The following is a 55,610-nucleotide window of genomic DNA, read 5'->3' as shown; positions in this document are numbered from 1 at the left end:
GTCGACCCCGAGGTGCTCGCCGGGCAGGCCCGCAACGCCCCGCTCACGCGGCCGCGCCCGGGCCACGCCGACCTCGCCGGCATGCAGAAGTACGGCTTCGACGACGCCCGCCCGGTGCTCGAGCGGGCCAGCGCCCGCGAGACCGCCGCCCGCGTCGCGCTCGGCGCCGTCGCGCGGGCGTTCCTGCGCCAGGTGCTCGACGTCGAGGTGGTCAGCCACGTCGTCGCCATCGGGCCGGTGACCGTCCCCGACGGCGTCGTCCCCGGCCCGCAGGACAACCCGCGCATCGACGACGACCCGGTGCGCTGCGCCGACCCGGCCACCAGCGCGGTGATGGTCGCCGAGGTCGACGACGCCCGGAAGAACGGCGACACCCTCGGCGGCGTCATCGAGGTCGTCGTGCACGGCCTGCCGCCGGGCCTGGGCAGCCACGTGCACTGGGACCGCCGCCTGGACTCCCGCCTGGCCGGCGCGCTCATGGGCGTGCAGTCGGTGAAGGCGGTCGAGGTCGGGGACGGCCTGGAGACCGCGCGCCGCCGCGGCTCGGTCGCCCACGACGAGATCGTCCGCGAGGGTGAGCGGATGCGGCGGGTCACCGACCGCGCCGGCGGCATCGAGGGCGGCATGACCAACGGCGAGGTGCTGCGGGTGCGCGCCGCCATGAAGCCGATCTCCACCGTGCCGCGGGCGCTGGCCACCGTCGACGTCGCCACGGGCGACGCCGCGGTCGCTATCAACCAGCGCAGCGACGCGATCGCCGTCCCGCGCGGGGCGGTCGTGATGGAGGCGATGGTGGCGCTGGTGCTCGCCGACGCCGTCCTCGAGAAGTTCGGCGGCGACTCGGTGACCGAGACCCGCCGCAACGTGCAGACCTACCTCGACGCGCTCCCGTTCCGGTGACGGGACCGCTCCTCGTCCTGGTCGGGCCGCCCGCGTCGGGCAAGACCACGGTCGGCACGGCAGTGGCCGCAGCAGCCGGCCTGCCGTTCCGCGACACCGACGCCGACGTCGAGGCCACCACCGGCACCAGCGTCGCCGACCTGTTCGTCACGCACGGCGAGCAGCACTTCCGCGACCTCGAGGAACAGGCGGTCGCCCGCGCGCTCGCCGAGCACGACGGCGTCCTCGCCCTCGGCGGCGGCGCCGTGCTCAGCGCCGCCACCCGCGCGCTGCTCGTCGCGCACGGCCGGGCCGGCGGCACCGTCGTCCACCTCGACGTCGACCTGCCCTCGGCCGCGAAGCGCGCCGGGCTGTCCCGCGACCGCCCGCTGCTGGCCGTCAACCCCCGGGCGATGCTGCGCACCCTGCTCGAGCAGCGCGCCCCCCTCTACGCGGAGGTCGCCACCGTGGTCGTGCCCACCGGGGGCCGCACCCCCGACGAGGTGGTCGCCGACGTGCTCGCCGCCCTAACCGCGGGAGCCGGCCGATGAGGCGGGTGACGGTCGCGGGGGAGCGGCCCTACGACGTCGTCATCGGCGCCGGCGCGCAGGCCGAGCTGGGCCTCGTGCTCGCCGGGACGCCCAAGGCCGCCGTCGTGCACGCCCCGCCGCTGGCCGCGCTGGCCGGGGCCGCCGTCGAGACGCTGCAGACCGCCGGCGTGGCCGCCGAGGCCGTCGTCGTCCCCGACGGCGAGGCCGCCAAGACCGCGCAGGTCGCCGCGGCCGCGTGGGAGGAGTTCGGCCGGCTCGGGCTCACCCGCGCCGACGCCGTCGTCGGCGTCGGCGGGGGAGCGGTCACCGACCTCGCCGGCTTCCTCGCCGCCACCTGGACCCGCGGCATCCGCGTCGTCCACCTGCCCACCAGCGTGCTCGGCATGGTCGACGCCGCGGTCGGCGGCAAGACCGGCATCAACACCGGCGCGGGCAAGAACCTCGTGGGCGCGTTCCACCCGCCGGCCGGCGTGCTCGCCGACACCGACGTGCTCGCCGGGCTGCCCGAGGCGGAGTTCCGCTCCGGCATGGCCGAGGTGGTCAAGTGCGGCCTCATCGCCGACGGCGCGATCCTCGACCTGCTCGCCGCCGACCCGACCGGCCGCCGTGACACCGAGGAGCTCGTCGAGCGCGCGGTGCGGGTGAAGGCCGACGCGGTGGGCCAGGACCTCTTCGACACCGGCGTCCGCGAGTACCTCAACTACGGGCACACCCTCGGCCACGCCATCGAGCGGGTCGAGGACTTCGGCTGGCGGCACGGCGAGGCGGTCGCCGTCGGCCTGGTGTTCGCCGCCGAGCTCGGCGCGCAGGCCGGCACGCTGACCCGCGCCGAGGCCGACCGGCACCGCGAGCTGGTGGCGGCGATGGGCCTGCCCACCACCTACCGCGGCGACTGGGCGGCGCTGCAGGCGGTGATGCGGGTGGACAAGAAGGCCCGCGGCGCGACGCTGCGCTTCGTCGTCCTCGACGGGATCGGCAATCCGACGATCCTGACCGACCCCGAGCAGGCATGGCTGGACGCGGCGTGGGCCGCGGTTGCGGAGGAACAGTGACGATCCAGGTGCTCAACGGGCCCAACCTCGGGCGCCTCGGCACCCGCGAGCCGGAGGTCTACGGCCCGACGACGTACGCGCAGCTCGTCGACCTCCTCGAGACGGCGGGTCGCGAGCTCGGCATGGAGGTCCGGGTCCGCCAGACCGACGACGAGGCCGAGATGCTCCGCTGGGTGCACGAGGCCACCGACGCGCGGGACCCGGTGATCCTGAACCCGGCCGCCTGGTCGCACACGTCGATCGCCCTGCACGACGCCCTGGCCGCGCTGCAGTCGCCGCTGGTGGAGGTGCACATCAGCAACGTGCACAAGCGGGAGCCGTTCCGGCACCACTCCTACGTCTCGGCCGTGGCCGACGGCGTCATCGCCGGCCTCGGCGTCGAGGGCTACGTGCTCGCGCTGCAGTGGATGTCGCTGCGGGGCCACCGGTGACCGGGCGCGCCGCCGAGCGGCGGGAGCGGCTGCGGGCCACGGCCGCCGAGCGGGGCCTCGACGCCGTCCTGGTCACCAACCTGCTCAACGTGCGCTACCTGACCGGGTTCACCGGCTCCAACGGGGCGCTGCTGCTGCGCACCGACGGCGGCGACGTCTTCGGCACCGACGGCCGCTACACCACCCAGGCCGGCACCCAGGTGCCCGACCTCGAGCTGCTGGTCGACCGCGCCACCGTGCCGGCGCTGGCCCGCGAGGCGGTCACGCGCGGCGCCGGGCGGCTCGGCTACGAGAGCCACGAGGTGACCGTCGACGGCCACCGGCAGCTGGAGCGGGTGCTCACCGACGCCGCCGCCGGCGGCACGGTGCCCGAGCTGGTCAGCGTGCAGCGGGCCGTCGAGGAGCTGCGCGCGGTCAAGGACGACGACGAGGTCGACGCGCTGCGCCGGGCGTGCGCGGTGGCCGACCAGGCGCTGGCCGAGCTGGCCGCCGACGGCGCGCTGCGCCCGGGCCGCACCGAGCTGGAGGTCGGCCGCGAGCTCGACGCCCGGATGCTGGCCCTGGGTGCCGAGGCGCCGTCGTTCGAGACGATCGTGGCCACCGGCGCGAACTCGGCCATCCCGCACCACCGGCCCGACCGCACGGTGCTCGCCGGCGGCGACTTCCTGAAGCTCGACTTCGGCGCCACCGTCGACGGCTACCACTCCGACATGACCCGCACCGTGGTGCTCGCGCACGCCGCCGACTGGCAGCGCGAGGTCTACGCGCTGGTCGCCGAGGCTCAGGCCGCCGGGCGGGCGGCGCTCGCGGTCGGGGCCGACGTCGTCGCCGTCGACGCCGCCTCCCGCGACGTCATCGCCGCGGCCGGCCACGCCGACCACTTCACGCACGGTCTCGGGCACGGCGTGGGCCTGGAGATCCACGAGGCGCCAGGCATCGGCCCGCTCGGCGCGGGTAGGCTGGCCGCCGGCATGGCCGTCACCGTGGAGCCCGGGGTGTACCTGCCCGGCCACGGCGGTGTCCGGATCGAGGACACGCTGGTCGTCACGGCGGACGCGCCCGAGTTGTTGACCCTCACGAGCAAGGAACTGCTGGTCCTCTAGATGGCTACCACCAACGACCTCAAGAACGGCATGGTCCTCAACCTCGACGGCCAGCTGTGGTCCGTCACCGAGTTCCAGCACGTCAAGCCCGGCAAGGGCGGTGCGTTCGTCCGGACGACGCTCAAGAACGTGCTCTCGGGCAAGGTCGTCGACAAGACCTTCAACGCCGGCACCAAGGTCGAGACCGCCACGGTCGACAAGCGGAACATGACGTACCTGTACAAGGACGGCACCGACTTCGTCTTCATGGACGGCGACACCTTCGACCAGATCCCGGTCCCGGCCGAGACCGTGGGCGGCGGTGCCGACTACCTGCTGGAGAACACCGAGGCCGTCGTCGCCGTGCACGAGGGCGTGCCGCTCTACGTCGAGCTGCCGGTGACGCTGGAGCTCGTCGTCGAGCACACCGACCCGGGCCTGCAGGGCGACCGCTCCACCGGCGGCACCAAGCCCGCCACCCTGGAGACCGGCGCGCAGATCCAGGTGCCGCTGTTCGTCAACACCGGCGACAAGCTCAAGGTCGACACCCGCGACGGCCGGTACCTCGGCCGCGCGAACTGATCGCGCTCCTGCACATGGCCGCACGCACCAAGGCGCGCAAGCGCGCCGTCGACGTCCTCTACGCGGCCGACCTGCGCCGCGCGGACCCGGTGGAGATGCTGCGCGAGCGCGTCGCGCACGCCAACCCGCCGGTGCCGGAGCACGCCGTCCGGCTGGTGGAGGGCGTCGCCGCCCACGCCGGCCGCATCGACGAGCTGATCGAGCAGCACGCCCGCGGGTGGTCGCTGGAGCGGCTGCCCGACGTCGACCGCGCGATCCTGCGCATGGCGGTCTTCGAGCTGCTGTGGGCCGACGACGTGCCCGACGCCGTCGTCATCGACGAGGCGGTCGAGCTCGCCCGGGCGCTGTCCACGGACGAGTCGCCGGCCTACGTCAACGGCGTCCTCGGCGCCATCCTCGACGCCGAGGTCCCCACCTCCTCCTGAGCCGGCCGGCGCCCGCTCAGCGGGCGTCGTGCACGGTGACGGCGTAGCCGTCGGGGTCGGCGAAGGTGAACGCCCGCCCGAAGGGCGTGTCGGCCGGCGGCGCCAGGATGGTCACGCCGTCGGCGGCCATCCGGTCGTGCAGCGCCTGGCTGTCGTCGGCGGCCAGCCACAGCGCCACGCCCAGGCCCGGGCGGGGCCGCGCCGCGGCCGGGTCGACGCCCGGCAGCGGCTCGCGGACGGCGAAGGCCACCGGCGTGGTGGCGAACACGACCGCGCCGGGCGGGCCGGCCGGTGCGCGGCGCAGGCCGAGGGTGCCGGCATAGAAGGCCGCCGAGCGCTCGAGGTCGGTGACCTGCAGGGCGACGAAGTCGGGTCCGGTGACGGTCATGGCTGCTCCCCGGGAGTGATGTCAGGATATTGACATGGTCGAGTGTGTCAGGATCCTGACATGAGTCAAGGGGGCGGGGTCGGCGACGTCGACCGGGCGGTGGGCTACGTGCTCAAGCAGGCCGCGACCGTGCTGCGCGGTGCCATGGACACCGCACTGCGGCCGCTGGGCCTGACGGTGTCCCAGTACGCGACGCTGGAGCTGCTCGACCAGCGGCCCGGCTCCTCGGTGGCCGAGCTCGCCCGCGCGGCGTTCGTGACGCGGCAGGCCATGACCGGCGTGCTCGCCGGCTTGCAGGACGCCGGCTGGGTGTCGCGGCCGGCGGTGGCGCCGCAGGGCCGGGCGCTGCCGGCGACGGTCACCGACGAGGGGCGACGGCGGCTGCGCGAGGCCAGCGCCGCGGTCACGGAGGTGCAGGAGCGGATGCTCGCCGGGCTGACGCCCGACCGGCGCGAGCGCCTGCTGGCCGACCTGCAGGCGTGCGTGGCCGCGCTCGACCCGGGCGCCTGAGGGCCGGGCGGGCAGGTGAGGGCAGGGGAGGCGCCAGGGGACCGGGCCGGCGTCAGGGACGGCGGCCGGTGCCCGCGGCGGCGGTGAGCATCGCGGCCATGCGCACGCTCGACTGACGCCGGTGCGCCCGGCGCAGCGCCTCGCGGCGGCGGGCGGCGAGCAGCAGCTCGGGGTCGGGCAGGGCGACCGGTGGGCTGGTGTGCACGGGGACTCCTCGCGTCGTGCGCCGGGTTCTCGGCGACGGGTCGGACGCTAGGGGCACCCACCGACAGTTCCGGGACCGAGCGCCATCACCCGCTCGCGCACCGTGACGGCAGGTGCGGCTGGAGCGGGGGCGCGCCGCCGTCGTAGCCGGACGTCGGGAGACCGCGCCGTGTACACACGGCGCGGCCGGGGGAGGCCCGGGAGCGCGCCGCGTGCACACAGCGTGGGCGCGGGCCGGGGGACCGGGGCCCGGACGCGACGAGACCCGCCCCGGCGGGTGCCGGAGCGGGCCTCGGAGGTGTGTCGGGGATCAGCGCGGGGCGCGGCGCCGGTCCCAGGTCTCGTCGTCGTCATCGGCGCCGGCACCCATGCCGTCCATGCCGCCCGGGTTGAGCACGCCCCACTCGATCAGCCGGGTGGTGAGCTCGTCGGGGCTCATGTCGTAGATGATCGCCAGCGACTTGAGGTCCTCCGCGCGGATGGAGAGGACCTTGCCGTTGTAGTCGTGCCGCTGGGCCTGGATGGTCGACGCGTAGCGGGCGAGCGGGCCGGCCTCGTCGGCGGGCAGCGAGCCCAGCGACTCGAGGTTGAGCACGATCTTCGTGGTCGAGGTGACCGCCGAGCTCGGGCGCGGGTCGGGCAGCAGCTCCGACACCGGCACGCCGTAGAACACGGCCAGCTCCGAGAGGCGCTGCACGGTCACCGCGCGGTCGCCACGCTCGTAGGAGCCCACGACGACGGCCTTCCAGCGGCCGTGCGACTTGTCCTCCACGCCCTGCAGGGACAGGCCCTGCTGGTTGCGGATGGCCCGCAGCCGGGCGCCCAGGGCCCGCGAGTAGTCCGTGCTCATGCGTGTCTGCTCACTGTCCGTCGTCGTGGAGGAGGCTCGTTGGTGACTGAGCGTACTGGGTCGTCGGGAGGTGCGACAGCGGCTCCCTCCTCCTGGGGAATCCTTCTCCCCCCGTGCCCACCTGCGGTAGCGCGACGCGCGACGACGGTCACACGGGAGGGTGCAGTACGGTCGTCGCCGGTCCACCCCACTCCTTTAACGACCCGTCCCGTGAGGCGGGGAAGGAGGCCTGATGGCCGGCTCCCCGGAGCCCCCTGCCGGTCGCGCGTCCGCGCCCGGCGTCCTGCTCGCCCCCGCCGACGTCGCCCGCGTGGTCGACCGGATGGCCCACCAGCTCATCGAGAAGGCGGGGGAGTCCCTCGCCGACCTGGTGCTGGTCGGCATCCCCACCCGCGGCGCCCCGCTCGCCCGCCGGCTCGCCGCCCGGGTGGCCGCGTTCAGCGGCACGGCGGTCGACACCGGCACCGTCGACATCACCCTCTACCGCGACGACCTGCGGCTGCGCGGCGTCCGCGCGCTGGAGGACACCGTCCTGCCCGACGCGGGCATCGACGGCCGGCTCGTCGTCCTCGTCGACGACGTCCTGTTCTCCGGCCGCTCGGTCCGGGCGGCGCTCGACGCGCTGCGCGACCTCGGCCGCCCGCGCGCGGTGCAGCTGGCGGTGCTCGTCGACCGCGGCCACCGCGAGCTGCCGATCCGCGCCGACTACGTGGGCAAGAACGTGCCCACCTCGCGCGCGCAGAAGGTGCGCGTGCACCTGGCCGAGACCGACGGCACCGACGAGGTCGTGGTGGTGGAGCAGTGAAGCGGCACCTGCTGGAGGCGGCCGACCTCGACCGCGACGACGCGACGCTCGTCCTCGACACGGCCGCGCAGATCGACGCCGCGCTGGCCGGCCGCGAGGTCAAGAAGCTGCCCACGCTGCGCGGGCGCACGGTGGTGAACCTCTTCTACGAGGACTCCACCCGCACCCGGATCTCCTTCGAGCTGGCGGCCAAGCGGCTGTCGGCCGACGTCATCAACTTCTCGGCCAAGGGCAGCAGCGTCTCCAAGGGCGAGAGCCTGAAGGACACCGCGCTGACCCTGGAGGCGATGGGCAGCGACGCGATCGTCGTCCGCCACTCCGCCTCCGGCGCCCCGCACCGGCTGGCGAACTGGGTGCAGGGCAGCGTGGTCAACGCCGGCGACGGCACCCACGAGCACCCCACCCAGGCGCTGCTCGACGCCTACACGATCCGCCGCCGGCTGGGCCGCCTCGACGGCGTCCGGGTGGTCGTCGTCGGCGACGTCCTGCACAGCCGGGTGGCGCGGTCCAACGTCTGGCTGCTGACGACGCTCGGCGCGCAGGTCACCCTCGTCGCGCCGCCGACGCTGTTGCCGGTGGGCGTGGGCTCGTGGCCGGTGGAGGTCTCCTACGACCTCGACGCCGTCCTGCCCAAGGCCGACGCGGTGATGATGCTGCGCGTCCAGGCCGAGCGGATGAACGCCTCGTTCTTCCCCAGCGCGCGGGAGTACAGCCGCCGCTACGGCCTCGACGCCGTCCGGATGGCCGCGCTGTCCGACGACGCGATCGTCATGCACCCCGGCCCGATGAACCGCGGCATGGAGATCGCCGCCGACGTCGCCGACTCGGTCCGCTCGACGATCGTCGAGCAGGTCGGCAACGGCGTCTCCGTGCGGATGGCGGTCCTCTACCTGCTCCTGGGAGGAGCTTCCTCGTGACCACGCTGATCAAGGGGGCGCGCGTGCTCGGCGGCGAGCCCGCCGACCTGCTGCTGAAGGACGGCCGGGTCGCGGCGGTCGGCGGCCGGCTGTCCGTCCCCGGCGCGACCGTCGTCGACGCCGACGGGCTCGTGGCGCTGCCCGGCCTGGTCGACCTGCACACCCACCTGCGCGAGCCCGGCCGCGAGGACGCCGAGACGGTGGAGACCGGCAGCCGGGCCGCGGCGCTCGGCGGGTTCACCGCGGTGCACGCCATGGCCAACACCGACCCGGTCGCCGACACCGCCGGCGTCGTCGAGCAGGTGTGGCGGCTGGGCCAGGAGGCCGGGCTGGTCGACGTCGTCCCGGTCGGCGCGGTGACGGTGGGCCTCCGGGGCGAGCGGCTGGCCGAGCTCGGCGCGATGGCCGACTCGGCCGCCCGCGTGCGGGTCTTCTCCGACGACGGGCACTGCGTCGCCGACCCCGCGCTCATGCGCCGGGCGCTGGAGTACGTGAAGGCCTTCGACGGCGTCGTCGCCCAGCACGCCGAGGAGCCGCGGCTCACCGTCGGCGCGCAGATGAACGAGGGCGACCGCTCCGCGCGGCTCGGGCTCACCGGCTGGCCGGCCGCGGCCGAGGAGGCGGTCATCGCCCGGGACGTGCTGCTCGCCCAGCACGTGGGTGCGCGGCTGCACGTCTGCCACGTCTCGACCGCCGGGTCGGTGGAGCTCCTGCGCTGGGCGAAGTCCCGCGGCGTCCAGGTGACCGCCGAGGTCACCCCGCACCACCTGCTGCTCACCGAGGCCTGCGCCGAGTCCTACGACCCGGTGTTCAAGGTCAACCCGCCGCTGCGCACCGACGAGGACGTGCACGCCCTCCGCGCGGGCCTGGCCGACGGCACGATCGACGCCGTCGCCACCGACCACGCGCCGCACGCGGTGGAGGACAAGGAGAGCGAGTGGGCGCAGGCCCGGCCCGGGATGCTCGGGCTGGAGCAGGCGCTCTCGGTGGTCCTCGAGGCGCTGGTGGAGCCGGGCCTGCTCGACTGGGCCGGCGTCGCCGACCGCATGTCGGTGCGGCCCGCCGCGATCGGCCGCCTCGACGGCCACGGCCGCCCGCTCGCCCCCGGCGAGCCGGCCAACCTCCTGCTGCTGGACCCCGCCGCCCGGGCCACCGTCGACCCGGCCGCGCTGGCCAGCCGCAGCCGCAACAGCCCCTACGCCGGCCGGGAGCTGCCCGGCCGGGTCGTCGCCACGTTCCTGCGGGGCGAGGCGACGGTGCTCGACGGAAAGGCAGTGAAGTGACCGAGGCGATCCTCGTGCTCGAGGACGGGCGGACGTTCCGCGGCGAGGCCTACGGCAAGGTCGGCACGACGGTCGGCGAGGCGGTGTTCGCCACCGGGATGACCGGCTACCAGGAGACGCTGACCGACCCCAGCTACGCCGGCCAGATCGTCACCATGACCGCGCCGCACATCGGCAACACCGGCGTGAACGGCGAGGACGACGAGAGCCGCCGCATGTGGGTGGCCGGGTTCGTCGTGCGCGACCCGGCCCGCCGCCCCGCCAACTGGCGGGCCACCGGCAGCCTCGACGACGAGCTCGCCGCGCAGGGCGTCGTCGGCATCAGCGGCATCGACACCCGCGCGCTCACCCGCCACCTGCGCGAGCGCGGCGCCATGCGCGCGGGGATCAGCAGCGAGTCCGGCGACGCCGACGCCCTGCTCGCCCGGGTCCGCGCCGCCGAGGGCATGACCGGCGCCGACCTCGCGCCGCGGGTGAGCACCCGCGAGCCCTACGTCGTCCCGGCGGAGGGGGAGAGGCGGTTCACCATCGCCGCGCTCGACCTCGGCATCAAGACGGCGACCCCGCGGCACCTGGCCGCCCTCGGCGTCGAGACGCACGTGCTGCCCTCGACGGCGACCGCCGCGGACCTGCTGGCGCACGGCCCCGACGGCGTCTTCCTCTCCAACGGCCCCGGCGACCCGGCGGCCGCCGACTACGCGGTGGCCGCGGTGCGGGGTGTCCTCGACGCCGGCCGGCCGCTGTTCGGCATCTGCTTCGGCAACCAGATCCTCGGCCGCGCGCTGGGCCTGGGCACCTACAAGCTGCGCTTCGGCCACCGCGGCCTGAACCAGCCGGTGCTCGACCGGGTCAGCGGCACGGTCCGGGTGACCAGCCACAACCACGGGTTCGCCGTCGACGCGCCGCTCGACCGGCCCACCGACACCCCGTACGGGCGGGCCGAGGTCAGCCACGTGGGCCTCAACGACGACGTCGTCGAGGGGCTGCGGCTGCTCGACGCGCCGGCGTTCAGCGTCCAGTTCCACCCGGAGTCGGCGGCCGGTCCGCACGACGCCGCGCCGCTGTTCCAGCGCTTCGTCGACCTCATGGAGGCCGTGCGCGACGGCGGCGACGCCGTCAGCCCCGCGCCGGTCGTCGAGCACAGCACGGGGGAGACCCACTGATGCCCAAGCGGACCGACATCTCGCACGTCCTGGTCATCGGCTCCGGGCCGATCCTCATCGGCCAGGCCGCGGAGTTCGACTACTCCGGCACCCAGGCCTGCCGCGTGCTCCGTAGCGAGGGCCTGCGGGTCAGCCTGGTCAACAGCAACCCGGCGACGATCATGACCGACCCCGACGTCGCCGACGCCACCTACGTCGAGCCGCTGACGCCGGAGTTCGTCGAGCGGGTCATCGCCAAGGAGCGCCCCGACGCGCTGCTGGCCACCCTCGGCGGGCAGACCGCGCTCAACATCGCCATCGGCCTGTACGAGAACGGCACGCTGGAGCGCTACGGCGTGCGGCTCATCGGCGCCGACGTCGACGCGATCAACCGCGGCGAGGACCGGCAGAAGTTCAAGGACATCGTCCGGTCCATCGGTGCCGACGCCCCGCGCTCGCGGGTGTGCGGCACGGTCGAGGAGGCGCTGGAGACGGCGGAGGAGGTCGGCTACCCGGTCGTCATCCGGCCGAGCTTCACCATGGGCGGCCTCGGCTCCGGCTTCGCCACCGACGAGGCGATGCTGCGCCGCATGGCCTCCCACGGCCTCGCGGACTCACCCGTGCACACCGTGCTCATCGAGGAGTCGGTGCTCGGGTGGAAGGAGTACGAGCTCGAGCTGATGCGCGACCGCAGCGACAACGTGGTCGTCATCTGCTCGATCGAGAACGTCGACGCGATGGGCGTGCACACCGGCGACTCGGTCACCGTCGCCCCGGCGATGACGCTCACCGACGTCGAGTACCAGCGGATGCGCGACGTCGGCATCGCGGTGCTGCGCGAGGTCGGCGTCGACACCGGCGGCTGCAACATCCAGTTCGCGGTCAACCCCGCCGACGGGCGCCTGGTCGTCATCGAGATGAACCCGCGGGTGTCCCGGTCGTCGGCGCTGGCGTCGAAGGCGACCGGCTTCCCGATCGCGAAGATCGCCGCGAAGCTCGCCATCGGCTACACCCTCGACGAGATCACCAACGACATCACCGGCGTCACCCCGGCGGCGTTCGAGCCGACGCTGGACTACGTCGTCGTGAAGATCCCGCGCTTCGCGTTCGAGAAGTTCCCCGGCGCCGACCCGCGGCTGACCACGACGATGAAGAGCGTCGGCGAGGTCATGGCCATGGGCCGCAACTTCCCCGAGGCGCTGGGCAAGGCCATGCGCTCGACGGAGACGAAGGTGGCCGGCTTCTGGACCGGTGCGCCCGACCCGCGCTCGGCCGCCGAGCTGCTCGAGGCGCTGCGCACCCCGGTCGACGGGCGGCTCTACACCGCCGAGGCGGCCCTGGCGGCGGGCGCGACCGTCGAGCAGGTGGCCGAGGCCAGCGGCTTCGACCCGTGGTTCGTCGACCAGGTCGCGCTGGTGCAGGAGGTCGCCGCCGAGGTCCGCGACGCCCCGGCGCTCACCCCGGCGCTGCTGCGCCGCGCCAAGCGGCACGGCCTGTCCGACCGGCAGGTGGCCGCGCTGCGGCCGGAGCTCGCCGGCGAGGACGGCGTCCGGGTGCTGCGCTGGCGCCTGGGCATCCGGCCGGTCTACAAGACCGTCGACACCTGCGCGGCCGAGTTCGCCGCCCGCACGCCGTACCATTACTCGTCCTACGACGAGGAGACGGAGGTCGAGCCGCGGGAGAAGCCGGCGGTGCTCATCCTCGGCTCGGGGCCCAACCGGATCGGGCAGGGCATCGAGTTCGACTACTCGTGCGTGCACGCGGTCATGGCGCTGCAGGACGCCGGCTACGAGGCCGTGATGGTCAACTGCAACCCCGAGACCGTCTCCACCGACTACGACACCGCCGACCGGCTGTACTTCGAGCCGCTGACCTTCGAGGACGTCCTCGAGGTGGTCGAGGCCGAGCGCGCCGCCGGTCCCGTCGCCGGGGTTGTCTGCACCCTCGGCGGGCAGACGCCGCTGGGCCTCGCGCAGCGGCTCAAGGACGCCGGCGTGCCGGTGCTCGGCACCTCGCCGGAGGCGATCGACGACGCGGAGGACCGCGGCGCGTTCTCCCGGGTGCTCGCCGACGCCGGCCTGCTCGCCCCCGCGCACGGCACCGCGACGACGTTCGCCGAGGCACGGGCGATCGCCGCCGGCATCGGCTACCCGGTGCTCGTGCGGCCCTCCTACGTGCTGGGCGGGCGCGGCATGGAGATCGTCTACGACGACGCCACGCTCGAGGCCTACATCGCCAAGGCCACCGACGTCAGCCCCGAGCACCCGGTGCTGGTCGACCGGTTCCTCGAGGACGCCGTCGAGATCGACGTCGACGCGCTCTACGACGGCTCCGAGCTCTACCTCGGCGGCGTCATGGAGCACATCGAGGAGGCCGGGATCCACTCCGGCGACTCCGCGTGCGCGCTGCCGCCGATCACCCTGGGCTCGGGCGACCTGGCGCAGATCCGCACCGCCACCGAGGCGCTGGCCGCCCGGATCGGCGTCCGCGGGCTGATGAACGTGCAGTACGCGCTCAAGGACGACGTCCTGTACGTGCTGGAGGCCAACCCGCGCGCCTCCCGCACGGTGCCGTTCGTGTCCAAGGCGACGGCGGTGCAGCTGGCCAAGGCCGCCGCGCGGATCGCAGTGGGCGAGACCGTCGCCGACCTGCGCGCCGCGGGCGTGCTGCCGGCCACCGGCGACGGCGTCGACCTCTCCGAGCGGGCGCCGATCGCGGTCAAGGAGGCGGTGCTGCCCTTCCACCGGTTCCGCACCGTCGAGGGCCACGGCGTGGACACCGTGCTGTCGCCGGAGATGAAGTCCACCGGCGAGGTCATGGGCCTCGACGACGGCTTCGGCACCGCGTTCGCCAAGTCGCAGGCCGCCGCCTACGGGCCGCTGCCGACCGAGGGCACGGTGTTCGTGTCGCTGGCCAACCGCGACAAGCGCGCCGCCGTCTTCCCGATCAAGCGGCTCGCCGACCTCGGCTTCCGCGTGCTCGCCACCGCCGGCACCGCGCGGGTGCTGCGGCGCAACGGCGTCGACTGCGAGGTGGTCGGCAAGTACAGCGAGGGCCCGGGCAACTGCGTCGAGCGGATCCTGGCCGGCGACGTCGACATCGTCGTCAACACGCCGTTCGGGTCGCCCGGCAACAGCGGGCCGCGGCTGGACGGCTACGAGATCCGCACCGCGGCGGTGGCCGCCGGGATCCCGTGCATCACCACGGTGCAGGGGATGGCCGCGGCCGTGCAGGGCGTCGAGGCGCTGCGCCGTGGCGACCTCGGCGTCCGCAGCCTGCAGGAGGTCCACGCGGCGCTCACCGCCACCCCGTGAACGGCCTTTGTAGCGCTGTCGGCTCACCTTCCGGCGCGGTGCGCGCCGTGCGGGACGAGCTGGTGGCTCGCGGGCTGCTCGGCGGGCTGCCGGCGGCGTTCCTCGCCGGGGTCACCCGGTTCGCGACGCCGCCGGCGCCCGCGCTCGGCGCGCTGCGCGCCGACGCCGAGGCGCTGGCGGCCCGGCTGGCGGCGGGGGAGGCCGGCGCGGGCGACCTGCCGCTGCTCACCCGGGTGCTGTTCACGGCCCGGCTCGGCGGGGTGCTCGCCGCGCACGGGGTGCGGACGCCGTCCTACGACCTGCTCGGCTCCTACCGGGAGAACCTGGCGACGCCGGTGGGCCCGCGGCTGCCGGAGCGCCCGCGGGCCGGCGACCGGCGCTGGCGGGTGCTCGGCCGCGACGTCGCCTTCCCGGTCGGGGTGCCCGCGTGCGTCCTCAACGGCGGCGAGGAGTGGGTGCGCTTCCACGCCCGCAACGGCTTCAGCGTGCTCACCTACAAGACCGTGCGCAGCCGCGCCCACGACCCTAACGAGCAGCCGAACTGGACGTTCGCGCCGCGCCCGCCCGGCGACGGGCCCGGCGGGGGGCCCGTCGACGAGGTCGTCTCCGACCCGTGGGACTGGACGGCGCCCGGCGACCCCGGCGTCAGCACAGTCAACTCCTTCGGCGTCCCCTCCCCGGCTCCGGCGGAGTGGATGGCCGACCTGGAGCGGTCGCTGGCCGCCGTCGACGACGACCAGCTGCTCCTGGTCAGCGTCATGGGCGCAGGCAGCGGGACCGACCTGGTCGACGACTTCGTCGCCGTGGCGCGGCTCGCGCAGGAGGCCGGCGCCGGGGTGGTCGAGCTGAACCTGTCCTGCCCGAACACGCTGTCGGCCTCGCCGGACGGCGTGAAGCCCCCGCTGTGCCTCGACGCCGACGCCACCGTGGCGGTGGTCGAGGCGGTGCGCCGCGGCCTGGACGACCGCACCGGACTGGTCGCGAAGATCTCCTGGCTGGACGAGCCGCGGCTGGCCGCGCTGGTGCCGCGGATCGGCCCGCTCGTCGACGGCGTCGCCGGCATCAACACCGTGGCGACCCGGGTGGTGCGCGGCGACGGCGAGCCGACCTTCCCCGGCCGCGCGGTCGCCGGGCTCTCGGGCGCGGCCGTCCGCGAGCGGGCGCTGGACGCCACCCGCCGGCTGGTCGCGCTGCGCGACGCCGGCGGGCACCGCTTCGACGTGCTGGCGATGGGCGGGGTCACCGACCCGGCGTCCTTCGCCGCGCTGTGGGAGGCCGGGGCCGACGCCGTCCAGTCGGCCGCCGGCGCCTTCGCCGACCCGTTCCTCGCCCGCGACTGCATCGCCGCGCACGGGGAGACGCTCTCGCGGTCGGTGCCCCGGTGACGGCACCGTTCGGGCAGCGCCTCGCCGACGCCGTCGCCGCCCGGGGACCGCTGTGCGTGGGCATCGACCCGCACGCGCCGCTGCTCGAGCGGTGGGGCCTGCCCGACTCCCCGGAGGGCCTGGCCCGCTTCACCGACGCCGTCGTCGACGCGCTCGCCGGGCAGGTGGCGGTGCTCAAGCCGCAGTCCGCGTTCTACGAGCGGCACGGCTCGCGCGGCCTGGCCGTGCTGGAGGAGGGCGTCGCCCGGGCCCGCGCGGCCGGGGCGCTGGTGCTGCTCGACGCCAAGCGCGGCGACATCGGCTCGACCATGGACGCGTACGCCGACGTGCTGCGGCCGGAGCACCCGTGCGCGGTCGACGCCCTGACCGTCAGCCCCTACCTCGGCCCCGGCTCGCTGCAGCCGGCCGTCGACACCGCCCGGCTCACCGGCGGCGGGCTGTTCGTGCTGGCCCGCACGTCCAACCCCGACGCCGGGACGCTGCAGTCCGCGGCGGTGGGGGAGCGGAGCGCCGCGCAGGTCGTCGTCGACACCGTCCGCGGCTGGAACACCCCCGGCTGGGTGGTGGGTGACCCGCTGCCCGACCTCGGGGCGGTGCAGGACCAGGCGTCGCGCTGGGGTGCCACCACGGGGTCCTTCGGCGTCGTCGTCGGGGCCACGCTGCGCACGCTCGACGTCGACCTCGACGGCCTCGGCGGGCCGGTGCTGGCCCCGGGCCTCGGCGCCCAGGGCGGCACCCCGGCCGACCTGCGGCGGCTGCTCGGCGCCGGACGCGCCGTCGTCCCGACCGTCTCCCGCGACGTTCTCGCCGCCGGCCCCGACGCGGCGGCGCTGCGGGCGGCCGCGGCCCGGTGGGCGGAGGAGCTCGCGCGGTGAGGCGGGGCCTGCCGTGGGCGGTCGCGGCGTTCGGGCTGTCGCTCGTCGTCGCCGGGATCGCCGTGTTCTGGTGGACGAACACCCATCCGGTCCCGCCCTCCGGCTGGAGCGCCTACGCGCCGCTGGAGGCAGATCGCGCGTACGAGAGCCGGTTGACCCTCACCGTCGACTCCGGCTGGGTGTCGTGGTCCGGGGGACACCTCACCGGCGCGGGGCTCGCGGTGGTCGGCGCGCTGGTGCTCGCCGGGCTGGGCGGCTGGGCGCTCGGCCGCAGGTCGGGGCGGCGCGCCGGGCGCTGACCCCGGCGTGTCGCGACGGACGTGTCGGATCCCCCGTCCGGCGGACCTGTTCCGTTCCGTATACGGTGTGAGCTGCGCGTCTCACGGTCGGTCACACACACGGCACACACAACGTCACGAGCGGACGTTCGGAGATCGAAAACCTCGGGCGTACGGCGCGTGACCTGCGGATTCCCGGTTACTAGGTTGACCGCCGGGCCTGAGGAGCCGGGGCCGGACCCGCAGACGCGGCACGAGAGACAGCACAGAGACGCCGGGGCGATCAGGCCCCGACGACGACACGATCGGACACGCACCATGCCCCTTCCTGACCTGTCACCCGAACAGCGCGCCGCCGCCCTGGAGAAGGCCGCGGCCGCCCGCAAGGCGCGCGCCGAGCTGCGTGAGCGGCTCAAGAGCAAGGGCGCCACGGTCGGCGACGTCCTCAAGCAGGGCGAGTCCGACGAGGTGATCGGCAAGATGCGCGTCTCCGCGGTGCTGGAGTCCCTGCCCGGCGTCGGCAAGGCCCGTGCTGCGAAGATCATGGAGCGGCTCGAGATCTCGCCGACCCGCCGCGTCCGCGGCCTGGGCGCCAACCAGCGCCGGGCCCTGGAGGCGGAGTTCGGTGGCGAGCAGGTCGTCGCCGAGCAGGTCCCGGCCGACTCGGCGAGCTGACCGGCCGCACCGCCGCACCGCACGGCACCACCGCACAGGACCACCGCACCAGGACGAGGACGCCTTGCCCACAGACCACCGGTCCCCGGTCCCGGCGCGCCTGACGGTGCTCTCCGGCCCCTCGGGGGTCGGCAAGGGCACCGTGGTCGCGGAGGTCCGCCGGCGCTACCCCGAGGTGTGGCTCTCGGTCTCGGTCACCACCCGGGCACGCCGTCCCGGTGAGGTCGACGGGGTGCACTACCACTTCGTCGACGGCGCCGAGTTCGACCGGCTCATCGCCGAGGACGGCCTGCTCGAGTGGGCCGAGTACGCCGGCAACCGCTACGGCACACCGGCCGCCCCGGTCCGCGAGCGTCTCGCGACCGGGGCGCCGGCGCTGCTCGAGATCGAGCTGCAGGGCGCCCGCCAGGTCCGCGCCCGCGCGCCCGAGGCGCAGCTGGTCTTCCTCGCCCCGCCGTCGTGGGGCGAGCTGGAGCGCCGGCTGGCCGGCCGCGGCTCGGAGACGCGCGACGTGCAGGAGCGCCGGCTGGCGATCGCGCAGGCCGAGCTCGACGCCGCCGGGGAGTTCGACGTCGTGGTCGTCAACGACGACGTCGCACGGGCAGCGGACGAGTTGGTATCCTTGCTAGCTGCGCCGTCGTCCGAGAGGACGGTCGGCGCCTCCGAGTGACCGGGCCCCCACCCGAGGCCCCGCACTCCCGCCGATCGAACGAGGAGCACGCCCGCCCGTGTCCGGAGTCGCACCCGCCCCCGAGGGCATCACCAACCCGCCGATCGACGAGCTGCTCGAGCGCACCAGCAGCAAGTACGGCCTGGTGATCTTCGCCGCCAAGCGCGCGCGGCAGATCAACGCCTACTACAGCCAGCTCTCCGAGGGCCTGCTGGAGTACGTCGGCCCGCTGGTCGACACCGCGCCGCAGGAGAAGCCCCTCTCCATCGCGCTGCGCGAGATCAACGAGGGTCTGCTGACCCACACCGCCGGCGAGAACTAGGCCGGCACCAGCCCTGATGAGTGACGCCCCCGGTACGCGGTACCGGGGGCGTCGCCGTGTCCGGGGGAGGATGGGCGGCATGAGCCGGATCGTGCTGGGCGTGGGCGGCGGCGTGGCCGCGTACAAGTCGGCCCTGCTGCTGCGGGCGCTGACCGAGGCGGGCCACGACGTGCGCGTCGTCCCCACCGAGTCGGCGCTGAGGTTCGTGGGCGCCGCGACCTTCGAGGCGCTGTCGGGCAACCCCGTCACCACCGACGTCTGGCACGACGTGCCCGAGGTCGCCCACGTCCGGATCGGGCAGACCGCCGAGCTGGTGGTCGTCAACCCGGCCACCGCCGACCTGCTCGCCCGCGCCGCCGCCGGCCGCGCCGACGACCTGCTCACCGCCACCCTGCTCACCGCGCACTGCCCGGTCGTGTTCGTGCCGGCCATGCACACCGAGATGTGGCTGCACCCCGCCACCCAGGACAACGTGGCCACCCTGCGCCGGCGCGGGTCGATCGTGCTGCCGCCCGCCGTCGGCCGGCTCACCGGCCCCGACTCCGGGCCCGGCCGGCTGCCCGAGCCCGCCGACGTCGCCGCGCTCGCCCAGGTCGTGCTCGCCGCGGGCGCCGACGCGCTCCGCGCCGACCTCGCCGGCCGCCGCGTGGTGATCAGCGCCGGCGGCACCCGCGAGCCGCTGGACCCCGTCCGCTACCTGGGCAACCGGTCCTCGGGCAAGCAGGGCTGGGCCCTGGCCCGCGTCGCCGCCGCCCGCGGCGCCGACGTCACCCTGGTGGCGGCCAACGTCGACCTGCCCGCGCCGTTCGGCGTCCGCGTCGTCCCGGTGGGCACGGCGGAGGAGCTGCGCGCCGCGGTGCTCGAGGAGGCCCCGGAGGCCGACGTCGTCGTCATGGCCGCCGCCGTCGCCGACTTCCGGCCGGCGACGGTCGCGGCCACCAAGCTGAAGAAGGACAGCGCCAGCGAGCCCGACGCCGTCCCGCTGGTGCGCAACCCCGACGTGCTCGCCGAGCTGGTCACCAAGCGCACGGCCGGCCAGCTCGTCGTCGGCTTCGCCGCCGAGACCGGCGACGCCGACGCCGACGTGCTCGCCCACGCCCGCGCCAAGCTCGCCCGCAAGGGCTGCGACCTGCTGGTGGTCAACGACGTCTCCGACGGCGGGGTGTTCGGCCGGCCCGACAACGCCGCCGTCGTGCTGGCCGCCGACGGCACCGCCACCGACGTGCCGCACGGCAGCAAGGACGCCGTCGCCGCGGCCGTCTGGCGGGCGATCACGCCCCGGCTGGGCTGACCGTCGGCTGCCGCCCCGGGATCGCGCCGGTAACGTGCTCACGCGGCGCGGGCAGACCGTGGCCGTACCTCGTCACTGCAGCAGGGAGAACCGAGTGCCACGCCGCCTCTTCACGTCCGAGTCGGTGACCGAGGGCCACCCCGACAAGATCGCCGACCAGATCTCCGACGCGATCCTCGACGAGATGCTCGCGCAGGACCCGCGCAGCCGCGTCGCCGTCGAGACCCTGATCACCACCGGCCAGGTGCACATCGCCGGCGAGGTCACCACCGCCGGCTACGTCGACATCGCCGACATCGTCCGCAAGACGGTCCTGCGGATCGGCTACGACTCCTCGCGCAAGGGCTTCGACGGCGCCTCCTGCGGCGTCAGCGTCTCCATCGGCGCGCAGTCGCCCGACATCGCCCAGGGCGTGGACACCGCTTACGAGGCGCGCACGTCGGGTACGACCGACGACGAGATCGAGCGCCAGGGCGCCGGCGACCAGGGCCTCATGTTCGGCTACGCGACCGACGAGACCCCCGAGCTCATGCCGCTGCCGATCGCGCTGGCGCACCGCCTCTCCCGCCGGCTGTCGGCGGTCCGCAAGGACGGCTCGGTGCCCTACCTGCGCCCCGACGGCAAGACCCAGGTCACCGTCGTCTACGAGGACGACCGGCCGGTCGGCGTCGACACCGTCGTCGTCTCCTCGCAGCACGCCGAGGACATCTCCATCGAGCAGCTGCTCACCCCCGACGTGCAGGAGCTCGTCGTGGAGCCGGAGCTGCAGGCGCTCGGGCTGCCCACCGACGGCTACCGGCTGCTGGTCAACCCCACGGGCAAGTTCGTCATCGGCGGCCCCATGGGCGACGCCGGCCTGACCGGGCGCAAGATCATCGTCGACACCTACGGCGGCATGGCCCGCCACGGCGGTGGCGCGTTCTCCGGCAAGGACCCGTCGAAGGTCGACCGCTCCGGCGCCTACGCGATGCGCTGGGTGGCCAAGAACGTCGTCGCCGCGGGCCTGGCCCGCCGCTGCGAGGTGCAGGTCGCCTACGCGATCGGCGCCGCGCACCCCGTCGGCCTCTTCGTCGACACGCACGGCACCGGCACGGTGGCCGACGACGTCCTGGAGAAGGCCGTCACCACGGTGTTCGACCTGCGCCCGGGCGCCATCGTGCGCGACCTGGACCTGCTGCGGCCCATCTACGGCCCGACCGCCGCCTACGGCCACTTCGGCCGCACCGACGTCGAGCTGCCGTGGGAGCGCACCGACCGGGCCGACGCGCTCCGGTCGGCCGTCGGGGCCTGAGCTCCCCGGAGCAGGACGCGTCGTACCCCGCGGGGAGACTCGCGGGGACGACGACCGGACGGAGACCGCCCTGAGCACGGCCGCACCACCTCCCGGCGACCCGGGCCGCCCCATGGTGGCCCGGGTCGTCGTCGACGTGCCGCTGGCGCACCTGGACCGCGCCTTCGACTACGCGATCCCCGACGACATGGCCGGGGAGGTCCGCGCCGGCTGCCGGGTGCGGGTGCGCTTCGCCGGGCAGCTGGTCGACGGGTTCGTGCTGGAGCTCGCCACCTCCAGCGAGACCGGCCGCAAGCTCGCGCCGCTGGCCAAGCTGGTGTCCTCCGAGCCGGTGCTCACCCCGGAGGTCGCCGCGCTCGCCCGCTCGGTGGCGCAGCGCTGGGGCGGCACGCTCGTCGACGTGCTGCGGCTGGCCATCCCGCCGCGCCGCGCCGCCGCGGAGAAGCGCCCGCCCGCCGAGCCCCCGCCGCCACCGGAGCCGCCCGACCCGGCCGGGTTCGCCCGCTACCCGACGGGGCCCGCGCTGCTGGCCGCCGTCGCGGAGGGCCGCCCGGCGCGCGCGGTGTGGACGGCGCTGCCCGGCGAGGACTGGCCGGCGCGGCTCGCCGAGCTGTGCCGGGCGGCGCTGTCGGGCGGGCGCGGCGCGCTCGTCGTCGTCCCCGACGGCCGCGACCTCGACCGGCTGGAGGCCGCCGCGGGCGCCGTCCTGCCGACGGGCTCGTTCGTCGTGCTGCGCGCCGACGCCGCCCCCGATGCCCGCTACCGGCGCTTCCTCGACGCCGCCCGCGGCAGCGCGAGGGTCGTCCTCGGCACCCGGGGCGCGGCGTTCGCGCCCGTCGCCGACCTCGGCCTGGTGGCGGTCTGGGACGACGGCGACGACCTGCACGCCGAGCCGCGGGCGCCCTACGCGCACGCCCGCGACGTGCTGGTGCACCGCGCCCACCTGACCGGCTGCGCGGCCGTCGTCGCGGCAACCGCCCGCACCGCCGAGGCCGCGCTGCTGGTGGAGAGCGGCTGGGCGCACGAGCTCGCCGCCGAGCGGGCCACCCTGCGCGCCGCCATGCCGCGGGTGCAGGCGCTGGGGGAGGACTCCGAGCTCGCCCGCGACCCGGCCGCCCGCACCGCGCGGCTGCCCAGCCTCGCCCACCGGGTGGCCCGTGCCGCGCTCGCCGAGGGCACGCCCGTGCTGGTGCAGGTGCCGCGCTCCGGCTACGCGCCGGGCCTGTCCTGCGACCGCTGCCGGGCGCCGGCCCGCTGCGCGGTGTGCTCCGGTCCGCTCGGCGTCTCGCCCACGCCCGGGCCCGGCGGCTCGCGCATCCCCGCGTGCCGGTGGTGCGCCCGCCCGGCCACGGTCTTCGACTGCCCGCACTGCCACGGCACCAGGCTGCGCGCCTCCGTCGTGGGGGCCGCGCGCACCGCCGAGGAGCTCGGGCGGGCGTTCCCCGGCGCCCCGGTGCGGGTGTCCGGGCGGTCCTCGGGGGTGCTGCCGACGGTGTCCGGCGGCCCGGCGCTGGTGGTCGCGACGCCGGGCGCGGAGCCGGTGGCCGAGGGCGGCTACGGCGCGGCGCTCCTGCTCGACTCGTGGGCGCTGCTCGGCCGCGCCGACCTGCGGGCGGGGGAGGAGACGCTGCGCCGCTGGATGAACGCGGCCACGCTGGTGCGGCCGCGGGGAACCGTCGTCGTGGCGGCCGACGCCGCGCACCCCGTCGTCCAGGCCCTGGTGCGCTGGGACCCGGGCTGGCTGGCCGAGCGCGAGCTCGCCGACCGGCGGGCGCTCGGCTTCCCGCCGGCCACCCGGATGGCCGCGCTGTCGGGGTCGCCAGCGGCGCTCGCGGAGTTCCTCGGCGCCGCCCGGCTGCCCGGCGACGCCGACCTGCTCGGGCCGGTGCCCGAGCCCCCGCGGCCGGGCCAGGAGGGCGAGCGGGAGCGCTACCTGGTGCGGGTGCCGCGCGGCGAGGGGACGGCGCTGGCCACCGCGCTCGCGGAGGTGCAGGGCGTCCGCAGCGCGCGGAAGGCGAGCGAGCACGTGCGCGTGCAGCTCGACCCCCTCGAGCTGGTCTGAGCCTCCCCGGGCACGATCCCGGCCCCGTCGGGGTCCCCGCACGATCAGGCGGCCTGGTCGTGCTGCGTCCTGGCTCACCTCCGGCGGTGAGCCAGGACGCGCCACGGTGAGCCCGCCTGATCGTGCGCGGGGCGGCCCCGGTCCGGGCCGGCGAGTGCGCGGGAGGGCGCCACCTACGATCGACCGGTGAGCGTCACCCCCATCCGGCTGCTGGGCGACCCCGTCCTGCACCGGCCCGCGGCACCGGTCGTCGACTTCGACGCCGAGCTGCGCGGGCTGGTCGCCGACCTGACCGAGACCATGCACGCCGCCGGGGGAGCGGGCCTCGCCGCGCCGCAGATCGGCGTCGGCCTGCGGGTGTTCACCTGGTACGTCGACGGCGAGGTCGGCCACCTGGTCAACCCCTCGGTCGACCTGGTCGGCGACGAGACCGAGGAGGCGCCCGAGGGCTGCCTGTCCATCCCCGGCTACCGCTTCGACTGCCGCCGCCACCTCCACGTGGTGGCCACCGGGTGGAACCAGCACGGCGACCCGGTCCGGGTGGAGGGCTCGCACCTGCTGGCCCGCGCGGTGCAGCACGAGGTCGACCACCTCGACGGCGTCGTGTTCGTCGACCGGCTCGACCCCGAGGCGCGCACCGCCGCCCTCGCCGCGCTCGCCGAGGCCGAGTGGCAGGGCATGCAGGCCTGGGTCCCGCGCGTGGAGGTGAGCCCCCACTGAGGCTCCTGTTCGCGGGGACCCCCGAGGCCGCCGTCCCCTCGCTGGAGGCGCTGCTGGCCTCCGGCCACGAGGTGGCCGCCGTCCTCACCCGCCCCGACGCCCGCTCCGGCCGCGGCCGGAAGGTCGGCCGCTCCCCGGTGGCCGAGCGCGCCGACGCCGCCGGCCTGCCCGTGCTGCAGCCCCGCTCGCCGCGGGAGCCCGAGTTCCTCGCGCAGCTCGCCGAGCTCGCCGTCGACTGCGCGCCGGTGGTGGCCTACGGCGCGCTCGTGCCGCCCGCGGCGCTCGACCTGCCCGCCCACGGCTGGGTCAACCTGCACTTCTCGCTGCTGCCCGCCTGGCGCGGCGCCGCGCCGGTGCAGCACGCGGTCATGGCCGGCGACGAGGTCACCGGCGCGTGCACCTTCCGGCTGGAGCAGGGCCTGGACACCGGGCCGGTGTTCGGCCTGGTCACCGAGCCGATCGGCCCCCGCGACACCGCGGGCGACCTGCTCGGCCGGCTCGCCGTCAGCGGCGCCCGGCTGCTCGTCGCCACCCTCGACGGCATCGCCTCCGGCGAGCTCGAGCCGCAGCCGCAGCCGGCCGACGGGGTGAGTCTCGCGCCGCGCATCGAGACCGCCGACGCCCGCGTCGACTGGGAGCTGCCCGCGCACGTCGTCGACCGCCGCGTCCGCGGTGTGACGCCGGCGCCGGGGGCCTGGACCACCTGGCGCGGCGAGCGGTTCCGCCTGGGCCCGGTCGAGCCGCTCCCGACGTCGCTCGCGCTGGAGGCCGGGGAGGTGTCGCCCGGCCCGACCGGTGTCGTCGTCGGCACCGGCCGCGGGGCGGTGCGGCTCGGCGACGTCCAGCCGGCCGGCAAACGGATGCACCCGGCCGCCGACTGGGCCCGCGGCGCCCGCCCGGCGCCCGGCGAGCGGTTCGGCTCGTGAGCGGCCCGCCCCGGCGTCCGGCCGGCGCGCGTGGAGGGCAGCGCGGCGGGCCCCGCCGCCCGCCCCGCCGCGCCCCGCTCGACGGCGCCCGCCTGACCGCCTACGACGTCCTCGACGGCGTCTCCGCGCGCGAGGCCTACGCCAACCTGCTGCTGCCCCAGCTGCTGCGGGAGCGGCAGCTCGAGCCGCGCGACGCCGCCTTCGCCACCCAGCTCGCCTACGGGTCGCTGCGCGCGCAGGGCACCCTCGACGCGGTCCTGGCCCGGCTGGTCGACCGCCCGCTCGCCGACCTCGACCGCCGGCTGCTGGACCTGCTGCGCCTCGGCGCCTACCAGCTGGTCGACCTGCGCGTCCCCGCGCACGCCGCCGTGGCCACCACCGTCGACCTGGTCCGCGCGATCGTCGGGCCCGGCGCCTCCGGCCTGGCCAACGCGGTGCTGCGGAAGGTCGCCGCCGGCGGCGACCGCGCCGCGTGGCTGGCGCAGCTCGGGGCCGACGGCGACCGGCGGCTGGCGCTGGCCACCGACCACCCCGAGTGGATCGTGGCGGCCTGGCGCGAGGCGCTCGGGGGAGACGCGGCCGGGGAGGCGGAGCTCGAGGAGGCGCTGCTCGCCGACGACGCCGCCCCCGAGGTGCACCTGGTCGCCCGGCACGTCGACCGCGCCGCGCTCGCCGAGGAGTCCGGCGGGACGCCCGGGCCCTGGTCGCCGTACGCGGTGCGCCTCGGCGGGGGAGACCCGGGCCGGCTGCGGTCGGTGCGCGCCGGCCGGGCCGCCGTGCAGGACGAGGGCAGCCAGCTCGCCGCGCTGCTGCTCACCCGCGCGCCGCTGGAGGGGCCCGACGCCCGCTGGCTCGACGTGTGCGCCGGCCCCGGCGGCAAGGCCGGGCTGCTGGCCGCCGTCCGCCCGGCCGGGGTGCACCTGACCGCCGCCGACCGCGCGCCGCACCGCGCCGAGCTGGTGCGCGGGGCGCTGGCCGGCGAGGACGACGTCGAGGTGCTCGTCGCCGACGGGCGCGAGCCGCCGTGGGCGGAGGGCTCCTTCGACCGGGTGCTGCTCGACGCGCCGTGCACCGGGCTGGGCGCGCTGCGCCGGCGGCCGGAGGTGCGCTGGCGGCGCACGGCCGGCGACGTCGCGCCGCTGGTGGAGCTGCAGACGGCGTTGCTCGACCGCGCGCTGGCCTCCGTGCGCCCCGGCGGGGTGGTCGCCTACGTGACCTGCTCGCCGCACGCGGCGGAGACGGTCGCGGTGGCCGACGCGGCGGCCGCGCGGGACGACGTCGAGGTGCTGCCGGTGGCGCCGCTGTTCGGGGAGGTGCCCGGGGTCGGGCGCGGGCCCTACGGGCAGCTGTGGCCGCACCGGCACGGCACCGACGCGATGTTCCTGGCCCTGCTGCGCCGCACCCGCTGACCGCGGCGCTGCGGGAGTGGGCGGCTCCTCAGCGGGCCGTCAGCGGGCGAGCAGCGTGACCAGGACGACGAGCAGCACGTAGCCGCCGGAGAGGGCGAGCAGGCGCCGGCCCCCCAGCCACGGCTCCCACCACGGCACCGGGGGCGCCGGGCGCGCGGGCCCGGGGCGGTCGGCCACCCACCGGGCCGCGGCGAGCGTCCGGCGCCGGTGCCACAGCGCCAGCGCCGCGTAGCCCGCGACGAGCACGACGGCGGCCGGCAGCGACGTCGCCGGGGAGTCCCACTCGGCCTGGAGGAGCAGCACCGCGGGCAGCACGGGCATCGCCCGGCCCATCCAGTGCAGCCGCAGCACGCGGCGGGCGGAGAGGTCCAGGCGGGCGCGCAGGTCGGGGCCCGGGTCGGTGTGGGTGCGCAGCGCGTGCCGCATCCGCGCGACCTCGGCGGCCCGGCGCGACAGCGCCGGCACGACCGGGGTCAGCAGCGCCAGGGCGGCCCCCGCGCCGGCGACCGCGGCGAGCAGCGCCCAGGCGGCGGAGCCGTGCAGGCCCGCGTAGTCGCCGGTGAGCAGCATCCGCGGTACGCCGAGCCCGAGGACGACGGCGGGCAGCAGCAAGCCCGCCGTCCAGGTCGCCGGGGCCCGGGAGGCTGCCGGCCGGACCGTCACCGACCCATGACGCACCGTCACCGGATCACCCGACGGCCAGGTCGGCCGGCGGAGGACGGGGGACGGGGCGGTGCGCACGATCACGGACCGTAGCCGCTGACGGGACGGTCCGCCTCCCGGTCACCCGGCCCGGCGACCCCCGCCCAGGGCAGGTCCACCCGGACCGGGGACAGCTCGCCGTGTGCACGCATCGCGACGCCCCTACCCACCCGGTCGCGCCGCGTGCACATCCGTTCCGGATCCGCCGCCGCGCGCCTACCCTGCCCCGCCGTGCCCTGGCTCCCCGACGACTTCGTCCACCCGGTCCGCGCCGACCTGCCCACCGGTCAGCACCTGCGGCCGATCCGCGCGGCCGACACCGCCATCGACCACCCCGCCGTCATGGGCTCCCGCGAGCGGTTGTGGGGCATCTACGGCGCGGCCTGGGGCTGGCCGCCCGCGACCATGACCGAGGACCAGGACCGCGAGGACCTCGCCCGCCACGAGCGGGAGATCGAGGCGCACGAGAGCTTCAACTACGCGCTGCTCGACGAGGACGAGACCGAGCTGCTCGGCTGCGTCTACGTCGACCCGCCGGAGAAGGCCGGCGACGCCGACGCCGAGGTGTCCTGGTGGGTGGTCGACCGGCTGGTCGGCACCGACGTCGAGGCGGCCCTCGACGCGTTCGTACCGCGCTGGCTGGCGGCGGAGTGGCCGCTGCGGGCGCCGCGCCACGTCGGCCGCGACCTGTCGTGGGCCGAGTGGACCGCCCTGCCCGACCGCGACTGACCGGGCGCGGCCGACCCCGGCGCGCGGCCGGCCCCCGGGGGAGCCGGCCCCCGGGGGAGGCCAGCCGCGCGCCGCTCGGGCCTCGACGGTCAGCTCGACGGTCAGAACGGGTACTGCCGCCGGGTGTGCTGGACGCTGACCCAGTGGTCGGTGGTGAACTCGTCGATCGCCCACCCGCCGCCGAACCGACCGAGGCCGGACTCCTTCTCGCCGCCGAACGCGGTGCTGTTCTCGTCGTCGAGCGGCGAGTCGTTGACGTGGGTCATCCCCGCCTCGACCCGCAGGGCGAACCGGACACCGCGCTCGGTGTCGCGGGTGGACACGGCGCTGGACAGGCCGTACTCGGTGTCGTTGGCGATGGCCAGCGCCTCGTCCTCGCCGGAGGCGCGGATGACCGTCGCGACCGGCCCGAAGACCTCCTGCCGGGCGGCGGCGACGTCGGTGGTGCCCAGCAGCACGTGCGGCGGGAGCACCGACCCGATGGGGCCGGCCGGGTCGCCGCCGAGGACCTGCCCGGCGCCGTCCTCGCGGGCACGCGCCCCGGTCAGCGGGCATCGGTCAGCGGGCGTCGGTCTCCAGCTCCCGCCGGGCCACCGCGAGCACCTCCGGGTCGGCGCAGCCCCGGGCGAACCCGGCGATCCGCCGCCGGATGTCGCGGCCGAGCAGCGCGGTGCCGATCCGCTCGGCCACCGGCGCGAGCCACGACGGCCGGCAGCGGAACACGTAGCGCCACACCGCCCGGGTGCCGCCACCCGGCAGCGGCGTGAACCGCCAGCTGCCGGCGAACACCGCGAAGAACCACGGCCCGCGCACCATGCGCATGCCCACGTGCGACGGCGGCACGTAGGACACGTATTCGCTGACCATCGCGAGCCCGTGCCGCGACCGGGTCGCCGTCCGCACGCCCTTCCCGGGCCGGTCCGCGCCGAGCAGGTGCTGCTCGCGGACGAAGCGGTCCCACCGGTAGCGGGTGGCCCCGGTGGTCTGCGAGACGGCGAACGCCAGCGCCGGCTCCACGGGGACGTCGGCGCTCGCCTCGACCTGTGCCATGCCCGTCCCCTACCCGGCCGGACCGGCGGTGATCACGGCGCACCTAGACTCGGACGACGTGGCCCGCACCCCGATGATCGCCCCCAGCCTGCTCTCGGCGGACTTCGCCCGGCTGGCCGACGAGGTGGCCCGCGTGGCCGACGCCGACTGGCTGCACGTCGACGTCATGGACGCCCACTTCGTGCCCAACCTGACGCTGGGCCGGCCGGTGGTCGAGGCCATCCACGCCGTCAGCACGGTGCCGCTGGACTGCCACCTGATGATCGAGGCGCCCGAGCGCTGGGCGCCCGGCTACGCCGAGCTCGGCGCCCGCAACGTCACCGTGCACGCCGAGGCCTGCACCGGCGACCCCCGCGCCGTCGCCCGCGACATCCGCGCCGCCGGTGCCCTGGCGGGCCTCGCGCTCAAGCCCGGCACCCCGCTCGAGCGCTACGAGGAGGTGCTGCGCGACTTCGACACCCTGCTGGTCATGACCGTCGAGCCCGGCTTCGGCGGCCAGGCGTTCATGGCCGAGGTGCTGCCGAAGGTGCGCCGCGCCCGCGAGCTCGTCGACACCGGCCACCTGCAGGTGCTCGTCGAGGTCGACGGCGGCATCAACGCCGACACCATCGCGCAGGCCGCGGAGGCCGGCGCCGACGTCTTCGTCGCGGGCTCGGCCGTCTACGGCGCCGACGACCCGTCGCGCGCCATCGCCGCCCTGCGCGAGCTGGCCACCCCGGCCGCCGGGTGACGGCCGGCCCGGCCGAGTCGGCCGCGATGGCCCGGGCGCGCGAGCTCGGCGCGAGCGTCCTCGGCACCACCAGCCCGAACCCGCCCGTCGGCGCGGTCGTCCTCGACGCCGACGGCGCGGTCGTGGGGGAGGGCGCCACCTCCCCGCCCGGCGGCCCGCACGCCGAGGTGCACGCGCTGGCCCAGGCCGGCGAGCGCGCCCGCGGCGGCACCGCCGTCGTCACCCTCGAGCCGTGCGCGCACACCGGCCGCACCGGCCCGTGCGCCGACGCGCTGCTCGCCGCCGGCGTCGCCCGCGTCCTCGTCGCCGTCCCCGAGCCCACCGGCCTGGCCGGCGGCGGCGCCGAGCGGCTGCGCGCCGCCGGGGTCGACGTCGAGGTCGGCGTGGAGCGGGAGGCCGCCGAGGACGGCGCGCTGGCCGCCTGGCTGACCGGCGCCCGCGCGGGCCGGCCGTTCGTCGTCTGGAAGGCCGGCGCCACCCTCGACGGGAGGGTCGCCGCCGCCGACGGCACCAGCCGCTGGATCACCGGCCCGGTCGCGCGCGCCGCCGTCCACCGGCTGCGGGCCGGGTGCGACGCCGTCCTCGTCGGGTCGGGCACCGTCCTCGCCGACGACCCGCAGCTCACCGTCCGCGACGCCGACGGCCGCGACGCCGCCCGCCAGCCGCTGCGCGTCGTGCACGACCGCCGCGGCCGGGTCCCGGCGGGCGCCCGCGTCCTCGACGGCGCCGCCCCGACGCTCGTCAGCCGGGCCGACGGGCCGGCCGGGCTGCTCGCCGAGCTCTTCGACCGCGACGTCCGCCGGGTGCTGCTCGAGGGCGGCCCGACGCTCGCCGCCGCGTTCCTGCGGGAGGGGCTGGTGGACGAGGTGCTGGTGCACCTCGCGCCGAAGCTGCTCGGCGCGGGTCCCTCGCTGGTGGGGGACCTGGGAATCAGCACGATCGGCGCCGCGCTGAGCCTGGAGTTGCGGGAGGTCACCCCGCTGGGCGGGGACGTGCAGATCCGCCTCCGGCCCACAGGTCACACTGGGGTCGGACCGCGCGCCGACGGGAGGGACTGAGGTGTTCACAGGCATCGTCGAGGAGGTCGGCTCGCTCGCCGCCCGCGAGGAGTCCGCCGACGCCGCCGTGCTGCGCATCCGCGCGCGGCGCGTGCTCGAGGACGTGCACCTCGGCGACTCGATCTCCGTCAACGGCGTGTGCCTCACCGTCACCGGCGTCGAGCCCGACGCCGACGGCAGCTCCGTGTGGTCCACCGACGTCATGGCCGAGACGCTGCGCCGCAGCAGCCTCGGGCGGCTGACCGACGGCGACCCGGTCAACCTCGAGCGCGCCGTCGCCCCGCACACCCGCCTCGGCGGGCACATCGTGCAGGGCCACGTCGACGGCGTCGGCACGGTCGTGTCCCGCACGCCGAGCGAGCACTGGGACGTCGTCCGCGTCGCCCTGCCCCCGCAGCTCGCGCGCTACGTGGTCGAGAAGGGCTCGATCACCGTCGACGGCGTCTCGCTCACCGTCAGCGCGCTCAGCGCCGCCGACGACCCCGAGCCCTGGTTCGAGGTCAGCCTCATCCCCGCCACCCTCCGCGAGACCACGCTGGGCGGCCGCGCCCCGGGGGACCCGGTCAACCTGGAGGTCGACGTGATCGCCAAGTACGTGGAACGACTGCTGGGAGCACGCCGATGAGCGCCGTCCGGCTGGACTCCGTCGAGGACGCCATCGCGGCGGTCAAGGACGGCCGCGCGGTCGTCGTCGTCGACGACGAGGACCGCGAGAACGAGGGCGACCTCATCTTCGCCTCCGAGCTCGCGACGCCCGAGCTCGTGGCGTTCATGGTCCGCTACACCTCGGGCTACATCTGCGTGTCGGTCACCGAGGCCGACGCCGACCGGCTCGACCTGCCGCCGATGTTCCGGGTCAACCAGGACCGCCGCGGCACCGCCTACACCGTCACCGTCGACGCCCGCGAGGGCGTCACCACCGGCATCTCGGCCGCCGACCGGGCGCACACCATCCGGCTGCTCGCCGACGCGGAGACCTCCTCGGCCGACCTCGCCCGCCCCGGCCACATCGTCCCGCTGCGCGCCAAGGACGGCGGTGTGCTGCGCCGGCCGGGCCACACCGAGGCCGCCGTCGACCTCGCCGTCCTCGCCGGGCTGCGCCCCTCGGGCACGCTGTGCGAGCTGGTCAGCGAGAAGGATCCGACCGGCATGGCCCGCGCCGAGGAGCTGCGCGTCTTCGCCGACGAGCACGACCTGTGCCTCATCTCGATCGCCGACCTCATCGCCTACCGCAAGCGCTTCGACAAGCTGGTCGAGCGGGTCGCGGAGGCCACCGTGCCGCTGGCGCCAGGCACCTTCACCGCCGTCGGCTACCGCAGCTCCTACGACGAGCGCGAGCACGTCGCCTTCGTCTACGGCGACATCGCCGACGGCGAGGACGTGCTGGTCCGCGTGCACTCCGAGTGCCTCACCGGCGACGTCTTCGGCTCGCTGCGCTGCGACTGCGGCCCGCAGCTGCAGGCGGCGCTGGCCGCCGTCGCCCAGGAGGGCCGCGGCATCGTGCTCTACATCCGCGGGCACGAGGGCCGGGGCATCGGCCTGCTGCACAAGCTGCAGGCCTACCAGCTGCAGGACTCCGGCGTGGACACCGTCGACGCCAACCTCGACCTCGGCCTGCCCGCCGACGCCCGCGACTACGGCACCGGCGCGCAGATACTCGTCGACCTCGGCGTGCACACCATGCGGCTGCTCACCAACAACCCGGCCAAGCGCGCGGGCCTGGAGGGCTACGGCCTCAAGGTGACCGGCCGCGTCCCGCTGCCCAGCCACGTCACCGCGGAGAACCTGGCCTACCTGCGCACCAAGCGCGACCGGATGGGCCACCTGCTCGACATCATCGAGCCCGAGACCGAGTCCGGCCCCGCTGACGTACCCCTCCCCGTGGGCGGCGAGCCGGCCACCGTGCCCGGCACCGACGTGCCCCTCCACCAGCAGGAGCAGCGACTGTGAGCGGACAGGGCCGCCCCGAGGCGGGCGCCGTCGACGCCGCCGGGCTCACGCTCGGCATCGTCGCCACCACCTGGCACGCCGAGATCACCGACGCGCTGCTTGACCGCGCGCTCGCCGCGGCCCGCGCCAGCGGCATCGGCGAGCCGACCGTCGCCCGCGCGCCGGGCGCCGTCGAGCTGCCCGTCGTCGCCCAGGCGCTGGCGGAGCGGCACGACGCCGTCGTCGCGCTCGGCGTAGTCATCCGCGGCGGCACCCCGCACTTCGAGTACGTCTGCGACGCCGTCACCGCGGGGCTCACCCGGGTGGCGCTCGACGCCGGCCGCCCGGTCGGCAACGGCGTGCTCACCTGCGACACCGAGGAGCAGGCGCGCGACCGCTCGGGCCTGCCCGGCTCCGCCGAGGACAAGGGCTGGGAGGCCTGCGTCGCCGCGCTGTCGACCGCGCTCACCCTGCGCGAGCTGCGCACCCCGCCGCGGTCCACCGGCTTCCAGGCCACCCCGGTCGGGCAGGGCCTCGCGTGAAGACCTTCGACGCGCTGTTCGCCGAGCTGTCGGCGAAGGTGGCCGCCGGGGACCCCGCCTCGGGCACCGTGACCGCCGTCCGCGACGGCGTGCACGCCGCCGGCAAGAAGGTGGTCGAGGAGGCGGCGGAGTCCTGGATGGCCGCCGAGCACGAGGGGCCGGAGCGGACCGCGGAGGAGATCAGCCAGCTCCTCTACCGCGTGCAGGTGCTCATGCTCGCCCGCGGGCTCAGCCTCGACGACGTCTACACCCACCTCTAGACGACCGACCCTCGCGCCCCCACGACGCGCTCCGCACGCCGCGGGACCCTGCGCGGGGGGCCGTTCCATCCGCTCCCGAAGGAGACACAGAAGTGCTGCGCATCGCCGTGCCCAACAAGGGCGTCCTCAGCGAGCCCGCGGCCGCGATGCTCGCCGAGAGCGGCTACCGGCAGCGGCGCAGCACGAAGGACCTCGCGGTCTACGACCCCGACAGCGACACCGAGTTCTTCTACCTGCGCCCGCGCGACATCGCCGTCTACGTCGCCGCCGGCACCCTCGACGTCGGCATCACCGGCCGCGACATGCTGCTGGAGACCGCGCCCGCCGAGGGGGAGGGCCCGACCGCCGTCGAGCTCATGCCGCTGGGCTTCGGCCGGTCCTCGTTCCGGTTCGCGAGCCCCGTGGAGTCCGGCATCGACACCGTCGAGCAGCTCGCCGGCAAGCGGATCGCCACCGCCTACCCGACGCTGCTGCAGCGCTTCCTCGCCGAGTCCGACGTCAAGGCCAGCGTGGTCAAGCTCGACGGCGCGGTGGAGACCGCCTGCCGGCTCGGGGTGGCCGACGCGGTGTGCGACGTCGTCGAGACCGGGACGACGCTGCGCGCGGCCGGGCTGCGCATCATCGGCGAGCCGGTGCTCACCAGCGAGGCGGTCCTCGTCCGCCGGGAGGGCGCCGAGGAGATCCCGGCGGTCGCCCAGCTGCGCCGCCGGCTGCGCGGTGTCCTCGTCGCCCGGCAGTACGTGATGCTCGACTACGACTGCCCGAACGAGCTTCTGGCGAGGGCCACCGCGCTCACCCCCGGCCTCGAGGGCCCGACGGTGAGCCCGCTGCAGACCGAGGGCTGGTCCGCGGTGCGCGCGATGGTGCGCCAGCACGAGACCAACCGGGTCATGGACGAGCTGTGGGAGCTCGGTGCCCGGGCGATCATCGTCACGAGCATCCACGCCAGCCGCATCTGACGGCGGGGCCGCCTCACCCCGTCGGCCGGGTCGCCTTCCCGTCCAGCCAGAGGGTGTCGGACTCGTCCCGGTGCGTGCCGGTGCCGCCGACGTGCTTCGAGTCGATCCTCGGCCCGTTCTTCAGGACGTGGACGAGCGCCATCCCGTGCCCGCGGCCCAGGCCGTGCTCCTGGGCGAGCCAGGAGAGGACGTCGCCGGCCTTCGTGCCGGGCGCGTCGAGGCCGCGCTCGTGCGCCTGCGCGATCAGCTGGCGCGGGGTGAGACCGGTCCTGTCCTCGATCGCGTCGAGGTAGGCCTGGAAGGACATCGCGGTGCTCCTCTGCTGGGGGTCGGGGGGATGGACCGGCCGCGGCGGGCGGACTCATCGGTACACGGCAGCGGCCCCCTCCCCGGGTGGGGGAGGGGGCCGCTGACGTGCGGTGGTGCCGGCGGTTCCCTGGTGCCGGGGTGCGGTCAGCGCCGGGTGGTGCGGTCGACCAGGTCGATCGCGGTGCACAGCCCGAGCGCCATCGCGCGGCCGCTGGTGGAGCCGGTGGCCAGCAGGCCCTCGACCGCCGGGCCCAGCGGGCGCTCGCCGACCAGGCCCTGCAGCACCGCGGCGTACTCGCCGCTGACGTGGCCGGCCGCGGCGTGCCGCAGCAGCGCCCGCGACAGCTCGGTGGTGCGGCCGGCGGCCAGCGAGTAGACGCCCGCGGCGAACCGTTCCGCGGCCGGGTGCCCGAGCAGGACCAGCCCGGCCATCGTGCCGGCCATGACGTCGTCACCGGCCGGGGTGAGGCCGGGGCCCAGGCCGATCAGCCGGACGGCGGTGCGCAGCGCGGCGTCGAGGTCGGCCCGGCGCACCGCGCCGCGCAGCGCCGCGAGCGGCCCGCCCGGGCCGGCCGGCAGGCCGGGGAGCGTGAACGCGCTGTGCGGCACGCCCTCGCCGTAGAGCGTGGTGCGCAGCTGGCGCACGCCCTCGGGCAGCAGCGCCGGGCGCGGGCTGGGCAGCCGCGGCCGCGGGTCCCACCAGGCCGCGGCGCGCACGACGAGGTCCCCGACCACGATCCGGCCGCCCCCGACCTCGGCCGGAGCGCCGCTCGGCAGCGCGACCAGCGGGCGGCCGTTGCTCGGCCGGAAGAGGATGCAGCCCAGGGGGAGCCGGGCGGCGTCGCTGGTGAGCACGCCGACGACGTCGGTGCCGCGGTCGGTGGGCACCTGCAGGTACACCGCCGCCGGGGCGCTCATGAGGACCCGCGCCGGGCGCACCGGGCCGCGGAGCAGGTCGGCGATGCCGGTGCTCGCCGACGACGGGACGGCACCCGCCGTCCGGGCGGGCGCGGCGGTGCGTACGGTCTCCTGCGCGGAGCTGCGCGGCAGGGGGATGGTGGGGACGCCGGCGCGGGCCGCACGCCCCCGCTCGGTGGTGGTCGTGTGGTCGATGGTGCGCATCTGCTGGCCCTCTCCCCATCGGGACATCCGGGTGACCCTCCGCTCGAGCCCCCGTCCGGCCGGCCCTCCCGCTGGGAGGGGAGGAGGGCACCGGGTGCGGTGACCGCCTACCATCCAGCGGACGGGAACCGACCGCGTCTCGAAGCTAAGCGGCGCGTCGCACGTCCTCGTATGGCGAATGTGGCCAAGAATGGGGGTGGCCGTCCAGGCACACCTGCCAGGTTCCTGCAACTCGAGAATGGGTTAGGCCGACGAGGAGGGCGAGTCGTGACGCACAGTGAGGTCTCGATGACCTCGGGGTCGTACCCCACGGCACCCCTGCCGTTCCACCGCGGGTGGCAGTCGGCCGGTGCCGGGCGTGCGGTGCCGGCGCGCGACGAGTGGCGGGACCGGGTCGGCCTGCGCGTGGACGAGGCGCTGCGGCTGCCGCGCCTGTCCGGCGTCGAGGTGGTGGCCGGGCGCTCCGGCCTGGACCGCGTCGTCCGGCACATGGTCGTCGACGACCCCGCGCGACCGCTGGCCACCGCCGGCCCCGACGTCGTCGTCGTCCTGGGTGCCCGGCTGCCCCCGGCTGACGCCGCCGACGCCCGGGCCCTGGTCGACAGGCTCGACCAGCTCGGCACCGCCGCGCTCGCCTACCGCCGCACCGAGGGCGCGGCCGCCGTGCCCGCCGAGGTGCTCACCGAGGCCGAGCGGCGCGGCCTGCCCGTGCTCGCGCTGCCGCCGACCGTGCGCATGGACGAGGCGGTGTCGGAGGTGCTCGGCGCCGTCGTCCGCAAGCAGGGGGAGGCGCTCACCCTCTCGGCGCGCATGCACGACCAGTTCATCGACGTCGCCCTGAGCGGCGGCGGCCTCGCCGAGGTCACCGACCGGCTGGCCACCTACCTCGAGGGCGCCGCGGTGCTCGGGCTGGGCCCCGACCGCGAGATCGTCACCTCCGCCGGCCCGCCGGAGGACGTCGCCGAGATCAGCGACTGGCTGTGGCTGCTCGACGCCGAGGCCGAGGACGAGCTGGCCATGATGGCGCCGGCCAACCGGCTGTCGAACGTCCGGGCCGACCAGACCGTCGTCACCCCGGCCGACGTGCTGGCCGACGCCGACCTCTCCCCGGCCGACGGCATCCTGCTCGTCCCGGGCCACCACGAGCTGCCCGGCGGGGTGGGGGAGTACGCCGTCGCGCCGATCATGGCCGGCGAGCAGCGCCACGGCTGGCTGGTCGCCGTGCACCGCAGCGGGCAGATGGTGGTCGGCGCCGGCGGTGTGCTGGAGCGGGCCGCCGTCGTCTCGGCGCTGTCGGTCATCCGGCAGCAGGCCGTGCACTCGGTCGAGCTGCGCTTCCAGGGCGACCTGGTGCGCCGGCTGGTCGCCGGGTCCCTGCGGCACACCGAGCGGGCGCTGGCGCAGACCCGGTCGTTCGGCTGGCGGCTCGACGGGCCGGTCGTCGTCCTGGTGACGGCCACCGAGACCGCCGCCGACCCGCAGGCGGACCCCACCCGCGCCCTCGACGTCCTCGACCGGCTCGCCGACGGCTGGCGCGCCGCGCTGGAGACCGAGGTGACCGGCGCCGCGGTCGCGGGCCTGTCGTCGGAGATCGTCACCGTGCTGCCCCTGGACGGGCGGACGCCGGAGGAGATCACCGCGCTGGTCACCGCCGTCACCAGCCGGGTGAACGCCCGCGTGCGCCGGGTCGGGCGGGTGCTGGCCACCGGCATCGGCCGGCCCGCGGAGTCGATCTCGGCGCTCGGCGAGGCGCACCAGCAGGCGCAGCGGGCGCTCGGCGTCGGGCAGGAGATCCACGGCCCGGCGACGGTCACCCACTTCGACCAGCTCGGCGTCTTCCGGCTGCTGTCGCTGATCCCCGACTCGACCGAGCTGCGGTCCTACGTCGACGAGGTGCTCGGCACGCTGGCCGACGCCTCCGACCCGGACTCCGCCGACCTGCGCGAGACGCTGCGGGTGCTGCTGGAGACCAACCTCAACGTCGCCGAGTCCGCCCGCCGCCTGCACTTCCACTACAACACGATGCGCTACCGGATCGGCAAGCTGGAGCGGCTGCTCGGGCCCTTCACGACCGACCCGACGCTGCGGCTGAACCTGCTGCTCGCGCTGCACGCCGCGCGGATGCGGGGGCTGGACCAGCCGCACCGGCCGCCGGTCGACTCCGGGCTGCTCCCGCCCGACGACGGCTACGACGCGCTGATCTGAGCCGGCAGGCCCACGAGGTCGGCGCTGACGTCCCACAGCTCCCGCGCCCGCCGCGGGTCGAGGCTCTCCGGCGACGACGGCGCCTCCACGCCGCGCTCGACGTAGCGGCCGGGGGTGCCGTCGGGGCCGGTCACCACGTCGGCGAGCTGGCCGGCGGCCCGCTCGACGGTCTGCGCGCCCGGCAGCCGCTCGAGCAGCGGGGTGAGCCGGCGGTAGAGGGCCTGCGCGCGGGGGGAGTAGTCGCGGGCCAGGCCGGTGGCCGGCAGCAGGCCCGGGGCGAACGTGACGACGTCGATCCCCGGGGTGCGCCGGGCCAGCTCGCGGGAGAGGTAGACGGTGGCGAGCTTCGACGTCGCGTAGGCCCGCTGGCCCGATCCCTCGCGGGGTGTGGCGAGCACCCGCGGGTCCTCCCAGCGCGGGCGCGGGTACGGGCCGGACTTGCGCAGCGTGCCGAAGTGCGTGCCGCTGCCCACCGTGACGACGCGGCCGCCGGGCGCCAGGTGCGGCAGCAGCAGCCGGGTCAACAGGTAGTTGCCGAGGTGGTTGACGGCGAAGGTGAGCTCGTGGCCGTCGGCGGAGGCGACGTCGGAGCGGGTGACCTGCAGGCCGGCGTTGAGCACCAGGACGTCGACCGGCGGCTCCTGCCCGGCGACCGCGGCCGCGGCCTCCCGGACCGACGCCAGCGAGGCGAGGTCGAGGGCGACCAGGCCGGTGTCCGGGCCGAGCGCGCCGGCGAGCGCCCGGCCACGCTGGAGATCTCGGACGGCGAGGACGACCCGCCAGCCGGGGGTGGCGGCCAGGCGCCGGACGGTGGCCAGGCCCAGGCCGGAGGTGGCGCCGGTGACGAGTGCGGTGCGGGTCGTGCCCATGGGAGCTCCCTCGGTCGAGAGGGCGGGACGTCGTCCCGATATGAGACTCTGTGTCAGACGGCGACGTCGTGTCAAGATGACCCCGTGACCGGGACCGCCGCGCAGCGCCGCCGCCGGAGGACCCGCGTCGAGGTGACCCGCCGCGCCGTCGAGCTGTTCGCCGCGCGGGGGTACGCCACGAGCACCGAGGAGGTGGCCGCGGCCGCCGACGTCTCGCGCAGCACGCTGTTCCGGCTGTTCTCCGACAAGGAGGACCTGCTGTTCGCCCTGGAGGACGAGCTGCTGGCCACCGCGCGGGCGGCCGTCGCGGAGGCCCCCGCGGACCTGCGGCCGTGGCCGGCGGTGAGCTGGGCCGCCGTCCGGATGGCCGGGGAGCTCGCGCCGCTGCGCGACCTCATGGTGCAGCGCGAGGAGGTCGTGGCCGCCGTCCCGGCGCTGCACCTGCGCGCCGCGGGGAAGCTGCGCCGCTGGGAGGCGTCGCTGGCCGAGGGGCTGCGCGACCGCGGCGTGCCCGGCGAGGACGCGCTGCTGCTCGCCAAGCTCGTCGTCGCCTGCTTCGAGGTGGCCCAGGCCGGCTGGCTGGGCGGCGACGCCGGCGACCTGCCCGCCCTGGTGACCGCCACGCTCGACCGGCTGCCGGCGGCGCTGGAGAGCTGAGCCGCGCCGGCGTGCCGCCGCGACCGGGCTGCGCCGGCGGCGCCCGACCGGCAGCATCGCGGGGGTGACCGCGCCGGTGGACGAGCTCGTCGCCCGCATGCAGCGCCTGCTCGACGGGCTGGAGGCGGCCGGCGACCCGGCGCGCTTCTTCCTCGGCACCTACCTGCGCACCACGCAGGCGGTGGGCGCCGCCATCGACGACGGGCTGTTCGAGGACGCCGGCTGGGTGACCGACTGGGACGTCGACTTCGCCGGGTGCTACCTCGACGCCCTCGAGGCGCACCGCCGCGACCCGGCGTCACCGCCCGCGCCCTGGCGGGAGGCGTTCGGCGCCGACCCGGCCACCCGGCCCGAGGGGCACGTGCTGCTCGGGATGAACGCGCACATCAACTTCGACCTGCCGCAGTCCCTGGTGCGGGTCATCGGCCCGGCCGACTTCGCCGACCCCGCCGTGCTGGCCGCCCGCGCCCGCGACCACGAGCGGATCGACGAGGTGCTCGCCGCGCGCGTGGCCAGCGAGGACCGGGCGCTGCAGGCGGCGGGGTCGCGGCGGACCGTCGTCGACCGGGTGATGGCCGGGGCGAACCGGCGGGCCGCGCGGGTGCTGCTGCGCGAGTCCCGGCGGAAGGTGTGGGCCAACACCGCGGCGCTGCACGCCGCGCGGACGGCGGGCCCGGACGCCTACGCCCGGCGGGTGGCGCAGCTGGAGTCCGCGGCCGCGGCGCGCGTGGCCGACCTGCGGCGGGGCGGGCCGGTGCTGCTGCGGCTGGCCGTGCGCGGCTTCGGCGTCGTCCTGCCCCCGGCCTGACCACCCCCGAGGTCCCGCCCGCGCTGCCGGATCGGCGCTCCGGGCGCAGGCTGTCCGGGGTGCCGCACCGGGCGGCGCGGGAGGAGCACCGCATGAGCGAGACCGGCCGGCCGCTGACCGGGAAGGTGGCCCTGGTGACCGGGGCGTCGTCGGGGATCGGGGAGGCCACCGCCGTCGCGCTGGCTGATGCGGGCGCGGCCGTGGCGGTCGGCGCCCGCCGCGCCGACCGGCTCGAGGCGCTGGCGGGCCGGCTGCGCGACAGCGGTGCCCGCGTGCTGACCCTCGACCTGGACGTCACCGACGAGGCGTCCTGCCGGGCGGCCGTCGCCCGGACCCGCGAGGAGCTCGGCGGGCTCGACGTCCTGGTCAACAACGCCGGCGTCATGCTGCTCGGCACGATCGTCGGCGCCGACGTCGAGGACTGGCGGCGGATGCTGTCCACCAACGTCCTCGGCCTCATGTACATGACGCACGCGGCGATCGACGGCATGGTCGAGCAGGGCTCGGGCGACGTCGTGAACATCTCGAGCGTCGCCGGGCGCACCGCCCGCAAGGGCGCCGGCGTCTACAACGCCAGCAAGTGGGCGGTGAACGCGTTCAGCGAGTCGCTGCGCCAGGAGGTGACCACCCGCGGCGTGCGGATCTCGCTGGTCGAGCCGGGTGCGGTGGCCACCGAGCTCACCGACCACATCACCCAGCCCGAGGCGAAGGCCGCGTCCCAGCGCATGGCCGCGGAGATGACGCCGCTGCAGGCCGAGGACGTCGCCCGCGCGATCGCCTACGTGGTGAGCCAGCCGCCGCACGTGGCGGTCAACGAGGTGCTGGTCCGCCCCACCGCCCAGGAGAGGTGACGGGACGGGCATTGGAAGCTATCCGCACGTCAGAGGCGCCAGGACGTGCGGATAGCTTCCTATGCCGCATCAGTCGGAGAAGACCTCGATCGAGGCGCCCATCTCGACCAGGCGCTCGTAGAGGTGCTCGTAGCCGCGGGCGATGATGTCGACGTTGCGCAGCACCGACGTGCCGCGCGAGGCCAGCATCGCCAGCAGGATGCACACCGCGGGCCGCAGCGCCGGCGGGCACACGACCTCCGCGCTGCGCCAGCGGGTCGGGCCGGTCACCAGCACCCGGTGCGGGTCCATGAGCCGGACGTCGGCGCCCAGACGGGTCAGGTCCGACAGGTGGATCGCCCGGTTGTCGTAGACCCAGTCGTGGATCAGCGTCGACCCGGTCGCCGACGCCGCGATGACGGCGAAGAACGGCAGGTTGTCGATGTTGAGGCCCGGGAACGGCATCGGGTGGATCTTGTCGATCGGGGCCTTGAGCTGCGACGGGTGGATCGTGACGTCGGCCAGCCGGGTGTGCCCGTTGTCGGCCAGGTACTCCGGCGAGCGCTCGAACCGCAGCCCCATCTCGGCCAGCACCGCGAGCTCGATCTCCAGGAACTCCACCGGCGCGCGGCGCACGGTGAGCTCCGAGTTGGTCACGATGCCCGCCGTCAGCAGGCTCATCGCCTCGACCGGGTCCTCGCTGATCGTGTAGTCGACGTCGGCGTCGAGGACGGCGCGGCCGGTCACGGTGAGCGTCGTCGTCCCGAGGCCCCCGACGCCCACGCCGAGCAGCTGCAGGTACAGGCACAGGTCCTGGACCATGTAGTTGGAGCTGGCGTTGCGGATGACCGTGGTGCCCTCGGTGCGGGCGGCGGCCAGCAGCGCGTTCTCGGTGACGGTGTCCCCGCGCTCGGTCAGCACGATGGTGCGCCGCTCGGTGGCCCGCGGGTCGACGGTCGCGTGGTACTCGCCGGCGTGCGCCTCGACGTCGAGACCGAACGGCCGCAGCGCGATCATGTGCGGCTCGACGGTGCGGGTGCCGAGGTCGCAGCCGCCGGCGTAGGGGAGCCGGAACGTGCGGGCCCGGTGCAGCAGCGGGCCGAGGAACATGATGATGCTGCGGGTGCGGCGGGCGGCGTCGGCGTCGATGCCCGCGAGGTCGAGCTCGTCGGGGACGACGAGGGTCAGGTCGCGGCCGGCCCCGTCCCAGGTGGCGGAGACGCCGATGGACCGCAGCACGTCGAGGATCCGGTCGACCTCGACGATCCGGGCGACGTTGCGCAGCGTCGTGCGGCCGCGGTTGAGCAGCGCGGCGCACAGCAGGGCGACGGCGGCGTTCTTCGACGACTTCACCGTGACGCTGCCGCGCAGCGGCGTGCCGCCGGTGACGCGCAGGTGCGTGGGGCCGGCCGGGCCGACGCTGATGAGCTCGCTGTCCAGCGCCTCCGACAGGCGCCCGAGCAGCTCCAGCGTCAGGTTCTGGCCGCCCTGCTCGATGCGGGCCACGGCGCTCTGGCTGGTGGCCAGGCGCTCGGCCAGCAGCTGCTGGGTGAGGCCCCGGTGGCGCCGGGCGTCGCGCACCAGCGCGCCGATCCGGGCGGCGCTGGCGGCCGTGCCGAGGGGGGAGGGGGCGGGCGAGGGGGCCGTCGTCTCGGCCGGGATCTCGGTCGCGGTCACGGGGGGCCACGCTATCTCGTACATGAGATGGGGCCGCGCGCCACGCCGAGAGGGACCGGTCCGCCCGTCCCGTTCGGCAGACTGTCGCCATGGAGGTCCTCGTCACCGGAGGCAGCGGCCCGCTCGGCCGGAGGTTGGTGCCCGCCCTGCAGGCGGCGGGTCACGACGTGCGGCAGATGTCGCGGCGCGGGGCGGGCCCGGGTGGGGTGCGGGGCGACCTCGCCACCGGCCGCGACCTCGCGCAGGCGGTCCGCGGCGCCGAGGTGGTGGTGCACGCCGCCAGCGACCCGCGGGGCAACCCCTGGGAGGTCGACGTCGCGGGCACCCGACGGCTGGTGCAGGCGCTCGACCGCGACCGGCTGCGGCACCTGGTGTACGTGTCGATCGTCGGCGTGGACCGGGTGCCCTGGAACTACTACCGCGCCAAGTTCTCCGCCGAGCAGGTGCTGCTGGCCTCCGGGCTGCCGGTGACGCTCGTGCGGATCACCCAGTACCACCACTTCGTCGACGAGATGCTGTCCACCGCCCGGCGCGGGCCGGTGCTCGTCGTGCCGATGGGCTGGAGCGCCGCGCCGGTCGACGTCGGGGAGGCGGCCGGGTTCCTCACCGAGGTGGTGGGCGGGCAGCCGACCGGCGACGTCGTGGAGTTCGGCGGGCCCGAGGACCTCTCGGCCGGCGACCTCGCCCGGGCGTGGACCGCCGCCCACGAGCCGAACGTCCGGGTGGTGTCGACGCCGCTGCCGGGGAAGCTGTCGGCGGCGTTCCGGGAGGGCGGCGTGCTGCCCGGTGCCCGGGCCGCGCGCGGGCGGCGGACGTACGGCGAGCACCTGCGCGGGGTCTGACCACGGCGCCCGGGCGCACCTCCGCTGCCGTTCTCCGCAGCGCGGCTGCCAGGCCCGGTGCCGCGTCGGGAAACCGCCAGCGGGGCGTCCCCGGGCCCGCCTAGGGTCCGCCCGTGCACCCCGCCCGCGCCGCCTCGCTGCCCGTCCTGTCCGCCGTCGCCGTCACCGTCCTGGCCTGGGCGTCGGCGTTCATCGGCATCCGGGCGGTCGGCGAGGACCTCTCGCCCGGGGCGTTGGCGCTGGGCCGGCTCCTGGTCGGGACGGCGGTGCTCGGGCTGCTGTCCCTCGGCCGCGGCTGGGTGGCGCCGACGCGGCGGGAGTGGGGCCTGCTCGCCGTCTGCGGGGTGGGCTGGTTCGGCGTCTACAACGTCGCGCTCAACGCCGCCGAGCGGCACCTCGACGCCGGGACGACGGCGATGCTGGTCAACATCGGGCCGATCCTCATCGCCGTGCTGGCCGGGGTCTGGCTGGGCGAGGGCTTCCCGCGCTGGCTGGTGGCCGGGCTCGCCGTCGCCTTCGCCGGGGTGCTGCTGATCGGGATCGCCGGGCGCGGGTCCGGCGGCGACCTGCTCGGCGTGCTGCTGTGCCTGGTCGCGGCGGTGACCTACGCCGCCGGCGTGGTGGCGCAGAAGCCGCTGCTGCGCCGGCTGCCGGGCCTGCAGGTGACGGCGACGGCGTGCGCGATCGGCGCGGCGTGCTGCCTGCCGTGGGCCGGCGTGCTGGCGGCCGAGGTGGCCGCGGCGCCGGCGTCGTCGGTGCTCGGGACGGTCTACCTCGGCGTGGTGCCGACGGCGCTGGCGTTCAGCACGTGGGCCTACGCGCTCGCCCGCATGCCCGCGGGCCGGCTGGGCGTGACCACCTACCTGGTGCCGCCGCTGGTGGTGCTCCTGTCCTGGCTGCTGCTCGACGAGGTGCCGGCGGCGCTGGCCGTGGTCGGCGGCGTGGTGTGCCTGGCCGGGGTGGCGGTGTCGCGGCGGCGGGCCCCGGCGCGCGCGGCGGCGCCGGTGCCCGCGCCGGCTCAGAGGTAGGCGCGCGGGTCCACGGCCGGGGGCAGCTCCCCGGGCACGATCCGGCGGCCGGTCACCGCCGTGGGGATCAACCGCAGCCAGTGCCCGTGCTCGCCCGGCGCCCACGGCTGCAGGCCGGTGGCCTCGGTGCGGGCGACGAGCTCGTCCCGGTGGCCGGGGCCGACCTCCTCGGCCACGGCGTGCACCACCACGCTCCAGCCGCTGCGGGTGCGGCGGTCGATCTCGTCGACCTCGAAGGTGACGTTGGCGTGGTCGGCTGCGGCGAGCTTGGTGCCCGGCGCGGTGCGGATGACCACGGTCGTGCCGTCCATGGCGTAGTTCACCGGGAAGACCAGCGGGTGCCGCTCGGCGTTGAGGGCGAGCCGGCCGATCTCCTGGCCGGCCAGCAGCCGGTGGCACTCGTCGGCGGGGATCTCCTGCATCGAGGCGCTCACGGCCTCATCCTCGCGGTCGCGCGGAACGCCCGCGACCGGTTCAGCGGCGGCGCGGGCCGGCCCAGGGGTCGTCGGGGTCGAGGTCGTCGTGCGCGTCGTCGTGCGCGTCGTCGTCCCCGTCGCGGGGGCCGTCGGCGGCCGTGCGGGGGGACTCGCGGCGGCGGGCGGCGGCCTCGAGGGCGTCGTCGCGCTCGGCGCTGCGCCGGGCGCGGGCGAGGCGCTCCTCCTCGCGCTCGGCGGCCCGCCGCTGGCGGCGGGTGGGGCCGGTGACCGGCTCGCTGCGGGTCCGGGTGAGCCACCACAGCGACGGGCCGGTCAGCGCCAGCGCGACCGGCAGCACGTAGGCGGCGGCGCGCTCGGTGCCGCCCTCGCCGAGCAGCTCGACCACCCCGGCGCCGTAGAAGACCGTCATCGCGGTGGCGAACAGGCCGCCGAGGGCCAGCGTGGTGCCGAGCGCCTCCGACCACGGCCGCACGGCGTAGGCCAGCGCGATGATCCCCAGGCCGCCGGCCACGAGGTGGAGCACGGCGCCGGTGGTGTGCAGGGCCGGGCTGGTCAGCCGGGGGAAGACGCCGACGAGCAGGACGCCGAGCGCCGCGGCGCCGAGCAGGCCGACCGCGGGCCGGGCGGCCCGCCCGCGCAGTGCGGGCAGCAGCGCCACGGCGCCCGCCCCGATGAGCGCGGCCTGCACCACGAACGAGGTGTTCATCAGCGCCGCGCCGGGCCGGGTGGCGTCGCCGAGCGCGCTGATGACGTCGGCCGAGCGCGAGTAGGGCAGGGGCGAGCGCAGCTGGACGATCGTCTCGACGACGAAGAACTGCAGGGTCAGCACCCAGGCGAGGGCGCCCCCGGCGATCCGTTTCCGTGGCACACGACCCATCGTCCCAGCCCCCGCCCGGGGACCGGGCCGTCAGGGCGGTCGTCAGGGGAGCAGGGCCCGGACGGCGGCGTGCTGGGCGGGCGTCAGGTAGGAGGGGTTGCTGCCGGCGGGCATGCGCAGCACCTCGGCGTCGCGCGCCACGGGGTCGGCGAGCAGGTCGGCGCGCCGCAGCGGGGCGGGCAGCAGGGTCAGCCGGACGACGGCGACCGGCCCGCGCTCGTCCGCGCCGACGTCACCGGCCAGTGACCCCGCGGCGTGCACCCCGGGGCGGTCGCGGCCGCTGAGCCAGAGCAGCACGGGCGCGCCCGGGCGCATGAGCGCGACGCGGTACGAGGCCCGCAGGCACCGGGTGAACTCGCGCTCCTCGCCGGGGTGCCAGCCGGGGACGAGCACCTCCGGCGGCCGGGCGGTCTTCACCAGCCAGCAGCCGACGTCGTCGGGGCCGAGGCGGGTCACGGGGTCATCCCAGCAGGAGGGCACGATGGGCGCGTGCCGCCGCCGGGTCCCCGCCCCGGGGACCCGGCACCGCGGCGCACCTCGGCGGCGGTGTTCCTCGCCGGGCTCGCCGTGTTCGCCGTCCTCTACGCCCCCCAGGCGCTGCTGCCGGAGCTCACCCGGGCGTTCGGGGTGTCCCCGACGGCGGCCACGCTGACGGTCTCGGCGGCCACCGTCGGACTGGCGCTCGGCCTGCTGGTGCTCGGGCCGCTGTCCGACCGCGTCGGGCGCACGCCGGTGCTGCACGCCTCGCTCGCCGCGGCCACCGTCCTCGCCGTCCTCGCCGCGCTGGCCCCCACCTGGCCGGTGCTGCTCGTCCTGCGGGGCCTGCAGGGGTTCGCCCTCGCCGGGCTGCCGGCCGTGGGCGTGGCCTACCTGCGGGAGGAGCTGCCCCCCTCGGTGAGCTCGCGGGCGATCGGGCTGTTCGTCGGCGGCACGGCGATCGGGGGCCTGAGCGGCCGGGTGCTGTCCGGTGCGCTGGCCGATCTCGGCGGCTGGCGGACGGCGCTCGGCGGGATCGCCGCGCTGGCGGTGGGCTGCACCGTCGCCGTCCGGGTGCTGCTGCCGGCGTCGCGCCGGTTCACGCGGGTGCCGCGGGAGACGCCGGTGCTCCGCCAGCTCGCCCGCGGGTTCGGCGACCCGGTGCTCCTCGGCCTGTACGCCCTGGCGGCGCTGCTGATGGGCGGGAACGTCGCCGTCTACAACGCCGTGACGTTCCGGCTGGAGAGCGAGCCGTACGGGCTGTCCCCGGCGCTGGCCGGGCTGGTCTTCCTCACGTACCTGCTGGGGTCGGTGAGCTCGCCGCTGGCCGGGGGACTGGCCGAGCGGGCCGGGCGGCGCCTGGTGGTGCCCGTGGCGCTGCTGGTCGCCGGGGCGGGCCTCGCGCTGACGCTGGCGCGGCCGCTGGCGCTCGTCGTCGCCGGGCTCGCGGTGCTCAACGTGGGCTTCTTCGCCGCGCACGGGGTGGCCAGCGGCTGGGTGGCGGCGCGGGCCGCGCTGGGCGGGCGCCCCGTCGGGCAGGCGGCCTCGCTGTACTCGTTCTGGTACTACGTCGGCTCGTCGGTGGGCGGCACGCTGGCCGGGCGGGCCTGGGCCGACGGCGGATGGCCCGCCGCGGCCGCCGTCGCCGGCACCGGCTTCGGCGGGGCGTTGCTGCTGGCCCTGCTGCTCGGCCGCAGCCGGAGCCTGCAGGGCCGCTGAGGAGGGTGGGCGCCGGTGCGGCGCCCACCCGGCCCTCGGTCGGTCGCCTCAGTCGGTCGCGGAGTGGAACTCCGCGCCGGCGGGGTCGGCATCGTCGGAGCCGACGGCCTGCCGCTCCTGCTCGGTGCGGTGCTGCAGCGCGTCGTCGTTGGGGCGCGGGTCGGCCCCGGCGTGCTCCTGGCGGTCGCGCGGCGCCGACTCCTCGGTGTCCATCACGTCGTCGAGGGTGGGGCGGTCGGGCTCGGTCATCGCGGTACCTCCGCTGCGTCGTCGTCGATCGGTCCCGACGGCCATAGCCGTGACGCCGCCCCGGTAACCGCTCAGCGCTGTTCGAGTGACGCGGCCGGCAACCAGGCCTCGACGAGCACCGGCCCGTGCGGGCCGGGGACGGCGTAGGCCACCCGCCCCTGCCAGCCCTCCGGCTGCTGCCGCCACTCCACGAGCAGCCCGGGCACCGTGCCCGACGTGCCGGGCGGCGTGTGCACCCAGCAGTGCCGCCCGGTGCCGTCCTCGCGGGCGCGCGGCGGGACCGCCCGGGCCGGGGGAGCGGTGGGTGCGGCGGGGACGCCGGAGTCGGCGGCCCGCTCGCCGAGCGACGGACGTGAGGACCCCCGGTTCATCCCGCCTGCCACCCGCGCAGTCTGGCACGCCGGTCGAACACGCGTTCGACCGGCGGAGACGACGGACGCCCCCCGCGAGCGGTGCTCGCGGGGGGCGCCCGGTGGTGTCGTGCGGTCAGGCCGCCCGGATGCGGCCCTCGCCGCCGACCGGGTAGTCCGTGGCGGTCACCGTGCCGCCGAGGTCCTCCTGCAGGTACTGCAGGAGCGCCTGCTGGTAGGTCACCGGCAGGACGGTGAAGGCGACACCCGCGAACGGGTAGCCGTCGCCGCCGCGCAGCGTGAAGTCGTTCGTCGCGATCGAGACCGTGCTGACCGCACCGGTCGCGACCCCGCCCTGCACCAGGTAGCGGCCGTCGTCCAGCTGCAGGTCGACGATCCGCGAGCCGGCCGGGCGGCTCGCGTCGTAGGTGACGCGGTACCCGGCGGCCTGGGCGAACTGCCCGGCCGCGCCCGGCAGGCCGGACAGGCCGCGCTCCACGCCGGCGACGAACGTGGCAGCGGGCATGGCCGGGGCGACGGCGACGAAGTTGCTGAACGGCAGGACCGTGTACGTGTCCAGCTCGCTGATCGGGCCGGCGGGCAGCACCGTGTTGTTGCGGATGCCGCCGCCGTTCTGGATCGCCACCACCGGGGCGGTGATGCCCGCGGCGGCCGCCTCGCGCCGGCCGGCGGCCAGCAGCGAGTCGGCGACCAGGTCCCCGAGGTTGGTCTCCCGGCTGCGGACGTCGTCACGGATGCCGTTGAGCGGCACCTGCGTGGTCGCCACGGTCCGCTGCGCCAGGCCGGTCACGTACTGCTGCACGGGCGCGACGACCTCGCGCTGGACGCGCGGGTCGGGCTGCACGGCGTCGGGACCGGCGGCCACGACGGGCAGGGGGCGCGAGGCGGGCTCGTCGAAGCCGATCACCCGGCCGGCGGCGTCGAAGTTCACGACCAGGCGGCCGACGTAGGAGTAGAGCGCCGCGGTGGTGACCACCGGGACGACGCGGCCGTCGGCGTCGGTCGGGACCTGCGGGTAGTCGCCGTAGCGGGCGGTGCCGTTGGCGACGACCGGGTCGTCGGCGTCGGCGAGCAGCTCGTGACCGCCACCGCCGACGATGACGTCGACACCGCGCAGCTGGCGGGCCAGCGCGAGCTCGTTGTCGATGTCCTGCAGGTGCGAGACCAGCACGACCTTGTCCACGCCGGCGCGGGTGTAGGCCTGCGCCTGGGCGTTGGCGATGCGGGCGAGCGCCGGGTCGACGGTCACGCCGCGCGAGCTGGTGAGCTGCGGCAGGTCGGGCGTGGTCAGGCCGATGATCCCGATCCGCTCACCCCGCACGTCCTGGACGGAACTCGTGACGATCGTGCCGTCGGCCACCCGGGCGGCGAGGGTCGGCTCGGCGCCGAAGCCGAGGTTGTCGGACACGAACGTCGTGTCGTCGACGTCGCCGAGCCAGTCGGCGAGGAACTCGGGGCCGAGGTCGAAGTCGTGGTTGCCGAGGATCGAGACGTCGAACCCGGCCTCGTCGAACGCGAGGGCGTCGTAGTTCGGCGCGCCCTCCTGCTGGCTGGCCGCGAGGTTCGGGCCGGGCAGGAAGTTGTCGCCCGCCGAGATGGTCAGCACGCCGCGCTTGCCGGCCTGGCCGGCGCCGGGGCGGCCGGTGCTGGCGGCGTGCTGCTCGCGCTGCAGGAGCTCCACGAACCGGTCGACGCCGCCGTAGGTGTAGCCGGTGCTCGTGGTGGTCGGCAGCAGTGCGGACTCGAGGTCGTTCGCGTGCAGGATCGTCAGGGTGAAGTCCGGCCGGGGGGTGGACTGGCCCCCGCCGGGAGCGGCCGCCGCCGTGCCGGTGAGGACGCCGCTCGCCAGGGTCGCCGCGGCGGCGGTCAGGACGACGCCGCGGCGGATGGTGCGGTGGGACATGACGCTCCGGAGGTCGGGGGTGCGGGCTGGGGAACGGTCCCTCACGGAGGTGACGGGACCGTGACCGGCAGGTGAGCGGGTGCCGACGAACCGCTCGCTCATCGTCGCCGGGGTGTCACCGGCCGTCAGCGTAGCCGTCACGATGGGTGTCTACGGTGGGACCGTTCCGTCACCATCCGAGAGGACCTCCGTGCACCTCCTCCCGCCCGACCGGCGCGTGCTCACGCGCCGGATGGCACTCGGCACCGCCGCCGCGTCCATCGCCGTCGTGGGTCTCCCCACGGTCGCCTCGGCCGCCCCGCCGTCCCAGCCGTTCATCTCCGAGATCCACTACGACAACGCCGGCGCCGACACCGGCGAGTTCGTCGAGGTGCAGCTGCCGCCGGGCACCAGCTCGGCCGGCCTGTCGGTCGTCCTCTACAACGGCAGCGGCGGCGCCTCCTACGGCACCCTGCCGCTGCCCCTCGTCACCGCGCCGGCCGATGCGCCCGCCGCGGTCTCGGTGGACGGCCCGGGTGGAGGGATCCAGAACGGGGCCCCGGACGGCCTCGCACTGGTGGGTCCGGGCGGCGTCCTGGAGTTCCTCTCCTACGAGGGGACCTTCACCGCCACCAACGGCCCGGCCGCGGGCCGGACCAGCACCGACATCGGCGTGAGCGAGGCCGGCACGGAGCCGGTCGGGCAGTCGCTGTCGCGGACCTACGACGCCGCGGGCGACCGGCTCGTGTGGGCTGCCCCGGCCGCCGCGACCCGGGACCGCGTCAACCCCTCCGCCACGGTCGAGCCCGAGCCGGAGCCGACCGAGCCCTGCGCCGTCGCACCGACGCACGAGATCGGCGCCGTCCAGGGCGCCGGCGCCACCAGCCCGCTCGCCGGGCGGCAGGTCACCGTCCGGGGCACCGTCGTCGGCGACGTCGCGGGCTTCAGCGGCTTCTACCTGCAGGACGTCGACGGCGACGGCGACGCGGCCACCTCCGACGGCGTCTTCGTGTTCAGCCCCGTCGCGGTGGACCTGGGCGACACGGTCGCCGTCACCGGCGAGGTGGCCGAGTTCGGCGGCCAGACGCAGCTCACCAGCCGGCAGGACGTGGCGGTCTGCGCCGAGGGCTCCGCCGAGGACCTCCCCGCGGCCGCCCCGCTCGACCTCCCGGCCGACGACGCCGCCCGCGAGCGCCTCGAGGGCATGCTCGTCGCGCCGGTGGACACGCTCACCGTGAGCGAGGTCTTCGACCTCACCAGCTTCGGCGAGCTCACCCTCTCCGAGGGCGGCGTCCTCGTGCAGCCCACCGAGGTCGCTCGCCCGGGCACCCCGGAGGCCGCGGCGGTCATGACCGCCAACACCCTGCGGCGCATCGTCCTCGACGACGGGCTCAGCGCCCGGGTCACCACCACGACGCGGCCGTACCTGTCGCCGTCCACCCCGGTCCGGGTGGGCGACGAGCTCACCTTCACCGAGCCGGTGGTCCTCGGCTACGGCTTCAACCAGTGGCGGCTGCAGCCGGCCGACGGCACCGCGGACGGCGTCTTCGCCCCGCAGGACACCCGCCCGGCGGCGCCCGACGCGGTCGGCGGCGACGTGCAGATCGGCGCGTTCAACGTGCTGAACTACTTCCTGACCTTCGACCAGAGCGTCGGCCGCGGCGCTCGCAACGCCGAGGAGTTCGAGCGGCAGGCCGGCAAGATCGTCCCGGCCATCGCGGCGCTCGACGCCGACGTCGTCAGCCTGCTGGAGATCGAGGACACCGACTCCACCGGCCTGACCCCCGGCAACGCCGACACCGCGCTCGCCGACCTGGTGCGCCGGCTGAACGCGGCCGCGGGCGCCGAGGTCTGGAGCTACGTGCCGATGCCGCGCGAGCTCTACGGCGTCGACCGGGACGTGATCCGCAACGGGATCATCTACCGCAACGACGTCGTCCAGCCGGTCGGTGACCCGGCCGGGCTCGTCGACGAGTCGGTCTGGTCCAACGCCCGCGAGCCGCAGGCGCAGACCTTCGTCAAGGACGGCGACGCGTTCACCGTCATCGCCAACCACTTCAAGTCCAAGAGCGCCGGCGACGCGACCGGCGACAACGTGGACGCCGGTGACGGCCAGGGCCAGTGGAACGGCGACCGCGTCCGCCAGGCGGCGTCCGTGGCGGCGTTCGCGCAGGCCATCGCCGACCGCACGGGCGACCGCGACGTCGTCCTCATGGGTGACCTCAACGCCTACACCCAGGAGGACCCGATCGAGCGGCTGCGCCAGGCGGGCTTCACCGACCTCGGCGAGCGCTTCGACGAGGGCCGCTACAGCTACGTCTTCGACGACATGTCCGGCTCGCTGGACCACGCGATGGCGACGGCGGAGCTCACCGCGAAGGTCACCGACCTGGCGCACTGGAACATCAACTCGGTCGAGTCGTTCGCCTACCAGTACACGGGCGACCGGGCCCTGTACGCGGCTGACCCCTACCGCTCCAGCGACCACGACCCCATCGTGTTCGGCATCGACCTGGCCGAGCGCTGCAACGGCCTCGTCCCGACGATCCGCGGCACGGCCGGGAACGACACGCTGCGCGGCACCAACGGCGTCGACGTGATCATGGGCCTCGGTGGCGACGACGTGATCACCGGCGGCAACGGCGACGACGTCATCTGCGGCGGCGCCGGCACCGACCGGCTGGCCGGGGAGAACGGCGACGACGTGCTGCTCGGCGGCTTCGGCGTCGACACGCTCGACGGCGGGAACGGCGACGACACGCTCGTCGGCGGGCCCGGCGCGGGTGACGCGCTGACCCAGGGCCGGGGCACCGGCCCGAGCGAGCAGGACGGCCGCGAGTCATGATCCGCGGCTGAGGACGCCTCCGGCGCGGCACCCGAGCGGGTGCCGCGCCGGAGTCGTCTGCGGGGCGCTCAGTCCCGGGAGGCCTCGCCGCCGGGCTGCTCGCCGATGGCGTCCTCCTCCGGGTCGGTGGTCGCGCGGACGCCGTCGGCCAGCGTGCGCGCCACCTCCTTGAGCAGCGCGTGCCCGGGGAGGTCCTCCACGGTCACCGGCAGCGGCAGCGACCAGTTGGGCCGGTCGGTGGTGCCCGGCATGTTCGGGCGGCGGCGCTCGGCGAGGGCGTCGTCGAGCGTGGCCGACAGCAGCAGCGACGGCGCCCGGCCGAGCAGCTCGTGCGCCCGCTTGACCGCCGTCTCCGGCTTCGCGTTCCTCCGCAGCCCGGGCAGTCGCTCGAGCAGCGACGCGCGGCCGCGCTCGAGCTCCTCGTCGGTGCCCGTGCCGTACCGGCGCTGCTCCTCGACGTCGGCCCCGCTCCACAGCCCGGCGACCGTCGGCAGGTCGTGGGTGGAGATGGCGGCCATGGCCTCCTCGGGCCACTCGGCCGGGTCGTCGTCCTCGAACCACAACAGCCGGTAGCTGAGGATCCCGTGCTCGGCCAGGGCCTCCCGGACGCCGTCCTCGACCGTCCCGAGGTCCTCGCCGACGACGACCGCCTGCGCCCGGTGGCTCTCCAGCGCGACGATGTCGAGCAGGTCCTCGGCGGGGTAGCGGACGTAGGCGCCGTCGGCCGCGGAGCCGCCGGTGGGCACCCACCACAGCCGGAACAGGCCCATGACGTGGTCGATGCGCAGGCCGCCGGCGCCGGCCATCGTGGCGCGGATCGACTCGACGAACGGCTCGTAGTCCCACGCCCGCAGCCGCCACGGCACCAGCGGCGGGGAGCCCCAGTCCTGGCCCTGCGAGTTGAACTCGTCCGGGGGCGCGCCGACCGTGGCGCCCTGCGCGAGCACGCCCTGCCAGGTCCAGGCGTCCGCGCCGCCGCCGGCCACGCCGATCGGCAGGTCCTGGATGACGGTCATGCCCTCGGTGGCCTGCTCGAGCTGGCGCGACAGGCACCACTGGAGCCAGGCGTGGAAGGCGACGTCGCGCTCGTGGTCGGCGACGAACCGGCCGACGGCGTCGCTGCGCGGGTCCTGCAGCTCCTCGGGCCAGGCGTGCCAGTCGGGGCCGTGGGCGTCGGCGAGGGCGCACCAGGTGGCCCAGTCCTGCAGCTTCTGGCCCTGGTGCCACCACCAGTCGGGGAAGGCGGCCTCGTCGCGGCCGGTGGCGTCGAAGACCCGGCGCAGCACCTCGCGCTTGCGCGCCCAGATCGCGTCGCGGTCGACGAGCTCGCCGTCGTTGAGCGCGCGGCCGGCGTCGTCGTCGAGGTCGACCCGGTCGGCGCCGGGCACCTCGGCGACCCGCAGGTACAGCGGGTTGCGGAAGCGGCGGGTGGCCGGCAGGTAGGGGCTGGCCTCCTGCTCCGGGGTGGGGGCGACGGCGTGCAGCGGGTTGATGAGCACGAAGCCCGCGCCCTGGTCGGCGGCCATCTCGCGGACCGCGCGCAGGTCGGCGAGGTCGCCGATGCCCCAGCTCGCGCGGCTGCGGGTGGCGTAGAGCTGCACCGCCCAGCCCCAGGCGCGGTCCTCGGGCAGCCAGCAGCGGCCGGGGGACACGACCAGCCGCCGCCGCGGCCCGCCGGGCGCCTGCAGCCAGTGGTAGCCGAGCGGGAAGTCGGCCGGCAGCTCGCCGTCCACGTGCCGGGAGGAGCCGTCCTCCAGGGTCACCTCGGCCTCGTCGACCTCCAGGACGTCCCCGGGCCGGGCCACGATGGGCGCGCGCTCCTCGAGGTCCTCCGGCGGCTCGCCGATCACCTCCCGCAGGCGGTCGATGGTGGCCTGGGCGACCTCGTGTTCCTCGTCGAGGGCGTCGAGCCAGGTGGCGTCGATGCCCCACCGGTCGGTGCTGGGGGTGCGTGTCACCCCCCGATCCTCACGGCGCGCGCGGCTGATCGCAGCGCAGACGCGGCGTGGTGCCGCTCTCTCCCCCGGGCGGGGGCAGACTCGCCGCGTGCCGACCTGGCTGCTGGTGCACCCGCCCCTGCTCGGGCCCGCCGTCCTCGGCCCGCTGGCCGACGAGCTGCGCGCCCGCGGGGCGACCGTCGCCGTCCCCGACCTCCGCGGGCTGGTGCAGGACCCGGCGTCGTCCGCACCCTCGGCCGCGGGCTGGGACCGGCGCTGGGCCGCCGCCCTCCCGCCCGCCGACGTCGCCGTCGCCTTCTCCGGGGCGGGCATCGTGCTGCCCGCGGTGGCCGTCGCCGCCGGGGCGGGCCGCGCGGTGTGGCTGGACGCCGTCCTCCAACCCGGCCCGGGGACGGCGGGGTGGCCGGCCGACGTCCGCGAGCGGATCGGCCCGCTCACCGGCGACGACGGCCGGGTGGCCGACTGGACGACGTGGTGGGGGCCCGACGCGATGGGCGAGCTGCTGCCCGACGCCGGCGTGCGCGCCGCCGTCCTGGCCGAGGGACACCGGCTGCCGGCCGACCTGTGGTCCACGCCGGTCGAGGTCCCGCCGGTGACCGCCGCGGCCCGGTACGTGCACCTGTCGGCGTCCTACGACGGCGACGCGGCGGCGGCCCGGGACCGCGACTGGC

59 protein-coding genes (2 of these 59 cut by a window edge) are annotated in these 55,610 nt (G+C 76.2%); 42 read left to right on the top strand and 17 right to left on the bottom strand.

Features of this window, described 5'->3' with window-relative positions; translation table 11 throughout:
- The 7 genes in view from aroC to nusB are tightly spaced (at most 14 nt apart) and all read left to right on the top strand, a layout consistent with a single transcriptional unit that may run on beyond the window.
- Positions 1-900, top strand: partial view of a chorismate synthase gene (gene aroC / locus WA616_RS10270; protein ID WP_336029495.1) — the 3' portion only. It extends 279 nt beyond the left edge of the window; the window shows 900 of its 1,179 coding nt (coding positions 280-1,179); its start codon lies beyond the left edge, outside the window; it ends in the stop codon at positions 898-900.
- Positions 897-1,430, top strand: a complete 534-nt coding sequence (locus tag WA616_RS10265; protein WP_336029492.1) for a shikimate kinase — start codon at positions 897-899, stop codon at positions 1,428-1,430. The genes aroC and WA616_RS10265 overlap by 4 nt, the downstream gene beginning before the upstream one ends.
- The gene (aroB, locus tag WA616_RS10260) at positions 1,427-2,482 is read left to right on the top strand and encodes a 3-dehydroquinate synthase (RefSeq protein WP_336029489.1); all 1,056 of its coding nucleotides are present in this window, start codon (positions 1,427-1,429) and stop codon (positions 2,480-2,482) included. The genes WA616_RS10265 and aroB overlap by 4 nt, the downstream gene beginning before the upstream one ends.
- The gene (gene aroQ / locus WA616_RS10255; protein ID WP_073422550.1) at positions 2,479-2,913 is read left to right on the top strand and encodes a type II 3-dehydroquinate dehydratase; all 435 of its coding nucleotides are present in this window, start codon (positions 2,479-2,481) and stop codon (positions 2,911-2,913) included. Before aroB ends, aroQ begins: the two co-directional genes overlap by 4 nt.
- Complete coding sequence (locus WA616_RS10250; RefSeq protein ID WP_336029484.1) at positions 2,910-4,016, top strand: M24 family metallopeptidase; 1,107 nt, start codon at positions 2,910-2,912, stop codon at positions 4,014-4,016. Before aroQ ends, WA616_RS10250 begins: the two co-directional genes overlap by 4 nt.
- A complete protein-coding gene (gene efp / locus WA616_RS10245) occupies positions 4,017-4,577 on the top strand; it encodes an elongation factor P (RefSeq protein WP_073422548.1) in 561 nt (186 codons plus the stop codon).
- 14 nt (positions 4,578-4,591) lie between these two features.
- Complete coding sequence (nusB, locus tag WA616_RS10240; protein WP_336029482.1) at positions 4,592-5,002, top strand: transcription antitermination factor NusB; 411 nt, start codon at positions 4,592-4,594, stop codon at positions 5,000-5,002.
- 16 nt (positions 5,003-5,018) lie between these two features.
- Here nusB and WA616_RS10235 read toward each other — a convergent pair whose 3' ends face one another.
- Positions 5,019-5,390, bottom strand: a complete 372-nt coding sequence (locus tag WA616_RS10235) for a VOC family protein (RefSeq protein ID WP_073422546.1) — start codon at positions 5,388-5,390, stop codon at positions 5,019-5,021.
- A 60-nt stretch (positions 5,391-5,450) separates the two neighbouring features.
- Here WA616_RS10235 and WA616_RS10230 point away from each other — a divergent pair, with 60 nt between their 5' ends.
- Complete coding sequence (locus WA616_RS10230) at positions 5,451-5,900, top strand: MarR family winged helix-turn-helix transcriptional regulator (protein WP_336029479.1); 450 nt, start codon at positions 5,451-5,453, stop codon at positions 5,898-5,900.
- A 52-nt stretch (positions 5,901-5,952) separates the two neighbouring features.
- On the opposite strand, the gene WA616_RS10225 is transcribed toward WA616_RS10230, so the two are convergent.
- Positions 5,953-6,105: a hypothetical protein gene (locus tag WA616_RS10225; RefSeq protein ID WP_175562960.1), complete on the bottom strand. Its 153-nt coding sequence runs from the start codon at positions 6,103-6,105 to the stop codon at positions 5,953-5,955.
- Positions 6,106-6,414: 309 nt separating this feature from the next.
- Entirely contained in the window at positions 6,415-6,954 is a 540-nt protein-coding gene (bldD, locus tag WA616_RS10220; protein ID WP_073422544.1) for a transcriptional regulator BldD, read from the bottom strand.
- 232 nt (positions 6,955-7,186) lie between these two features.
- Here bldD and pyrR point away from each other — a divergent pair, with 232 nt between their 5' ends.
- The 17 genes from pyrR to WA616_RS10135 all read left to right on the top strand — a co-directional run bounded on the left by pyrR (position 7,187) and on the right by WA616_RS10135 (position 26,319).
- Positions 7,187-7,759, top strand: coding sequence for a bifunctional pyr operon transcriptional regulator/uracil phosphoribosyltransferase PyrR (pyrR, locus tag WA616_RS10215; protein ID WP_336029475.1), 573 nt, complete (start codon positions 7,187-7,189; stop codon positions 7,757-7,759).
- Positions 7,756-8,676: an aspartate carbamoyltransferase catalytic subunit gene (locus tag WA616_RS10210; RefSeq protein WP_336029472.1), complete on the top strand. Its 921-nt coding sequence runs from the start codon at positions 7,756-7,758 to the stop codon at positions 8,674-8,676. The genes pyrR and WA616_RS10210 overlap by 4 nt, the downstream gene beginning before the upstream one ends.
- Positions 8,673-9,959 (top strand): dihydroorotase, encoded by a 1,287-nt coding sequence (locus WA616_RS10205; protein WP_073422541.1) that lies wholly within the window; start codon positions 8,673-8,675, stop codon positions 9,957-9,959. Before WA616_RS10210 ends, WA616_RS10205 begins: the two co-directional genes overlap by 4 nt.
- Positions 9,956-11,122, top strand: coding sequence for a glutamine-hydrolyzing carbamoyl-phosphate synthase small subunit (gene carA / locus WA616_RS10200; protein ID WP_336029468.1), 1,167 nt, complete (start codon positions 9,956-9,958; stop codon positions 11,120-11,122). Before WA616_RS10205 ends, carA begins: the two co-directional genes overlap by 4 nt.
- The gene (gene carB, locus WA616_RS10195) at positions 11,122-14,415 is read left to right on the top strand and encodes a carbamoyl-phosphate synthase large subunit (RefSeq protein WP_336029465.1); all 3,294 of its coding nucleotides are present in this window, start codon (positions 11,122-11,124) and stop codon (positions 14,413-14,415) included. The genes carA and carB overlap by 1 nt, the downstream gene beginning before the upstream one ends.
- Before the next feature lie 38 nt (positions 14,416-14,453).
- A complete protein-coding gene (locus WA616_RS10190) occupies positions 14,454-15,800 on the top strand; it encodes a dihydroorotate oxidase (protein ID WP_336029464.1) in 1,347 nt (448 codons plus the stop codon).
- Entirely contained in the window at positions 15,797-16,675 is an 879-nt protein-coding gene (gene pyrF, locus WA616_RS10185) for an orotidine-5'-phosphate decarboxylase (RefSeq protein WP_336029462.1), read from the top strand. Before WA616_RS10190 ends, pyrF begins: the two co-directional genes overlap by 4 nt.
- The gene (locus tag WA616_RS10180; protein ID WP_336029460.1) at positions 16,672-16,974 is read left to right on the top strand and encodes a hypothetical protein; all 303 of its coding nucleotides are present in this window, start codon (positions 16,672-16,674) and stop codon (positions 16,972-16,974) included. The genes pyrF and WA616_RS10180 overlap by 4 nt, the downstream gene beginning before the upstream one ends.
- Before the next feature lie 297 nt (positions 16,975-17,271).
- Positions 17,272-17,628 carry an integration host factor, actinobacterial type gene (gene mihF, locus WA616_RS10175; RefSeq protein WP_073422536.1) on the top strand — a complete coding sequence of 119 codons (357 nt, stop codon included), beginning with the start codon at positions 17,272-17,274 and terminating at the stop codon, positions 17,626-17,628.
- A 64-nt stretch (positions 17,629-17,692) separates the two neighbouring features.
- Positions 17,693-18,298 carry a guanylate kinase gene (gmk, locus tag WA616_RS10170; protein ID WP_073422535.1) on the top strand — a complete coding sequence of 202 codons (606 nt, stop codon included), beginning with the start codon at positions 17,693-17,695 and terminating at the stop codon, positions 18,296-18,298.
- A gap of 58 nt (positions 18,299-18,356) precedes the next feature.
- Positions 18,357-18,620, top strand: a complete 264-nt coding sequence (gene rpoZ / locus WA616_RS10165) for a DNA-directed RNA polymerase subunit omega (RefSeq protein ID WP_012949163.1) — start codon at positions 18,357-18,359, stop codon at positions 18,618-18,620.
- A gap of 79 nt (positions 18,621-18,699) precedes the next feature.
- On the top strand, positions 18,700-19,911 hold the full coding sequence (coaBC, locus tag WA616_RS10160) for a bifunctional phosphopantothenoylcysteine decarboxylase/phosphopantothenate--cysteine ligase CoaBC (RefSeq protein WP_336029450.1): 1,212 nt from the start codon (positions 18,700-18,702) through the stop codon (positions 19,909-19,911).
- 94 nt (positions 19,912-20,005) lie between these two features.
- The gene (gene metK, locus WA616_RS10155) at positions 20,006-21,202 is read left to right on the top strand and encodes a methionine adenosyltransferase (protein ID WP_336029448.1); all 1,197 of its coding nucleotides are present in this window, start codon (positions 20,006-20,008) and stop codon (positions 21,200-21,202) included.
- Between the two features lie 112 nt (positions 21,203-21,314).
- Positions 21,315-23,264 carry a primosomal protein N' gene (locus tag WA616_RS10150; protein WP_336029445.1) on the top strand — a complete coding sequence of 650 codons (1,950 nt, stop codon included), beginning with the start codon at positions 21,315-21,317 and terminating at the stop codon, positions 23,262-23,264.
- Positions 23,265-23,450: 186 nt separating this feature from the next.
- Complete coding sequence (def, locus tag WA616_RS10145) at positions 23,451-23,984, top strand: peptide deformylase (protein WP_073422532.1); 534 nt, start codon at positions 23,451-23,453, stop codon at positions 23,982-23,984.
- Entirely contained in the window at positions 23,933-24,910 is a 978-nt protein-coding gene (gene fmt / locus WA616_RS10140) for a methionyl-tRNA formyltransferase (RefSeq protein WP_336029443.1), read from the top strand. The genes def and fmt overlap by 52 nt, the downstream gene beginning before the upstream one ends.
- The gene (locus WA616_RS10135) at positions 24,907-26,319 is read left to right on the top strand and encodes an RsmB/NOP family class I SAM-dependent RNA methyltransferase (protein WP_336029442.1); all 1,413 of its coding nucleotides are present in this window, start codon (positions 24,907-24,909) and stop codon (positions 26,317-26,319) included. Before fmt ends, WA616_RS10135 begins: the two co-directional genes overlap by 4 nt.
- Positions 26,320-26,358: 39 nt before the next feature.
- Here the strand turns inward: WA616_RS10135 and WA616_RS10130 are convergent, their stop codons facing one another.
- Positions 26,359-26,931: a hypothetical protein gene (locus tag WA616_RS10130; RefSeq protein WP_336029440.1), complete on the bottom strand. Its 573-nt coding sequence runs from the start codon at positions 26,929-26,931 to the stop codon at positions 26,359-26,361.
- Positions 26,932-27,252: 321 nt separating this feature from the next.
- Between WA616_RS10130 and WA616_RS10125 the strand changes: the two genes are divergently transcribed.
- Positions 27,253-27,750, top strand: a complete 498-nt coding sequence (locus WA616_RS10125) for a hypothetical protein (RefSeq protein ID WP_336029437.1) — start codon at positions 27,253-27,255, stop codon at positions 27,748-27,750.
- Between the two features lie 101 nt (positions 27,751-27,851).
- Here the strand turns inward: WA616_RS10125 and WA616_RS10120 are convergent, their stop codons facing one another.
- Together WA616_RS10120 and WA616_RS10115 are read right to left on the bottom strand one after the other, a co-directional pair.
- Positions 27,852-28,298 (bottom strand): aldehyde dehydrogenase family protein, encoded by a 447-nt coding sequence (locus WA616_RS10120; RefSeq protein ID WP_336029945.1) that lies wholly within the window; start codon positions 28,296-28,298, stop codon positions 27,852-27,854.
- Positions 28,299-28,308: 10 nt separating this feature from the next.
- Positions 28,309-28,800, bottom strand: a complete 492-nt coding sequence (locus WA616_RS10115) for an SRPBCC family protein (RefSeq protein WP_336029435.1) — start codon at positions 28,798-28,800, stop codon at positions 28,309-28,311.
- Positions 28,801-28,858: 58 nt separating this feature from the next.
- Between WA616_RS10115 and rpe the strand changes: the two genes are divergently transcribed.
- From rpe to hisG, 7 genes are all read left to right on the top strand, one after another.
- Entirely contained in the window at positions 28,859-29,530 is a 672-nt protein-coding gene (gene rpe, locus WA616_RS10110; protein WP_336029434.1) for a ribulose-phosphate 3-epimerase, read from the top strand.
- Positions 29,527-30,588: a bifunctional diaminohydroxyphosphoribosylaminopyrimidine deaminase/5-amino-6-(5-phosphoribosylamino)uracil reductase RibD gene (ribD, locus tag WA616_RS10105; protein WP_336029433.1), complete on the top strand. Its 1,062-nt coding sequence runs from the start codon at positions 29,527-29,529 to the stop codon at positions 30,586-30,588. The genes rpe and ribD overlap by 4 nt, the downstream gene beginning before the upstream one ends.
- 1 nt (position 30,589) lies before the next feature.
- A complete protein-coding gene (locus WA616_RS10100; protein WP_336029431.1) occupies positions 30,590-31,213 on the top strand; it encodes a riboflavin synthase in 624 nt (207 codons plus the stop codon).
- Positions 31,210-32,538, top strand: coding sequence for a bifunctional 3,4-dihydroxy-2-butanone-4-phosphate synthase/GTP cyclohydrolase II (locus WA616_RS10095; protein WP_336029429.1), 1,329 nt, complete (start codon positions 31,210-31,212; stop codon positions 32,536-32,538). Before WA616_RS10100 ends, WA616_RS10095 begins: the two co-directional genes overlap by 4 nt.
- Positions 32,535-33,059 carry a 6,7-dimethyl-8-ribityllumazine synthase gene (ribH, locus tag WA616_RS10090; protein ID WP_336029425.1) on the top strand — a complete coding sequence of 175 codons (525 nt, stop codon included), beginning with the start codon at positions 32,535-32,537 and terminating at the stop codon, positions 33,057-33,059. The genes WA616_RS10095 and ribH overlap by 4 nt, the downstream gene beginning before the upstream one ends.
- A complete protein-coding gene (locus tag WA616_RS10085; protein WP_073422523.1) occupies positions 33,056-33,319 on the top strand; it encodes a phosphoribosyl-ATP diphosphatase in 264 nt (87 codons plus the stop codon). The genes ribH and WA616_RS10085 overlap by 4 nt, the downstream gene beginning before the upstream one ends.
- Positions 33,320-33,411: 92 nt before the next feature.
- Complete coding sequence (gene hisG, locus WA616_RS10080; protein WP_336029422.1) at positions 33,412-34,278, top strand: ATP phosphoribosyltransferase; 867 nt, start codon at positions 33,412-33,414, stop codon at positions 34,276-34,278.
- Between the two features lie 13 nt (positions 34,279-34,291).
- Here hisG and WA616_RS10075 read toward each other — a convergent pair whose 3' ends face one another.
- Together WA616_RS10075 and WA616_RS10070 are read right to left on the bottom strand one after the other, a co-directional pair.
- Entirely contained in the window at positions 34,292-34,585 is a 294-nt protein-coding gene (locus tag WA616_RS10075) for a DUF4287 domain-containing protein (protein WP_336029418.1), read from the bottom strand.
- Positions 34,586-34,731: 146 nt separating this feature from the next.
- A complete protein-coding gene (locus WA616_RS10070) occupies positions 34,732-35,736 on the bottom strand; it encodes a DUF2877 domain-containing protein (RefSeq protein WP_336029415.1) in 1,005 nt (334 codons plus the stop codon).
- A 240-nt stretch (positions 35,737-35,976) separates the two neighbouring features.
- Here WA616_RS10070 and WA616_RS10065 point away from each other — a divergent pair, with 240 nt between their 5' ends.
- Positions 35,977-37,914 carry a PucR family transcriptional regulator gene (locus WA616_RS10065; RefSeq protein WP_336029413.1) on the top strand — a complete coding sequence of 646 codons (1,938 nt, stop codon included), beginning with the start codon at positions 35,977-35,979 and terminating at the stop codon, positions 37,912-37,914.
- Here the strand turns inward: WA616_RS10065 and WA616_RS10060 are convergent.
- Positions 37,896-38,783 carry an SDR family NAD(P)-dependent oxidoreductase gene (locus tag WA616_RS10060; RefSeq protein WP_336029410.1) on the bottom strand — a complete coding sequence of 296 codons (888 nt, stop codon included), beginning with the start codon at positions 38,781-38,783 and terminating at the stop codon, positions 37,896-37,898. The genes WA616_RS10065 and WA616_RS10060 overlap by 19 nt on opposite strands.
- A gap of 84 nt (positions 38,784-38,867) precedes the next feature.
- Here WA616_RS10060 and WA616_RS10055 point away from each other — a divergent pair, with 84 nt between their 5' ends.
- The 3 genes from WA616_RS10055 (at position 38,868) to WA616_RS10045 (ending at position 41,099) form a co-directional block, all read left to right on the top strand.
- Positions 38,868-39,440: a TetR/AcrR family transcriptional regulator gene (locus WA616_RS10055; RefSeq protein WP_336029407.1), complete on the top strand. Its 573-nt coding sequence runs from the start codon at positions 38,868-38,870 to the stop codon at positions 39,438-39,440.
- 64 nt (positions 39,441-39,504) lie between these two features.
- Positions 39,505-40,248 (top strand): DUF5995 family protein, encoded by a 744-nt coding sequence (locus tag WA616_RS10050; protein WP_083629007.1) that lies wholly within the window; start codon positions 39,505-39,507, stop codon positions 40,246-40,248.
- Positions 40,249-40,340: 92 nt separating this feature from the next.
- Positions 40,341-41,099, top strand: coding sequence for an SDR family NAD(P)-dependent oxidoreductase (locus tag WA616_RS10045; RefSeq protein ID WP_336029403.1), 759 nt, complete (start codon positions 40,341-40,343; stop codon positions 41,097-41,099).
- A 69-nt stretch (positions 41,100-41,168) separates the two neighbouring features.
- On the opposite strand, the gene WA616_RS10040 is transcribed toward WA616_RS10045, so the two are convergent.
- Entirely contained in the window at positions 41,169-42,755 is a 1,587-nt protein-coding gene (locus WA616_RS10040) for a UDP-N-acetylglucosamine 1-carboxyvinyltransferase (protein ID WP_336029401.1), read from the bottom strand.
- Between the two features lie 89 nt (positions 42,756-42,844).
- Here WA616_RS10040 and WA616_RS10035 point away from each other — a divergent pair, with 89 nt between their 5' ends.
- On the top strand, positions 42,845-43,597 hold the full coding sequence (locus WA616_RS10035; protein ID WP_336029398.1) for an SDR family oxidoreductase: 753 nt from the start codon (positions 42,845-42,847) through the stop codon (positions 43,595-43,597).
- Between the two features lie 113 nt (positions 43,598-43,710).
- On the top strand, positions 43,711-44,625 hold the full coding sequence (locus WA616_RS10030) for a DMT family transporter (protein ID WP_336029396.1): 915 nt from the start codon (positions 43,711-43,713) through the stop codon (positions 44,623-44,625).
- On the opposite strand, the gene WA616_RS10025 is transcribed toward WA616_RS10030, so the two are convergent.
- The 3 genes from WA616_RS10025 to WA616_RS10015 are packed head-to-tail and all read right to left on the bottom strand — an operon-like array spanning position 44,616 to position 46,395.
- Positions 44,616-45,059, bottom strand: coding sequence for a pyridoxamine 5'-phosphate oxidase family protein (locus WA616_RS10025; protein WP_336029393.1), 444 nt, complete (start codon positions 45,057-45,059; stop codon positions 44,616-44,618). The genes WA616_RS10030 and WA616_RS10025 overlap by 10 nt on opposite strands.
- Positions 45,060-45,099: 40 nt before the next feature.
- Complete coding sequence (locus WA616_RS10020) at positions 45,100-45,939, bottom strand: DUF998 domain-containing protein (protein ID WP_442901995.1); 840 nt, start codon at positions 45,937-45,939, stop codon at positions 45,100-45,102.
- Positions 45,940-45,981: 42 nt separating this feature from the next.
- Positions 45,982-46,395 carry a hypothetical protein gene (locus WA616_RS10015; RefSeq protein WP_336029389.1) on the bottom strand — a complete coding sequence of 138 codons (414 nt, stop codon included), beginning with the start codon at positions 46,393-46,395 and terminating at the stop codon, positions 45,982-45,984.
- Between the two features lie 33 nt (positions 46,396-46,428).
- On the opposite strand from WA616_RS10015, the gene WA616_RS10010 reads away from it, so the two are divergent.
- Positions 46,429-47,634 (top strand): MFS transporter, encoded by a 1,206-nt coding sequence (locus tag WA616_RS10010; protein ID WP_336029386.1) that lies wholly within the window; start codon positions 46,429-46,431, stop codon positions 47,632-47,634.
- A 48-nt stretch (positions 47,635-47,682) separates the two neighbouring features.
- Here WA616_RS10010 and WA616_RS10005 read toward each other — a convergent pair whose 3' ends face one another.
- The 3 genes from WA616_RS10005 to WA616_RS09995 all read right to left on the bottom strand — a co-directional run bounded on the left by WA616_RS10005 (position 47,683) and on the right by WA616_RS09995 (position 50,157).
- Positions 47,683-47,883: a hypothetical protein gene (locus WA616_RS10005; RefSeq protein ID WP_073422512.1), complete on the bottom strand. Its 201-nt coding sequence runs from the start codon at positions 47,881-47,883 to the stop codon at positions 47,683-47,685.
- Positions 47,884-47,954: 71 nt separating this feature from the next.
- Positions 47,955-48,266 carry a hypothetical protein gene (locus WA616_RS10000; RefSeq protein ID WP_336029383.1) on the bottom strand — a complete coding sequence of 104 codons (312 nt, stop codon included), beginning with the start codon at positions 48,264-48,266 and terminating at the stop codon, positions 47,955-47,957.
- A gap of 103 nt (positions 48,267-48,369) precedes the next feature.
- Entirely contained in the window at positions 48,370-50,157 is a 1,788-nt protein-coding gene (locus WA616_RS09995) for a bifunctional metallophosphatase/5'-nucleotidase (RefSeq protein WP_336029380.1), read from the bottom strand.
- Between the two features lie 190 nt (positions 50,158-50,347).
- Here WA616_RS09995 and WA616_RS09990 point away from each other — a divergent pair, with 190 nt between their 5' ends.
- Positions 50,348-52,981 carry an ExeM/NucH family extracellular endonuclease gene (locus WA616_RS09990; protein ID WP_336029379.1) on the top strand — a complete coding sequence of 878 codons (2,634 nt, stop codon included), beginning with the start codon at positions 50,348-50,350 and terminating at the stop codon, positions 52,979-52,981.
- 68 nt (positions 52,982-53,049) lie between these two features.
- Here the strand turns inward: WA616_RS09990 and malQ are convergent, their stop codons facing one another.
- Positions 53,050-54,939: a 4-alpha-glucanotransferase gene (gene malQ, locus WA616_RS09985; protein ID WP_336029376.1), complete on the bottom strand. Its 1,890-nt coding sequence runs from the start codon at positions 54,937-54,939 to the stop codon at positions 53,050-53,052.
- 88 nt (positions 54,940-55,027) lie between these two features.
- Between malQ and WA616_RS09980 the strand changes: the two genes are divergently transcribed.
- On the top strand, positions 55,028-55,610 hold the 5' portion of the coding sequence (locus WA616_RS09980; RefSeq protein ID WP_336029374.1) for a hypothetical protein. The gene runs 77 nt beyond the window's last position; only the first 583 of its 660 coding nucleotides appear in the window; it begins with the start codon at positions 55,028-55,030; its stop codon lies off the right edge, out of view.

The organism is Geodermatophilus sp. FMUSA9-8 (assembly GCF_037034165.1).
GTDB classification, from domain to species: Bacteria; Actinomycetota; Actinomycetes; order Mycobacteriales; family Geodermatophilaceae; genus Geodermatophilus; species Geodermatophilus nigrescens.
This window is presented reverse-complemented; position numbering and strand designations above follow the sequence as displayed.

Coding starts and splice junctions, on each gene's coding strand:
- aroB (WP_336029489.1), top strand. CDS start 1,427: ATGAGGCGGGTGACGGTCGCGGGGGAGCGGCCCTACGACGTCGTCATC.
- efp (WP_073422548.1), top strand. CDS start 4,017: ATGGCTACCACCAACGACCTCAAGAACGGCATGGTCCTCAACCTCGAC.
- nusB (WP_336029482.1), top strand. CDS start 4,592: ATGGCCGCACGCACCAAGGCGCGCAAGCGCGCCGTCGACGTCCTCTAC.
- WA616_RS10235 (WP_073422546.1), bottom strand. CDS start 5,390: ATGACCGTCACCGGACCCGACTTCGTCGCCCTGCAGGTCACCGACCTC.
- WA616_RS10230 (WP_336029479.1), top strand. CDS start 5,451: ATGAGTCAAGGGGGCGGGGTCGGCGACGTCGACCGGGCGGTGGGCTAC.
- bldD (WP_073422544.1), bottom strand. CDS start 6,954: ATGAGCACGGACTACTCGCGGGCCCTGGGCGCCCGGCTGCGGGCCATC.
- pyrR (WP_336029475.1), top strand. CDS start 7,187: ATGGCCGGCTCCCCGGAGCCCCCTGCCGGTCGCGCGTCCGCGCCCGGC.
- carB (WP_336029465.1), top strand. CDS start 11,122: ATGCCCAAGCGGACCGACATCTCGCACGTCCTGGTCATCGGCTCCGGG.
- mihF (WP_073422536.1), top strand. CDS start 17,272: ATGCCCCTTCCTGACCTGTCACCCGAACAGCGCGCCGCCGCCCTGGAG.
- coaBC (WP_336029450.1), top strand. CDS start 18,700: ATGAGCCGGATCGTGCTGGGCGTGGGCGGCGGCGTGGCCGCGTACAAG.
- WA616_RS10150 (WP_336029445.1), top strand. CDS start 21,315: ATGGTGGCCCGGGTCGTCGTCGACGTGCCGCTGGCGCACCTGGACCGC.
- WA616_RS10115 (WP_336029435.1), bottom strand. CDS start 28,800: ATGGCACAGGTCGAGGCGAGCGCCGACGTCCCCGTGGAGCCGGCGCTG.
- WA616_RS10095 (WP_336029429.1), top strand. CDS start 31,210: ATGAGCGCCGTCCGGCTGGACTCCGTCGAGGACGCCATCGCGGCGGTC.
- WA616_RS10075 (WP_336029418.1), bottom strand. CDS start 34,585: ATGTCCTTCCAGGCCTACCTCGACGCGATCGAGGACAGGACCGGTCTC.
- WA616_RS10070 (WP_336029415.1), bottom strand. CDS start 35,736: ATGTCCCGATGGGGAGAGGGCCAGCAGATGCGCACCATCGACCACACG.
- WA616_RS10060 (WP_336029410.1), bottom strand. CDS start 38,783: ATGGGCACGACCCGCACCGCACTCGTCACCGGCGCCACCTCCGGCCTG.
- WA616_RS10045 (WP_336029403.1), top strand. CDS start 40,341: ATGAGCGAGACCGGCCGGCCGCTGACCGGGAAGGTGGCCCTGGTGACC.
- WA616_RS10035 (WP_336029398.1), top strand. CDS start 42,845: ATGGAGGTCCTCGTCACCGGAGGCAGCGGCCCGCTCGGCCGGAGGTTG.
- WA616_RS10020 (WP_442901995.1), bottom strand. CDS start 45,939: ATGGGTCGTGTGCCACGGAAACGGATCGCCGGGGGCGCCCTCGCCTGG.
- WA616_RS10005 (WP_073422512.1), bottom strand. CDS start 47,883: ATGACCGAGCCCGACCGCCCCACCCTCGACGACGTGATGGACACCGAG.
- WA616_RS09995 (WP_336029380.1), bottom strand. CDS start 50,157: ATGTCCCACCGCACCATCCGCCGCGGCGTCGTCCTGACCGCCGCCGCG.